Here is a 41589-nt window from a genome sequence, read left to right as displayed (position 1 = left end):
AAACTGGCTGTTCAAACAAAAACGCGACCCCCACGACAGGGATGTGAAAGGGTCGCAACCAAACAAAAAATTTGGCACTATCACAAACAAAACACACTGTTGAGTTCTCAAACAACACCCACACACCGTCTCCGCGGGGCTTACGCCTCGCCTCAACCGGGGTGATCTTCGTTGCCCTCCCGAGGAGGGCAACTCCACCAGCGTAACAGGTCCGCGTTCCGATTCACAATCCGGTCTGCTTTCCCGCCTTGCGGCGCCGCTGCCACTCGCTCGAGGGCAACTTCTCCATCCTAGCTATCCGGTCTCACCGTGTCAAACCGGCGGGATCTTCCTGCTGTTCGGAGCCTGTCTCCTCGGCGTCCCCGGCCTCTCGGCCCGGGCCGCTCTCGGCGACTTCCAATAAGTTACGCAGACGTGAACGGAAACGCAAACCCGCAGGTGAACCCGCCAAAATGCCGACAGCGCCGGGATCACCGGCGCTGTCAACGATCCTCGGGACTCAGGCGATCCTGACCCCGGCGAAGTTCTTCTTCCCCCGGCGGAGCACCAGCCATGAACCATGGAGGAGATCGGGGGCCGTCGGCGTCCATTCCGGATCCGAGACGCGCTCGTTGTTGACGTACGCGCCGCCCTCCCCGATCGCACGCCGCGCCGCCCCCCTGCTGTCGCAGAGACCGGAGGCCACCAGGAGATCGACGATCGTAGCGGGCTCACCGTGAGCGATCTCGACAGCGCCGGCATCCTCCAGCGACGCCGCGAGCGTCGCCTCGTCGAGGCCGGCCAACTCTCCCCTGCCGAAGAGTGCCTGCGCTGCGGCCTGGACGGACTCGGTCGCGGCGACCCCGTGCACCAGGGTGGTCATCTCCTCGGCGAGTCGCTTCTGCGCGGCCCGCATGTGCGGCTTCTCCCGGGTGAGTTCCTCGAGCTCGTCGATCTCCTCCCTACCGAGGAAAGAGAACCACCGCAGGTACCGCACCACATCGGCATCGGCGGTGTTGAGGAAGTACTGGTACCAGGTGTACGGGCTCGTCATCGCGGGATCGATCCACAGACTCCCGCCTCCGGTCGACTTCCCGAACTTCTTCCCGTCCGATGAGGTCACCAGGGGAACGGTCATCGCGTGCACGGACTCCCCGTCGACCCGGCGGTTCAGATCGACACCGCCGACGATGTTGCCCCACTGATCGGACCCCCCGAGCTGCAGCGTGCACCCCATGTTGCGGCGCAACTGCAGGAAGTCGTTGGCCTGCAGGAGCATGTATGAGAACTCGGTGAAGGAGATCCCCTCCCCCTCCAGCCGGCGCTTGACCGTGTCCCGACCCAGCATCGTGTTCAGCGAGAAGTGCTTGCCGACATCGCGGAGGAACTCGATCACCGTCATGTGGCCGGTCCACTGCATGTTGTTGACGACCCGCGCCCCCGCGGGCCCCTCGGTGAGGTCGACGAACCGCTCGAGCTGACCGGCGATCCGTTCGGTCCACTCCGCCACGGTGTCGGACGTGTTCATGACCCGCTCCCCCACGTCGCGGGGGTCACCGATCATGCCGGTGGCACCGCCTGCCAGAACGATCGGCCGGTGTCCGGCCAACTGGAACCGGCGCAGGGTCAGTAGCGGGATGAGGTGACCGGCGTGCAGGCTCGGCCCGGTCGGGTCGAACCCGCAGTAGAGCGACACGGCGCCCTCGTCGAGGTGCGCCCGGAGCGCATCGAGGTCTGTCGACTGGGCGATCAGCCCGCGCCACTGCAGTTCATCGAGGATGTTATTGGTCACGACCCACATTGTCCCTCACTCGGCGCGCCCGGCCACCACGGGGCGGGTCACCTGCGGGGCCCGTGGGCTGCGTCGGTACGCGGAGACCTCCCGTGCGCCGGCCACCCAGAACCGCCACGGGCGGTCGGCCTCACGGGAGACCCCGACCCTCGGACCGGACCTGATGTGGTGGCCGGGGAGCGGGTCCGGGCGGAAGTGGACCGACGACGACGAGTCGAGCACGTCGACACCCCTCATCGTGAGGTCGATGCCCAGGGTCCTGCCGAGATTGCCGGGTCCGCGGGCGGCCCGCTCGGCCGGGATGCCGGGCCGGCGGGAGTCCACGACCTCGTGACCGCCGGCGATGCGGGCCGCCCGGAGCAGGACACCCCCGCCCTCCCCGGCGGGCCGGCACGTGATGTTCACACACTGGTGGATCCCATGGCTCAGGTAGACGTACAGGTGACCGGCGTCCCCGAACATGACCTCGTTCCGGGGGGTGGGGCCCGGCCAGGTGTGAGCGGCCGCGTCGGGAAAGCGGGATTCCGGTGGCCCGCCGTAGGCCTCGACCTCCATGATCCTCACCGAGACCGCGCCGTGGGACAGGATCCCTCCGAGCAGAGCCCGGGCCGCGGTGTCAGGCGATGACTCCCGCAGCAGCAACCGGAACCGATCGGCATCGGTGCCGACGGCGGGGCCGGTCCGGTAGTCCGGGGAACTCACCCCTCGGTGCCTCCACCTGCCAGGGCGACCAGCTCCGCGTGCTCGGCGTCGTCCACCTGCCGGGATTCGTCGACCAGCAGCACGGGGATGCCGTCGTCGATCCGGTAGGCCCGGCGCAGACGCGGGTTGTACAGCGTCTCCGATCCCGCGAGCAGGAGCGGGCCCTTGTCCTCGGGGCAGGCGAGGATCTCGAGCAGACGTGCGTCGATGACGGACATGGCGCTCACCCTACCCAGCCCGCGAACTCGTCGCGGATCTCGCCCAGCCGCCTGCGCTGCGCGGCCACCGCCTCGCCCGCGGTGCCGCCCCGGGCGTTCCTCGACGCGATCGAACCGGTGACGGTGAGGACCCCGCGCACCTCGGGCGTCAGCGCGGCGTCCACGGCCGCCAACTCGTCGTCGTCCAACTCGTCGAGCCCCACACCGCGGTTCTCGGCCACGCGGACGCACTCCCCCGCCGCCTCGTGGGCGACCCGGAACGGGACGCCCTGCCGGACCATCCACTCCGCGATGTCGGTGGCCAGGGTGAACCCGGCGGGAGCGAGCTCGGCGAGCCGCTGCGGATGGAACTCCAGGGTGGCGACGAGACCGGCCATGGCCGGCAGCAACAGATCCAGCTGCGCCACCGAGTCGAAGACCGGTTCCTTGTCCTCCTGCAGGTCGCGGTTGTAGGCGAGCGGTTGCGCCTTGAGGGTCGCCAGCAGGCCTGTCAGGTTCCCGATCAGTCGACCGGTCTTCCCACGCATCAACTCCGCGACGTCCGGGTTCTTCTTCTGCGGCATGATCGAGCTGCCCGTCGACCACTCGTCCGCCAGCGTCACGTACCCGAACTCGGGCGTGGACCAGGCGATGATCTCCTCCGCCAGGCGGGACAGGTCGACGGCGATCTGCGCCAGCACGTACGACGCCTCGGCGGCGAAGTCGCGGGAGCTGGTGGCGTCGATCGAGTTGTCGGCCGCCCGGTCGAAACCCAGCTCGGCGGCGATCGCGTCCGGGTCCAGCCCGAGCGACGACCCCGCCAGCGCCCCCGACCCGTACGGCGACACCGCCAGACGGCGGTCGAGGTCACGGATCCTGTCCAGATCGCGCAGCAACGGCTGGGCGTGCGCGAGCAACTGGTGGGCGAGCAGGACCGGCTGCGCGGCCTGGAAGTGCGTCTTGCCCGGCATCACCGTCTCGGGGTGGGCGTCCGCCTGGCCGACGAGCGCGTCGACCACATCGAGGACCCCCGCCGCGACCGCCCGCACGGCGTCGCGGAGCCACATGCGGAACAGGGTGGCCACCTGGTCGTTGCGCGACCGGCCCGCTCGCAGCCGACCCCCCACCTCGGGCCCCACCCGCTCGATCAGGCCGCGCTCGAGGGCACCGTGCACGTCCTCGTCGGACTCCGCCGGGACGAACGCCCCCGAATCGACGTCCGCGGCGAGGCGGTCCAACCCGTCGAGCATGGCGTCCAGGTCGGGACCGGTGAGCAGACCCGCGCGGTGCAGAACCCGGGCGTGGGCCTTGGACGCGCGGATGTCGTACGGGGCCAGCTCCCAGTCGAAGTGGGTGGACTTGCTCAGCGCGGCCATGGCCTCCGACGGCCCGCCGGAGAACCGACCTCCCCACAGGGAGCCCGTGTTGGTGCCGTGGCGCCCGGAGTCGCCCTGCTCCGCACTCACAGGCCGAGGTCCCGCTTGGCGGCGATCTTTGAGCTCAGGCCGTGCAGGTTGACGAAGCCCTTCGCGTAGCTCTGGTCGAACGAGTCGCCCTCGTCGTAGGTGGCGAGGTTGAAGTCGTAGAGCGAGGAGTCGGAACGACGGCCGTTGACGGTGATCGAGCCGCCGTGCAGGACCATCCGGATGTCGCCCGACACGTGCTGCTGTGTGTTGTCGATGAAGGCGTCCAGGGCGTACTTGAGCGGCGAGAACCACAGACCGTCGTAGACCGCGTTGGACCAGGTGTCGGACACGCCGGACTTGTACCGGGCGAGCTCACGCTCGAGGGTGACGTCCTCGAGCGCCTTGTGGGCGGTGATGAGGATCATGGCGCCCGGCGCCTCGTAGACCTCGCGGCTCTTGATGCCCACCAGGCGGTCCTCGACCATGTCGAGGCGCCCGACGCCCTGCGCGCCACCACGACGGTTGAGCTCCTCGATCGCCTCGAGCACGCTCACCTTGCGGCCGTCGATCGCGACCGGCACGCCCTCGGAGAAGGTCACCGTGACCTCGTCGGGCGCGGCGAAGTTGATAGTGGGGTCCTCGGTGTAGTCGTAGACGTCCTTGGTCGGGGCGTTCCACAGATCCTCCAGGAAGCCCGTTTCCACCGCACGGCCCCAGACGTTCTGGTCGATGGAGAACGGCGACTTCTTGGTGACGTTGATCGGGATCTCGTTCCGCTCGGCGAACTCGATGGCCTTCTCACGGGTCCAGGCGTAGTCACGGACCGGCGCGATCACGTCGAGGTCCGGCGCGAGCGCACCGAAACCGACCTCGAAGCGGACCTGGTCGTTGCCCTTACCCGTGCAACCGTGCGCCACGGAGGTCCCGCCGTGCATCTTGGCCGCGGTGACCAGGTGCTTGACGATGAGCGGACGGGAGATCGCCGAGACCAGCGGGTACTCGCGCATGTACAGGCCGTTGGCCTTGATCGTGGGGGCGCAGTAGTCATCGGCGAACTCGTCGCGGGCGTCCACGACCACCGACTCGACGGCTCCGCAGTCCAGTGCGCGCTGCCGGATGACGTCCATGTCCTCACCACCCTGACCGAGGTCGATGGCGACGGCGACGACCTCGGCACCGGTCTCCTGACCGATCCAGCTGATGGCGACGGAGGTATCGAGTCCGCCGGAGTAGGCGAGGACGACGCGATCGGACATGGTGTTCTCCTTGATGTGTGGGGTCTGTTCAGGGGTGTGCGGGGCCGGTCAGATCTGGCGTCGTGCCAGTCCGGCCAGCCGGTCGGCGAGTTCGGCTCCGGTGACGGGTTCACGGGCCATCACGAATATGGTGTCATCCCCCGCGATGGTCCCGACGACGTCGTCCAGATTGGCCCGGTCGAGGGCGCTGGCGAGGAAGTTTGCCGCCCCGGGAGGAGTTCGCAGGACCGCGATGTTGGCACTGTGGTCGGCGGACACGAGCAGGTCCGCGATCAGCCTGCCCAGCCGGTCCGTCCCGCCGGGGATTCCCGGCACGTGGCTGCCGTCCTCGGGGATCACGTAGCGCCCGGCGCCTCCGTCGGCGGCGCGGAGCTTCACGGCGCCGAGTTCGTCCAGGTCCCGGCTGAGGGTGGCCACCGCCACGGCGATACCCTCCTGCGCCAACGCCTCGGCGAGCTCGGTCTGACTGCGCACCGGTCGGCGACGCAGGATCTCCGTGATCCGGGCGTGCCGGGCCGTCCGGCTGACGGTGCCGACGGCGGTCACGATCGCTCCAGTAGCCAGACCAGCAGCGCCTTCTGGGCGTGGAGTCGGTTCTCGGCCTCGTCGAAGACCCGACTGCGGGGGCCGTCGATCACCTCGGCGGAGATCTCCTTGTCCCGGTAGGCGGGCAGGCAGTGCAGCACGATGACGTCGTCCGAGGCCCTGGCCACCGACGCCCGGTCCAGCTGGTAGTCGGCGAGGTCCCGCAGTCGCTGCGTGGCCGAGTCCTCCATGCCCATCGAGACCCAGGTGTCGGTGATGAGGACGTCGGCGCCGTCGACAGCCCGGTCGACGTCCGTCGTGATGGTCACCGAACCGCCGGTCTCCGCCGCGATCCGCTCGGCGTCGGCGACCACCTGACCGGTGGGCTGATACCCCTCGGGGGCCGCGATGGTGATGTGCATACCCGCGGTCGCGAACCCGAGCAGATAGGAGTGGCCCATATTGTTGGCCCCGTCCCCCAGGTACACCGCCCGGAGTCCCTCGGTGCGGCCGAAGTTCTCCCGGATGGTGAGGAGGTCGGCCAGGATCTGGCACGGATGGAACTCGTCGCTCAGGGCGTTGACGACGGGGACGTCCGCGTGGGCGGCGAGTTCTACGAGGCCGTCCTGGGAGTAGGTGCGCCACACGATCGCCTCGACGTAGCGCGACATCACCCGGGCGGTGTCGGAGAGGGTCTCCCCCTTGCCCATCTGGGTGGAGCCGGACTCGACGACGATGGCGTTCCCGCCCAGTTCCGCGATCCCGGCGTCGAACGAGAACCGGGTGCGGGTGGATGTCTTGTCGAAGATGACCGCGACAGACCGCGGGCCCTCCAGGGGTCGGGCGGAGAACGGCTCGGCCTTGAGCTTCAACCCGAGGTCCAGGACTTCGGCCTGCTCGGCGGGGCTGAGGTCGTCGTCGCGGAGGAAGTGACGGACCGCAGGGGTCGAGGTCGCGGTCGACGCGGCCGCGGCGGTCGATGAGCTGACGGTCGGGCCGGTCATGACGAGGACTCCTTCTGGGCTGCGATGGTGGACGACGCGGTGTCGAGGATCCCGGGCAGCGCGGACACGAACTCGGCGACCTGCTGTTCGGTGAAGATGAGCGGTGGTGCGAGGCGGACCACGTCCGCCGTGGTGGCACCCACCAGGTACCCGGCTCCGCGCGCCGCCTCCTCCACCACCTTGGCGGCGGGCGCGGTGAGCACGATCCCGAGCAGGAGGCCCCGTCCACGCACGTGGTCGACCAGTGGGTGGTCGAGGCACTCGATCTCGGCGGCGATGATCTTGCCGAGGCGGTCGACGTGTGCCACGAGGTCATCGGACTCGATCGTGTCGAGTACGGCGAGAGCGGCGGCGCACGAGATCGGGTTACCGCCGAAGGTGGTGCCGTGCTGCCCGGCGGTGAGTAGTTCGCCCGCGGCGCCGACGCCGAGGCACGCGCCGATCGGCAGGCCACCACCGAGCCCCTTCGCGAGGGTGATCACGTCGGGCACGACCCCGGCCTTGCGGCAGGCGAACATCGCACCGGTACGGGCGATCCCCGTCTGGACCTCGTCCACGATCATGAGGACGCCGTGCTCGGTGCACAGGGCGCGCACGTCGGCGAGGAACCCCTCGGGGGGCTCGACGACGCCGCCCTCGCCCTGGAGCGGCTCGATGATGACGGCGGCCGTCTCGCCCGGAGCCAGCTCCACCAGCGTGGTCAGGGCGTCGATGTCGCCGTAGGGGAAGAACTCGACCCCGGGTGGCATGGGCTCGAACGGCGCGCGCTTGGCGGGCTGGCCCGTCATCGCCAACGCCCCCATCGTCCGTCCGTGGAAGCCGTTCTCCGCTGCCAGGATGCGGGACCGGCCCGTCCGGCGGGCGATCTTGAACGCGGCCTCGTTGGCCTCGGCTCCCGAGTTGCAGAAGAAGGCCCGTACCGGCTGGTCCACCGCCAAGAGGGACTCGAGGCGTTCGGCCAGCTCGACCACCCTGGGGTGGACGTACAGATTGGAGATGTGCCCGAGTTCGGCGACCTGGCGACTGACCGCGTCGACCACGGCCGGGTGGCCGTGTCCGAGGGAGTTCACGGCGATCCCGCCGAGCAGGTCGACGTACTCACGACCGTCGGCGCCCGTGAGCGTCGCGCCACTGCCCGAGACCAGCTCGAGCGGCGGGGTGCCGTAGTTGCGCATCAGCGCGTCGTCCCACCGCGCGGTGAGGGTCGGGGTGTCGGTGACGGTGTGCGTGTCGTTCATTTCTCGACTCCTGCCGGCGACCTGGTTTCGTGGTGGCCCTCGGTGACCATCGTCCCGATGCCCCCTTCGGTGAGGATCTCGAGCAACACCGAGTGTTCGACGCGGCCGTCGATGACGTGGGCTGCGCGCACCCCGCCCCGGACCGCCCGCAGACAGGCCTCCATCTTGGGAACCATCCCGCTCTCGAGGGACGGGAGGAGCCGCTCGAGTGGTTCGGTACCGAGATGCGTCACGAGGGACGAGCGGTCCGGCCAGTCGGTGTACAGCCCCTCGACGTCGGTCAGGACGATCAGCTTCTCCGCACCCAGGGCCGCTGCGAGCGCCCCGGCCGCGGAGTCGGCGTTGATGTTGTGCACGGTTCCGTCGGAGTCGGGCGCGATGGTCGACACGACGGGGATCCTGCCCGCCTCGATGAGGTCGAGGACGGCCCGCGGGTCGACGGACTGCACATCGCCGACCAGGCCGATGTCGGTGGGTTCCCCGTCGACCATCGCTGTCCGGCGAACCGCGGTGAACAGTCCCGCGTCCTCTCCGGAGATCCCGACCGCGTAGGGGCCGTGGGCGTTGATCAGACCGACGAGCTCGCGTCCGACCTGGCCGAACAGCACCATGCGGACGATGTCCATGACCTCGGGGGTGGTGACCCGGAACCCGCCGCGGAACTCGCCCTCCATGCCCAGACGACCGAGCATGGAGGTGATCTGCGGCCCGCCCCCGTGGACCACCACGGGCTTGAGCCCGCAGGTGCGCAGGAACACCATGTCCGCCGCGAAAGCCGCTTTGAGGTCGTCGTCCACCATGGCGTTGCCGCCGTACTTGACCACGACGATCTTGTCGTGGAACTTCTGCAGCCACGGCAGCGCCTCGGCGAGCACGTGCGCGCGGACGAACGGCGTCAGCTGGGTGGAGCCGTCGTTCATCTCGGTGGTCATGTCAGGCCTCTCCGGGCTGGTCGGGAATGGTCAGGGCGAGTCGGACGTCCGCGCCACCGCGGTGTCGGAAACGGAACTCGGCTCCGTCCGCCGTCGGTGCGGGTTCCGGCCACGGCGCGTGATCGGTGTCGGGCCGGAAGACGAGCACCTCGATCGGGCCGGCCTCGACACCCGATCTCGAGCTGACGAACCGGGCGACGTTCTCGGCGACCTCGTGCGCGGCCGTGAAGTCCGCGCCGGGGTCTCCGACGCCGGGGCCGTCGAGCAGGACGACCGCGCGGGTGGACGGGATCTCGGCGCTCAGGGTGCTCCACCGCAGTTCCACCGCGTCCGCCCCGTCTCCGTGGACGTGGAGGATGCCGGTCGAGCCGGCGGGGGCGACCCAGAACATCGCATGGGTTCCCTCCGGGGCCCACCACATCTCGAGACCGTGGACCCGGCCTCTGGAGGTGGCGCCCGCCAGGGCGTCCGCGGTCACGGGGCCAGGCCGACGGTGCTGAGTCCGGCGGTCTCGGGGAGTCCGAGCGCGAGGTTCATCGACTGGATCGCGCCCCCGGCGGTGCCCTTGGCGAGGTTGTCGATCGCCGCGGTGAACACCGCGCGGCCGGCGCGCTCGTCGACCTCGATGCCGAGCTGCACCGCATTGGATCCGAGCACGGAGGCCGTCATGGGCTGCACGCCCGCCGGCAGGACGTGGACGAACGGCTCGTCTCCGAACGCCTCGGCGTACACCGCCCGGAGCTCCCCGGCGGTCGCGGTCGTGGGCGCCACCGCGGTGGTGAGGATGCCGCGGGCCATGGGGGCGAGAACCGGGGTGAAGCTCACCGACACCTCCGCGTCGGTGACCGCACGAAGGTTCTGGGTGATCTCGGGCGTGTGCCGGTGGGTGGTCACGCCGTACGCCTTGGCCGAGCCCATGACCTCCGCGGCGAGCATCGGGACCTTGGCGGCCTTGCCTGCGCCCGACGCTCCGGTCACGGAGACGATCGTGATGGCGGAGGCGTCGACGAGGCCGGCCGCGACGGCCGGGAACAGCGCGAGCGTGGCGCCCGTGGGGAAGCACCCCGGGACCGCGACGCGGCGGGTGGACCGCAGCGCCTCACGCGCCCCGGGGAGCTCCGGGAGACCGTACGGCCAGGTACCGGAGTGCTCGGAGCCGTAGTACGCCGTCCAGTCCTCTGCGTCCACCAGTCGGAAGTCCGCCCCGAGGTCGACGACGAGGACGTCCGGCCCCAGTTGCTCGGCGATCGCCGCGGAATGCCCGTGGGGCAACCCCAGCACCACGACGTCGTGGCCTTCGAGCGTCTCCGCCTCGGTCTCCGCGAGGACGCGGTCGGCGAGGGGCAGCAGGTGCGGGTGGTGCTCCCCGAGCGTCTGTCCGGCGCTCGACCCGGCGGCGAGCGTGCCGATCTTTAACTCCCCCGCCGCATAGGACGGGTGTCCGAGTAGGAGTCGGAGGCATTCCCCGCCCGCGTAACCCGAAGCACCTGCGACCGCCACCGTGATTGCCATACGCACGAGTATGCACCACTTTGCAATGTTTTGCATCTCCCCCGGCGAGCCGCGCCCCTTGCCCCGCCCCCCGCCGTCCGACGCCCCGCCGCCCGGCGCCCCGCGTGCGGGGTCAGGCCCCGATCTGCCGGCGGCCGCCCGTGAAGCGGCGCTGGCCGAGATCCACCGAGCCACCGACCCGACGCCCCTCCTCGATCCCGGACGTACCGACCCGCCTGCGGGCACCGCGGACGGCGGTCGGGAAGCGCCGACGGAGTTCGGTCTCCGCCCGCTGCGAGTCGGACCGCAGGACGAGTCCGGCGCCCGCGGCGTCCCGGCTCTCGGCCACCGCGCCCCGCTCGGCGGCCTCCAGTCTCCGCCCCACCTCGAAGGCGAAACCGGTCATGAGCGACTTGCGGTGGGTGACCGCGGAGACACCCGGGGAGGGCCGCTGTCTGGCCGCTGCGGCGAGCATGACCCCGGTGAGGGCCCCGGCGAGCATGCCCACCCGCTCGACGTGGCGGCGAACCCCCACGATGTGCACGACCCGGGTGCCGTCGCCGCGGGCGGACGTGACGGCCCGGCAGTGCATCGCGGCGGCGAGGGCGGCCACCAGTCCCACCTGGTCGGGTTGATAGCTCCCGGAGATCACGTGGTCGATGACCGCCACCTCGGCGGCGGTATCCGGACCGGTCCGCGCGAGCGCCTCGTCGACGCCGTACTTGGCGAGCAGGGCGTAGGCACGCTCGAGCAGGACCTCGGCCTCGGGCGTGCCCGCCACGCTCTCGGCTTTGGCGAAGAGTTTGCGGACCCTGTCCAACGCCTTCTCTGACGAGGGGGGCCCGGCGCCCTCGTGCCCGTCCTGCGATCGGGTCTGCGAGGTGCCCTGCGAGGTGTTGTGGGAGGTGTTGTGGGAGGTGTTGTGGGAGGTGTTGTGGGAGGTGTTGTGGGAGGTGTTGTGGGAGGTGTTCACTGTCTGCTCCTGATCGTCTCGGCCGTTCGGCGAAACCGATACTCGCACAGGTGTACGACACAGTCGGTGCGGACGGCCGCGCCGTCCCAGGTCAGCGGTGCAGGAACCAAGTGTGGTCGAGCGGGCCGGAACCGCGGCCGACCTCCAGGGTGAGACCGCCGTGGAGAGCCCCGTCGATCCACGGGCGGACGCGGCGGTAGGCCGCCTCCCAGTCCCTCTCCCCCACCCGCGCGGTGGCCAGCGCCGAGGACAACGAACACCCGGTGCCGTGCGTGTGCGGGGTGTCGACGCGGACGAACGGCAGACGCAGCGTCGTGCGTCGGTCCCCCTCGGACTCCACCAGCACGTCCTCCGCACTGCCGTCGTCCAGATCGCCCGTGGTGGCGAGCACCGCGCAGCCGGTCTGCTCGTGCACGAGCTCGGCCTGCCCGACGATCGTCTCGATGTGCTCCGCGGGCTCGCCGCCACACAGCACCGCGAGTTCGGGGACATTGGGCGTCACCAGGTCCGCCAGCGGGACGAGGTCCCGCAGCATCCGCGCCGCGTCCTCACTGGCCAGCCGGCCTCCGGTGGTGGCCACCATCACCGGGTCGAGGACGACGTGGGGTGGACGACGACGACGAAGCCAGTCGCCGACCGCCTCCACCAGAGCGGCCTCACCGAGCATGCCGATCTTGACGGCGTCGATCGTCACGTCATTGGCGACGGCGTCGAGCTGGGCGATCACGTCGTCGACGGGCACGGCGTGCACCCCGGTCACCCCGACGGTGTTCTGGATCGTGACCGCGGTGACGGCACCCATTCCGTACCCGCCCATCGCGGCGACGGCCTTGGTGTCGGCGAGCAGCCCGGCGCCGCCGGACGGGTCCGTGCCCGCGATGCACAGGACCCGCGGCACCCGTGCACCGGCGGGGCGTCGGCCGTCAGCCACGCAGGCTCGCCCCCACGGCCTTCTCAGCCGCCTCGACGGCGGCCGTGCGCCATGCGCTCGCCTCGTCCTCCGTGAGGGTGCGGTCGTCGGCACGGAACGTCAACGCGTAGGCGAGGGACTTGCGCCCGTCCCCGAGCTGGGCGCCGGTGTAGACGTCGAACAGTCGCGCGCTCTCGAGCAGCTCCCCGCCTCCCGAGCGGAGTGCAGCCTCGACCTGCGCAGCGGGCACGGCCACGTCCACGACGAGCGCCACATCCTGGTTCACGGACGGGAACGACGAGATGGTCGGGGCCGGCAGCACCTCCCGGGCGCCGATCGCGGTGAGGTCCAGTTCGACCGCGCACGTGCGCGCCGGGAGCCCGAGCCGCTCGCACGCCGCGGGGTGTAGCTCACCGGCGTGACCGACCACCACGATCTCACCCGGCCCGGCGTCGCGGTCGCCACCATCGACCAGGACCTCCACGCAGCGACCCGGGTGCCACGGCGCGCGCTCGGCCGCCCGCACCTCGACCTCGGCCCCGAGGGCCCGCCCGACGATCCTCGCCGCCTCCACCGCGTCGAGGGCGTCGGCCTCCCTGCCGGGGCCGAAGTGCCCGCCCGGCTCGCGCCTACCGGTGTAGAGGGCTGCCACGTGGAGCGGCTGGTCGGGCAGCGACGCCGCCAGGCTGTCCCGCTCCTGCGGGGTCGGCTCCCGATCGACCGGCAGCATGTCGACCCCGGACGTCGTCGGCGTTCGGAAGGACACCTGCGCGACCGAGAAGAGCGCGAGGTCGCGGGCCCCGCGCGTGATGTTCCGGCGGGCGATCTCGGCCAGCGAGGGCAGCAGCGTGGTGGCCAGATGAGCCTTGTCGCTCTCGAGGGGATTGACCACGGCCATGGTGCTGCGGCGCTCGTCGTCGTCGTCAAGTCCCATGGCGTCGAACACCGACGGGTCACAGAACGGCGACGTGAGCACCTCGACGTGCCCGGCCGCCGCCAGGGCGTGCCCCACGGCACGGCGGCCGCGCTGGAACGCGGTGAGTCCGCGACCGGCGGGCGCGGTGGGCAGCACCGACGGGATGTTCTCCAGTCCCTCCAGGCGAAGCACCTCCTCGACCAGATCCGCGGGCAGGGTCAGGTCGGGGCGCCATGCCGGGGCGGTCACCTCCAGCAACACCGCGTCATCGCCGGCGACGGTGCACCCGATCTGCTCCAGACGGCGGCGCGTGGTCCCCGCCGGATACCCGACCCCCGCCACCCGCGAGGGGCGCTCGGGATCGAACGCGATCGTCGGCATCACGGGCGCCGAGCCGACGTCCGTGAGAGAGGCCTCCACGGAGCCACCCGTGATCTCGGCGAGCAGGGTGGCCGCGCGGTCCAACGCCGCGATCGACGCGGCGGCGTCGACCCCACGCTCGTAACGCTTGCCCGCCTCGCTGGGGAGCTTGTGGCGGCGGATGGTCCGGAACACCGCGAGGGTGTCCCACACGGCGGCCTCGAGCAGGACGTCGGTCGTGTCGGCGGAGACCTCGGTGCTGGCGCCACCCATGACGCCCGCCAACGAGATCGGGCCGCGGTCGTCGCAGATGACGACGTCCTCGGGGTCGAGCGTGCGCTCCACGTCGTCGAGGGTGGTGAGCGTCTCCCCCGCGCGTGCCCGGCGGACGGTCAGCCCGCCCTGCAGGCGAGCGGCGTCGAACGCGTGCATCGGGTGCCCCAGCTCGAGCATGACGTAGTTGGTGACGTCGACGGCCGGGGAGATCGGGCGCACGCCCGAGAGCAGCAGGCGGCGCGCCATCCACCACGGGGTCCGCGCGGACGGGTCGACTCCCGTGACCCGGCGCAGGGCGAACCGCTGGGCACCGGACTCGGCGGTCACCTCGAGCGGCCAGGTCTCCTTCTCCGACGGCAGCCCGAGCTCGGCCGCGGGGTCGGCGAAGTCCAGGTCGAACCCGCACGCCAGCTCGCGGGCCAGGCCGCGGGCAGACAGGCAGTAGCCCCGATCCGGCGTCACGTTGAGTTCGATCACGGTGTCCCGCTCGCCGGCACCCGCGGCCAACACCGGGCCGGCGGGGTCCCCGGGCTCGGCGGTGCCCTCGGCGAGGACGATGATCCCGCTGTGGTCGGAGCCGATCCCCAGCTCGGAGGCCGAACAGATCATGCCCTCACTCGGCTTGCCGTAGGTCTTGCGCTTGCCGATCTCGAACCCGCCCGGCAGGACGGTGCCCGGTAGGGCGACGACGACCAGGTCGCCTTCCGCGAAGTTGCGGGCGCCGCACACGATCTGCTGCGGCTCGTCACCGCCCACGTCGACCAGACAGAAGCGGATGGGCTTCTTGAAGCCCTCCAGCTCCTCGATGGTGCTGACACGGCCGATGGTGAGCGGGCCGTCGATCTCGGGCAACTGCTCCGGCTCGCCCTCCACCTCGAGGCCGACGCGCACGAAACCGGCGTCGAGCTCGGCCGGGCTGACGGACCAGCCGTCGTTGGCCCGCTGCAGGATCTCGGTCAGCCAGGACTGCGCAATTCGCACTGTGGGGTCCTTCGTCTTCTGGGGTGGGGGTGGATGCGGCGGGTCAGGAGCGGATGCCGAACGGCAGGGAGAAGCGGACGTCGCCCTCCACCATGTCGCGCATGTCGGACAGGCCGTTGCGGAACTGCAGGGTGCGCTCCAGGCCCATGCCGAACGCGAAGCCCGAGTACTCCTCGGGGTCGATGCCGCACGCCGTCAGCACGTTGGGGTGCACCATCCCGCAGCCGCCCCACTCGACCCAGCCGGCGCCGCCCTTCTTGCGCGGGAACCACACGTCGACCTCGGCGGAGGGCTCGGTGAACGGGAAGTAGTTGGGCCGCATCCGGGTGCGGGTCTCCGGACCGAACAGGGCGCGGGCGAACGCGTCGAGCGCACCGCGCAGGTGCGCCATGGTCAGCCCCTTGTCAATCGCCAGGCCCTCGACCTGGTGGAACACCGGGGTGTGGGTGGCGTCGAGTTCATCGGTGCGGAACGTGCGCCCGGGGCACGCCACGTAGATGGGCGGTTCCCGGTCGAGCATGGTGCGGATCTGCACCGGCGAGGTGTGGGTGCGCAACACCTGCCGGCTGCCCTCGGGCGCGATGTGGAAGGTGTCCTGGAGGGTGCGCGCCGGGTGGTCGGGAAGGAAGTTGAGCGCGTCGAAGTTGTAGTGCTCCGCCTCGACCTCGGGCCCCTCGGTGATCTCCCACCCCATGGCCACGAACACGTCCGCGACCTGCTCGGTGATGATGGTGATGGGGTGCTGCGCGCCCACCGGCGCGCGCCCCGACGGGACCGTCAGGTCGAGCGTCTCGGCCACGAGGACGGCGGCGTCCCGCTCGGCCTGCAGTTCGGCCAGGCGGGAGTCGTACGCCTGCTGGACCCGGGTCCGTGCCACGTTGACGGCCTTGCCCGCGGACGCCTTCTGCTCCTTGGGCAGCGAACCGAGGGTGCGGCGGCCCAGTGCGATGGGGCTGCGGTCACCGAGGTGCGCCGTCTTGGCGGCGGCCAACGCCTCGAGGTCCGCCGCGGCGGCGAACGCGGCCTCGGCGTCCGCGGAGTACCGCGCCAGCGACTCCTCGTCGATCCGGACCTCGCCTGTGTCTTCGCTCACCGGTGCCCTCGTCCTCCCCGTCACGGCGGACTTCCGTCGACCGCCCCGCATCGGGGCCAAGACTAGTCGATCCCCGGTCCCGCCCCCGCTCCCCCCGGCGATGGCCGGGGGGGAGCCGCGTCAGTGTCGTTCCCGCACCGACCCGGCGTCGACCAGCAGCTCGCGGGTCGCGCGGAAGGCGTCCCGCATCCGCCGGTCGTGGGTGATGAGCAGGACCGTGCCGCCGAACGCGTCCACGGCCTGCTCGAGCTGCTCGATCGCCGGCAGGTCCAGATGGTTGGTCGGCTCGTCCAGCACCAGCAGGTTCACCCCGCGCTGCTGCAGGAGGGCCAGCGCGGCACGGGTCCGCTCCCCCGGTGACAGTGACGCGCAGGCTCGGGCGACGTGCTCTCCACCGAGCCCGAACTTGGCGAGCAGGGTGCGGGCCTCGGTGGGGTCGAGGCCGGCCGGGTCGGCGGCGACGCAGAACGTGTCCAGCAGCGGGTCCGGCCCGCCGAACTCCGTCCGTGCCTGGTCCACCGTCCCGGGCTGGACCCCCGACCCGACGGTCGCGCGGCCCGAGTCGACCGACCGCTCCCCGGTGATCGCGGCGAGCAGCGTGGTCTTGCCCGAGCCGTTCGAGCCGCTGATGAGGATCCGGTCCCCGGCATCGATCTGCAGGGTCACCGGGCCGAGGACGAAGTCGCCGCGGCGCACGACGGCCTCGGCGAGCACGGCCACCACGGAACCGGAGCGGGGCGCCGTCGCGATCTCCATCTGCAGCTCCCACTCCTTGCGGGGTTCGGCGACCACCTCGAGGCGCTCCATCGCCCGCTCGGACTGGGAGATCTTGGCGGCCTGCTTCTCGGAGCGCTGGCCCGCCCGGTTCCGGATGTGCTTGTCGCGCTCCGCGTCCTTGCCGCCGGTCTTGCGCATCGTGTTGCGCACGCCCTTGTCCAGCCAGGATTTCTGTGTCTGCACGCGGTCCTTCAGCTGATCGACCCGGCCCGCGTACTCCTCGTAGGCGTCGCGCGCCCGTTGCCGTGCCAGCGCCCGTTCGGCGAGGTACGCCTCGTAGCCGCCGTCGAACACGGCGATCTGCTGCTGGGCCGAGTCCAGTTCGACGATGCCGGTGACGCACCTGGCCAGGAACTCGCGGTCGTGGCTGACCACCACCATCGGGCGCCGCTCGGCCTGCATGAACTCCTCGAGGACGGCCAACCCCGCCAGGTCGAGGTCGTTGGTGGGCTCGTCCAGCAGCAGGATGTCGTACTGGCTGAGCAGCACGGCGCCGAGGTTCACGCGCGCGGCCTGCCCTCCCGAGAGCGCCGACATCGGCAGGTCCGGGACCGTGTCGTCGAGCCCCAGCCGGGCTGCGATGACGGGGATCCGTTCGTCGAGGTCGCCACCGCCGAGCGCCAGCCAGCGCTCCAGTGCGTCACCATAGGCGCCCGCGGCGGAGTCGGAGTCCGCCATCTGCTCCGCCAGCGCGTTCATCCGCTCGAGCGCGTCCGCGACGCCGGTGACGCGGTGCAGGAAGTCGCGGACCACCTCGTCGTCGTCGCGCTCCACCTCCTGTCGGAGGAGGCCCACCGTGGCGTCCGGCGGGCTGAGGGTGAGCTGCCCGGTCATCTCGGCGACGGGGTCGCCAGCCAGCGCGTGGAGGAGGGTGGATTTTCCGGCACCGTTGGGTCCGGTGAGACCCCAGACGTCTCCGGGTGCGACGACGAGGTCGAGCCCGTCGAACAGGGTCCGCGCCCCGCGGGTGGCACCGAATCCGCGGGCGGTGAGGGTCGCGGTCACGATCCCGCCAGCAGCCGGGCGCTCGTGTGGAGGCAGATGGAGGCGGCGGTGACGATGTTCAGGCTCTCGGCCCTTCCACGGATGGGGATGCGGACGCGGAGATCCGCCCGCGCGGCGAGGTGCTCGGGCACCCCGTGGGCCTCGTTGCCGAAGATCCACGCGGTCGGCTCGGCGAGGACGTCATCCGCTCGCTCGACGTCCACCTCTCCGTGGGCGTCGGCGACCGCCACCTGCAGGCCCGCCCGGTGCGCCCGGTCGATCAGGTGGTCCTCGGCGATCCCCCGCACGACGGGGAAATGGAACAGGCTGCCGGCGGACGCCCGGACCGCCTTGGGATTCTCCGGGTCGGCCGCGCCCTCGGTGAGCCAGACCGCGTCGGCCCCGAGCGCGTCCGCGACGCGGACCAGGGTGCCGACGTTGCCGGGTTCGGACAGCGCCTGGCCGACGGCGACCAACCGGGGCTGCGGTTCGGTCCCGGCCGCGGGCCCGTCGGCGACGGGATCCCCGGTCGCCGTGCGCGCCACGGCGCGGCACAGCGCGACGATGCCCGTGGGGGTGACCGTGTCCGAGAGTCCCTTCAGGGCCCGGTCGGTCGCCACGGACACCGGGATCCCGGCGGAACGGGCTGCGTCGACCAGGCCGGCGAACCGGTCGAGTGCGTCGGCGGTGCAGAAGATCTCGACCGCGACGCCGGTGGCCACCGCCGCCTCGACCGAGTTGGTCCCCTCGGCGAGGAACCGGCCGGCCTTACGCCTGGCGGCGGCGCGGTGGAGCTTGGATGCGGAAACGACCCGCGGGGTCCGTTCGGTGAACGGATCCGCGGGTCGTCCCGTGCCCTGTTCGGGCGGAGTGTTCGTCAATTCGCGGGTGTCAGGCAGCCGGAGCGTTGACGTCGGCCGGCAGCGCCTTGCGCGCGACCTCGACCAGCGCCGTGAAGGCGGCCGGGTCGGTGACGGCGAGGTCCGCGAGGACCTTGCGGTCGACCTCGACGCCGGCGAGCTTGAGGCCCTGGACGAAGCGGTTGTACGTCATGTCGTTGGCGCGGGCCGCGGCGTTGATGCGGGAGATCCACAGCTTGCGGAAGTCGCCCTTGCGCGCACGACGATCGCGGTAGCTGTAGGTCATCGAGTGGAGCATCTGCTCCTTAGCCTTGCGGTACAGCCGCGAGCGCTGTCCGCGGTAGCCCTTGGTGGACTCGAGTACGGTCCGACGCTTCTTCTGGGCGTTGACTGCCCTCTTCACGCGTGCCACTGATCAATCCTCACTGGTTTGGGTCGGTCGCTCGTGGGCGACCGGAAGTTTCTTCGAAGGTGGGAGGGCTCAGAGCCCGAGAAGCCGCTTGATGCGGGGGACGTCGGCCGGGGCGACATCCGTACGGCCGTCGAGGCGACGGGTGCGCTTGGTGGGCTTCTTCTCCATGATGTGGCGACGGTTGGCCTGCTGGCGGACCAGCTTGCCGGTTCCGGTCTTCCGGAAGCGCTTGGCGGTGCCCTTGTGGGTCTTCATCTTCGGCATGATCGGTCTTCCTCACATGGTTCGTCCCGGAAGGCCCGGTGGGACCTCGGGTGTGCGGACGTCGGGCGTCCGTGGTCTGGGCGGCGGAGGGCCTATTCGGAAGCGGGGTCCGTGACCTTGGACTCCTGCGCCTTGGCGCGGGTCTTGGCGCCCTTGTGGGGGGCGACGACCATGGTCATGTTGCGGCCGTCCTGCTTGGCGCTGGTCTCCACGTATCCGTACTCGGTGATGTCGTCCGCCAGGCGCTGGAGCAGACGGAAGCCCAGCTCGGGACGGGACTGCTCACGTCCGCGGAACATGATCGTGACCTTGACCTTGGAGCCCTTCTCCAGGAAACGGACGACGTTCCCCTTCTTGGTCTCGTAGTCGTGGGTATCGATCTTCGGACGAAGCTTCTGCTCCTTGACCACGGTCTGCTGCTGGTTCTTCCGCGACTCGCGCTCTTTCTGCGCCGCCTCGTACTTGAACTTTCCGTAGTCCATGATCTTGCAGACCGGCGGGCGCGCGGTGGGCGCGACCTCGACGAGGTCCAGATCGGCCTCCAGGGCCAGACGAAGTGCATCCTCGACGCGAACGATCCCCACCTGCTCGCCCCCGGGGCCGACGAGTCGGACTTCGGGGACACGGATTCGTTCGTTGATACGTGCTTCGGCGCTGATGGGCCCTCCTCGGTAGATGGTGCTCTGTCACGACCACTGGCGCGGTCGCGCATCCGCCCTCGAGGGACCCCGGGCCGCACCGGGTACACCGGTGAAACCGAGAAGGCCCCACGGCAGGGATGCCGGGGGCCTCTCACTCCTCACCCGTCGACGACGAGACGTCCGCGATCGCTCGCGGCCCCTCGTCGGGGTGGTGACCATCAAACTGCCTTCCGGCGTCGGATGGTGGGAGATCGGGCTCCTCTTGGACGATGGAACCCACTACGTAGCGGGTTCCCACAGTCGAGAGTTGACTGTACCAGTAGCCGGCGTTGCCCCCAAACCGGTGGCTGGCGACACGATATCGACCGGTCCGTGGGACAGTGTTCGGCATGACCACCGACCAGCCCGCCTCCACCGACCAGGCCGCCGCCGAGAACCTGCTCGAGGGGCACCTCGACGCCCGCGAGGTCGAGGTCGTCGATCTGGCGGACGTCTCCGCACAGGAGATCATCTTCCGTTCGATCGTCGTCCTCATGAGTGCCGCTGCCGAGAAACTGGGGCTCTCCGACGACGACCCCTCTGCCAGCCCGCGGTTGGATCTCGACGAGTCCCGCAAACTCATCACGGCCCTCGCCGGCCTGGTGGCCGGGTCGGCCGAACACCTGGGGCCGCAGGCCCGGGTCGTCAAGGACGGCCTACAGGGGCTGCAGCGCGCGTTCCGCGAGGCCAGCGCGTACCCCGATGAGCCCGGCGAGGGCCCCGGCGAGAAGTTCACCGGCCCTGTCTACTGACCGCGCCGCCTCCTGACCGCGCCGCGCTGACCCGACGGGCCCCGGCCCGGGGATTGCCGCCCCGGGCCGGGAAGCCGTCAGCGTAGGGCGCGCGCCTTACGCGCTGCCTTCGCAGCGGTCTTCTTGGCCGTCGCGGACGCCGCGGACCCCGCTTCGGCTGTCTTCTCGGCTTGCTTCCTCGAGGCCCGGTTCTTCGTGGTGGCCGCCTTCTTCGCCGGCGTCTTCCTCGTCGGCGCCTTGCTCTCCGGCGCCTCCTCTGCGACCGCGGACGCCCTCGCGTCCTCGTCCGCCCCGTCGACCACCCCGGGGAGCACTTCGGCCAGGAAACGGCCGGTATGACTCTCGGGTACGGTCGCCACCTGCTCCGGGGTGCCTTCGGCCACGACCGAGCCACCCCCGGCACCGCCCTCGGGCCCCATGTCGATGACCCAGTCGGCGCTCTTGATCACGTCGAGGTTGTGCTCGATCACGATCACCGTATTGCCCTTGTCGACCAGCCCCTGGATCACCAACAGCAGTTTGGTGATGTCTTCGAAATGCAGGCCGGTGGTCGGCTCGTCGAGGATGTACACCGTCCGTCCGCTCGACCGCTTCTGCAGTTCGGCAGCCAGTTTGACGCGCTGGGCCTCACCACCCGAGAGCGTGGGGGCGGGTTGACCCAACCGCACGTATCCGAGCCCCACCTCGGTGAGGGTCTTGAGGTAGCGATGGATCGAGGTGATCGGCTCGAAGAACTCGCACGCCTCCTCGATGGGCATGTCCAGCACCTCGGCGATGGTCTTGCCCTTGTAGTGCACCTCCAGGGTCTCGCGGTTGTACCGCGCCCCGTGGCACACCTCGCACGGCACGTAGACGTCCGGCAGGAAGTTCATCTCGATCTTCAACGTCCCGTCACCTTGGCAGGCCTCGCAGCGCCCACCCTTGACGTTGAACGAGAACCGGCCCTGCTTGTACCCGCGGACCTTGGCCTCGGTGGTGGCGGCGAAGAGGGTGCGGATCTTGTCGAACACGCCGGTGTAGGTGGCGGGGTTGGAGCGCGGGGTACGACCGATCGGCGACTGGTCCACCTGGACGAGCTTGTCGAACCCGTCCACGCCGTCGATCCGGGAGTGCCGGCCGGGCACCTGCCGGGCCCGGTTGAGCTGATTGGCCAGCGAGGTCGCGAGGATGTCGTTGACCAGGGTGGACTTGCCCGAGCCGGAGACGCCGGTGACCGCGCACAGCACGCCGCCGGGGAAGACCACGTCGACGTTCTTGAGGTTGTTCTCCCGGGCGCCCTTCACGTGCAGACGCTTGTCGGGGCTCGGCGCGCGCCGCTTGTCCGGGATGGCGATCTGACGACGCCCGGCGAGGTAGTCGCCGGTCAGCGATTCGGAGTTGGCCAACAACCCCTTGTAGTCGCCCGAGTGCACGACCCGGCCCCCGTGCTCACCGGCGAGCGGCCCGATGTCGACGATCCAGTCCGCCGAACGGATGGTGTCCTCGTCGTGCTCCACCACCAGCAACGTGTTACCGAGGTCGCGCAGCCGGACGAGGGTGTCGATCAGTCGCCGGTTGTCCCGCTGGTGCAGACCGATGGACGGTTCGTCCAGGACGTAGAGGACGCCCGCGAGACCGGATCCGATCTGCGTGGCCAGGCGGATTCGCTGGGCCTCGCCACCGGACAGGCTGCCGGCGACGCGGTCGAGCGACAGGTAGTCCAGCCCCACGTCGAGCAGGAAGCCCATCCGTGCCTGGATCTCCTTGAGGACACGACCGGCGATCATCGCCTGGCGTGAGTCGAGTTCGAGCCCGTCCAGGAACGCAGCACAGTCCTCCACGGACATGCGGCTGATGTCGGCGATCGAACGCTCCGTGCCCCCGGGGCCGGCGAGAGTGACGGCGAGGATCTCGGGCTTGAGCCTCGTGCCGTCGCATCCCGGGCACGGCACCTCGCGCATGTAACCCTGGTAGCGCTCCTTCTGCGACTCCGATTCGGTCTGGTCCAGGCGACGCTTGAGGAACGACATCACGCCCTCGAACTTGGCGTCGTAGGTCCGGACGCGGCCGAACCGGTTGCGGTACTGCACCCGGACCTTGGTGGGGGCGCCGCCCATCACGGCCTTGCGCACCTTCGCGGGCAGGTCCTGCCACGGGGTCCGGAGGTCGAAGCCCATGTCCCCGGCCAGGCCGGTCAGCAACTGCTGGAAGTAGTCGGCGCTCTGGCCACCCGACCATGGTGCGATCGCGCCGTCGGCGAGCGACCGCTCGGGGTCGGGAACGACCAGGTCCGGATCCACCTCGAGGTGGGAGCCGAGACCGTCGCACACGGGGCAGGCCCCGTAGGGGTTGTTGAACGAGAACGCGCGGGGCTCCATGTCGTCCAGCGCGATCGGGTGTCCGTTCGGGCAGGCCATGTGCTCGGAGAACCTGCGGTGCCGGGCGGGGTCGGAGTCGTCGAGGTCGACGTACTCGATCACGATCACGCCGTCCGCCAGCCCCAGAGCGGTCTCCACGGAGTCGGTGAGCCGCTGCCGTGAGGACGGCTTTGCCGCCAGTCGGTCCACGACCACCTCGATATCGTGCTTCTCCTGCTTCTTCAGGACGGGCGGCTCGGCGAGCGTGTGCAGCTCGCCGTCCACCCGCACACGGCTGTAACCGTCGGCGGCGAGCTGGGCGAAGAGGTCGACGAACTCGCCCTTGCGTGTCCGGACGACGGGGGCGAGCACCTGGAACCGGGCACCCTCCTCGCCCTCCAGGATCTGGTCGACGATCTGCTGCGGGGTCTGACGGGATATCACCTCCCCGCAGGTGGGACAGTGCGGAACCCCGGCGCGGGCGTAGAGCAGGCGCAGATAGTCGTGCACCTCGGTGATCGTGCCGACGGTCGAGCGGGGATTACGGTTGGTCGACTTCTGGTCGATCGACACGGCCGGGGACAGCCCCTCGATGAAGTCGACGTCCGGCTTGTCCATCTGCCCGAGGAACATCCGGGCATAGGAGGACAGCGACTCGACGTAGCGGCGCTGGCCCTCGGCGAAGATGGTGTCGAACGCCAGCGAGGACTTGCCGGACCCTGACAGTCCGGTGAACACGATCAGCGAGTCGCGGGGGACGTCGATATCCACGCCCTTGAGGTTGTGCTCCCGTGCGCCGCGGACGACCAGACGGTCCACCATGGGTTCTCCTTCCGAGTCGGGAGGCCGCCACGTCTCCGTGGCGAAAGCCGCACCTGCCGCATGGCTGCCGTTCCCGCAGACGAAGGTACCAACGTAGTACGACACGCTTCCGGCCACCGACCGCGCCCGACGTCGGTAGCCTGCCGTTATGTCGAATCCCACCGAGTCACTACCCGACCGCATCACCCTCACCGAGGGCTACTCCGGCCGCACGGGCGGCCGACTGACCGGCGAGCGCTGGACCGTGGGCCCCGCACGGCTGACCAAGATCTCGGTCGGCGAGATGGACAACAACGTCTACGTGATCGAGTCGACCGAGACGGGCGAGGTACTGCTCGTCGACGCGGCCAACGACGCGCCGCAACTAATTTCCCATCTACGGGACCGCGCACCCGGGGTCACGGAGGTGCTCACCACGCACCTCCACGCCGACCACTGGATCGGTCTCGCCGAGACCGTCGCTGCCCTCGGCCTGACCACCATCGCCTCCCCCGGCGACGCCGGGGGCATCGACGTGCCCACCGACCGCCATGTCGCGCACGGCGACGAGCTCGTGGTCGGCGACCTCCGGCTGGAGGTGATCGGCCTGCGGGGTCACACTCCGGACGGCGTCGCACTCGTGCTGCGCACCGACGCGGGCACCCACCTGTTCTCCGGGGACTCCCTCTTCCCGGGCGGGCCCGGGAAGACGGGCTCGGCAGCCGAGTTCGCCTCGCTGATGGACGACCTCGAGGCGCGGGTCTTCGACGTCCTCGACGACGACGTCGTGGTCCATCCCGGCCACGGGGACGACACCACCATCGGCGCCGAGCGGCCACATCTGGGCGAGTGGCGGGAGCGCGGGTGGTGACGGCGACGGGGACCCTGTGCCCATCGCCCGGCGTGCCGACACCCAATCGTTATCAAACCGCCTCGGTGTGCGATCACCGCAGCACACTCCCCCGGTGACCGTCCGTCCACCGGCCGCCCCGTCTCGCGACCGGAGGCGCCCTCACCGGGTTCGGACTAGGTTCGACCACGCACTCCCACCTATCCAGGAGGAACGATGATCCGACGACTCGCACGACCCATGCTCGCCACGGTGTTCGTCATCGACGGCGTTGAGACGCTTCGCAATCCGCAGGCCCATATCGCCGACGCGGCGCCGCTCGTCGACAAGGCCACCCCGCTGGTGGAGAAGGGCGAGCAGGCGGTGAACGAGGCGGTCTCCGCATCGGTGCCGCCCGTCCCCAAGGACACCGAGACGCTCGTCAAGGCGCTCGCCGGGGTCAAGATCGGCGCGGGCGTCCTGTTCGCGCTGGGCAAGGCCCCCCGCCTGTCGGCGCTCGCGCTCACCGCCGCCCACGTGCCCTCGACCGTCAGCCGCCACGCGTTCTGGATGGAGTCCGACAAGGACGCCCGCAGTCGCAAGACCACCGGTCTGGCGACCGACGTGGCGCTCCTCGGCGGGCTCATCCTCGCCTCGGTCGACACCGCCGGACAGCCCGGGGTGGCCTGGCGCGCCCGGAAGGCCGGCGACAAGGTGGCCGCGAAGCTGCCCGGGGCGAAGGCCGAGTCCGCGGCCGCCGGTGCGGCGCTCGCCGGTGTCGCACACACCGTGGCCGATCAGGCGCGTGGCGCGGCGGACGTCGTGCGCGACAAGGCTCCCGAGGTGGCCGACACCGTGCGGGCGAAGGCCCCGGAGGTCGCCGATCAGGTGCGTGACCAGGCGTCCGGCTTCGCCGGGGTCGTGCGTGACACCGCGCCGGTGGTCGCCGCTCGCGTGCGGGATCGCGCGGCCACCGCCCGGGAGCAGGCCGCCCCGATCGCCGCCCAGGTCCGCGAGCAGGCGGGCGCCGTGGCCCACGCAGCGGCCGACGAGGCCCGGCCCTACACCGCGCAGGTCCGCGACCAGGCCGGTGTCGCCACCCGACTCGCCGCGGTCCGGGCCGAGGAGGCCCGCAAGGCCGCACAGGCCAAGAAGAAGGACGCGCAGAAGGACGCCCGCAAGAAGGCGGCCCGCGCCGGCAAGGACGCCAGGAAGAAGTCCGCCCGGTTCGAGAAGGAGGCCGGCAAGAAGGCCTCCGAGGCCAAGAAGATGACGGACGAGGTCCGCGCGAAGGCCGCCGACGTCATCCGTCCCTGACGACCGGGGCGGGCCACCGCCCCCGGACTACCGCCGGCGGCCACACCGCCTCCCGACGACCCCGCCCCCACCCGGGCGGGGTCGTCGTCGTCAGAGCACCCGTCGCGGTTCCCGGTAGCCTGGTCATCCTGCCCGAACCGACCACGCAGACCCCGGAAGGAGCGCCCGTGACGGGACACGACGCCGTCGACGAGGAACAACGTCACCTCGGCCGCCTCCTCGATCGCCTCGAGGAGTTGCGGGCGGACACGCGTGCGCGCCTGGACGCCGTCCTGCGCGGGTCGGGCGGCACCCCGCAGGCGCGGTCGGAACGGGAGTCGTTCGCCCGGCTCTACACCTCCGAGCTCGCGGCGTTCAGCGCCGCCAATCTGGGCCTGTACTTCGGCCGGTTGGACATGGGGGACGGCGAGGTGCGCCGGATCGGGCGCGTGGGTCTCCGCGACGACGACGACGACCTCACGACGCTGCTCCTCGACTGGCGCGCCGACCACAGCCGACCCTTCTACCTGGCGACGACCGCCCGGCCGGAGGGCGCTCACCGGCGCCGTCACCTGCGGACGATCGGTCGCCGGGTGATCGGGATCCACGACGAGTACCTCACGGCTCCGGAAGACGGTGAGCTCCCCGAGGACCACGACGACGTGGTGGGCGAATCCGCTCTTCTCGAGGCGCTGGACACCGCCCGTTCCGCCCACATGACGGACATCGTGGCCACCATCCAGCGGGAGCAGGACGAGATCATCCGGAACCCGCACTCCGGCGTCCTGGTGGTCCAGGGCGGCCCGGGAACCGGAAAGACCGCCGTGGCGCTGCATCGCGCCGCCTACCTCCTCTACACGCACCGGCAACGGTTGGACCGCAGCGGAGTGCTCATCGTCGGACCCAATGCGCGGTTCCTCGACTACATCGCGCGCGTGCTGCCGTCCCTCGGCGAGTCGGGGGTGGTCCTGCGCACGCTCGCCGATCTCTATCCGGGCGTCCGGGCCACGGGACCGGAGACCCTGCGCGGCGAGGAGGTCAAGGGCTCCGGCGAGATGGTGGGAATCCTCAAGGCCGCGGTGCGGGCCCGCCAGCTCGCCCCGGAGGCCGACGTCGTGGTGCGGGTCGAGGGACACGATCTGACACTGACCCCGGCGACGGTGCGGGCGGCGCGGGGGCGGGGACGGATGACCCGGCGACCCCACAACCAATCCCGCGACGCGTTCGCGACGCGGATCATCGACGCCCTCACCGAGCAGTACGTCTCCGCGCTCACCGACCCGGTCGGGCGGGCGGAGGACGAGGCGTGGTCGCCGGACGGCGACGGTGTCGGCGATCTCGGCGACCCCGCCCGCCCCCTGTTGGACGCGGATGACCGGGCGGAACTCCGCCGTGAGGTCGAGGCCTCCCGCGAGGTCGCCGAGGCGATCGACGGGTGGTGGCCGGTGCTACGGCCCGAGCAACTCCTCGCCGACCTGCTGTCGAGCCGCGACCGGATCGCCGAGGCGGCGGGTGACTACGTCGCGGAGGACCAGGATGCGCTCTTCCGGGAGAACGGCGCCGCGTTCTCGGTGGCGGATGTACCGCTGCTGGACGAGCTCGCGGAACTCCTCGGCGAGGACCCGACCGCCGATGGCAGCGAGGCGGACCGCGCGTGGGCGGAGCAGGTCCGACAGGCGGAGGAGGCTCTCGAGATCCTCACGGGTTCGGCCGTGCAGGACATCGAGGACGACCTCGATCCGGAGGTGCTCATGGCCTACGACGTCGTCGACGCCGAGTCCCTGGCACGCCGCCACAGCGAGGACTCCGATCTCACCGTGGCGGACCGGGCCGGCGCGGACCGGACGTGGGCGTTCGGGCACGTGATCGTCGACGAGGCCCAGGAGCTGTCCACCATGGCGTGGCGGGTGCTCATGCGCCGCTCCCCCAACCGGTGGATGACCCTCGTCGGTGACGTCGCCCAGACCTCGAGCCCGGCGGGCATCGACTCGTGGGCCGATGCCCTGTCGCCGTACGTGGACGACCGGTGGGTGCTGTCCGAGCTGACCGTGAACTACCGCACCCCGGAGACCATCTCCGCCGTGGCCGAGCTGCTGCTCGCCGAGATCGACCCGGCCGCGTCGTCGCCGCGGACGGTGCGCGCGGGGCGACGGCCGGTCGCGTGGCTCGAGCCGGACGGTCGTTCGGTGGCGCAGGCGGTCGCCGAGGAGGTCGCGGCGGTGCCGTCGGAGCGGGCGGTGGCGGTACTGGTGCCCGACCCCGGCGGCGACGAGGACTCCCGTCGAGACGACGACGACGAACTCGCCGGCGCCGGTTATCCCGCGGTCCACGAGGCCGCCGAACTTGCCCGGCCGGGCACATCGGTGTTGCCGCTGGCGTTGGCCAAGGGGCTGGAGTTCGACGTGGTCGTGGTGGTGGACCCCGAACGCGTCCTGGCGCGCTCGCCCCAGGGGATGCAGGACCTGTACGTCGGCGCCACCCGGGCGACCCAGGAACTCATCCTGGTCCAGCCCGGCGGCTTCGGCCCGCTACTCTCGGGTATACGGGACCGTCTCGACGACAGCGCACAGGAGCTCACCGCATGACCCACACCCGATCGCGCGTGCTGGCGGCCTCGGCCCTCGTCGCGGTCGCGGCGGCCGGCGGGTGCGGCACCCGGGCGGAGGCCCCGGTCGACAGTGTGTCCGCCGTCGCCGAGCCCCGACCCGTGACCTCCGCACAGACCGGGGCCCGGGACAGGCCCGACCCGCGGACCGACGACGAGCAGGAGTTCCTCGCAGAACTGTCCGGATTCGGTCTCCCCACCGAGATGACCGCCGTCACCACCATCGAGGTGGGCGCCGGCATCTGTGGGGGGATCGCCGACGGCGCGGACGACGAGACGATCCTCGAACGAATCCGCCCGCTCACCAGCGCGATCGCGGCCCAGAATCCGGACCTCGACACCGCCGAGGTGGGTCGGGCGATCGTCGATGCGAGCCGGACCCACCTCTGCCACTGACCCCGGCGGCCGCGTGGGGCGCCGGGGTCGGCGCGCAGTCTAGGTGGTGTGGACGATGAGCACGTCGCAGGTCGCGCGTCGTGCGGCGTCGGCGGGCACGGACCCGAGCAGCCGGCCTGTCAGGGAGTTGAGTCCCTTGTTGCCCACCACGAGGAGGTCGGCCCCCACGTCGTCGGCCAGCTTGATGAGCGATTCGACGGGCGCCCCCTTCACGGTGCGCGCCTCGATCTTGGTCGCTCCGGCCTTCTGGGCCCGGTCCCTGGCGCCGCGGACGATGTCCTCGGCAGGATTGTCCCCGCGGATCTGGTAGGCGTCGTCACCGAGCTGATCCGCGGCCTGGCTGACCGAACGCGGATCGGCGGGCACGTAGGCGCAGGCGATCACGAGGTCCGCCGAGGCGTCGGCGGCCAGCTGCGCGGCGCGATCGACGGCACGGTAGGACGACTCGGAACCGTCGGTTCCCACCACCACTTTGGTGTAGGCGCTCATTTGCTTCCTCTCCTCGGGAACACGTTTCACCCAGAGTAGTCCGAGGACGCGGCCGACGGGCGGGGTAAACGCGGGAGAAAGCGGCCCGGGTCAGTCGATCCCGGCCTCACGCATGCCCTTGAGTTCCTTGCGCAGTTCGGCGATCTCGTCCCGGAGCCTCCCCGCGAGCTCGAACCTCAGGTCGGTGGCCGCGGACATCATCTGCTCGGTCATCTCCTCGATGAGCTTCTCCAGCTCCTTGCGGGGTCGTGCCGACCCGTCGGCCGCCCGGGCGCCCACGAGCTCCGGTCGGTCCTTGGGATCCGCGTCGTCCCCGCGTTCCTCTCCGACCCGGTCGAGGATGTCGGCGATCTTCCTGCGGAGCGGCTGCGGGTCGATGCCGTGCTCGGTGTTGTACGCGACCTGCTTCTCACGCCTGCGATCGGTCTCGTCGATGGCCTGCCGCATAGCCTCGGTGACCGAGTCCGCATACATGTGGACCTCACCGGAGACGTTGCGGGCCGCACGGCCGATTGTCTGGATGAGCGAGGTGGCCGAGCGGAGGAAACCCTGCTTGTCGGCGTCCAGGATTGCCACGAGCGAGACCTCCGGCAGGTCCAGTCCCTCCCGGAGCAGGTTGATGCCGACCAGGACGTCGTACTCCCCGCGCCGGAGATCCCGGAGCAGCTCCACCCGCTGGAGGGTGTCGATCTCCGAGTGGAGGTACCGCACCCGGATCCCCAATTCGAGCAGGTAGTCCGTGAGGTCCTCCGACATCTTCTTGGTCAGCGTGGTCACCAACACCCGCTCGTCGCGTTCGGCGCGCTGACGGATCTCCCCGATCAGGTCGTCGATCTGCCCCTTGGTGGGCTTGACCACGATCTTCGGGTCGACGAGCCCGGTCGGCCGGATGACCTGTTCGACGAACTCCCCACCGGCGCGCCCCATCTCGTAGGGGCCGGGCGTGGCGGACAAGTAGACGGTCTGACCCACCCGGCCGGAGAACTCCTCCCAGGTCAGGGGGCGGTTGTCCAGGGCGGACGGCAGGCGGAACCCGAAGTCGACGAGATTGCGTTTGCGGGAGGCGTCGCCCTCGTACATGGCGCCGATCTGCGGCACGGTCACGTGGGACTCGTCGATCACCGTGAGGAAGTCCTCGGGGAAGTAGTCGATGAGAGTGGCCGGCGAACTGCCCGCCGGCCGTCCGTCGATGTGCCGCGAGTAGTTCTCGATACCGGAGCAGAAGCCCACCTGCTGCATCATCTCGATGTCGTAGGACGTCCTCATGCGCAGCCGCTGCGCCTCGAGCAGTTTGCCCTGGTTCTCCAGCTCCGCCAGCCGCTCCTCCAGCTCGGCCTCGATGGAGGCGATCGCCTTGGCCATCCTCTCGGGACCGGCGACGTAGTGGGTGGCCGGGAAGATCCGCACCTCGTCGACCCTGCGCACGACGTCACCGGTCAGCGGGTGGATGTAGTACAGCGCGTCGATCTCGTCCCCGAAGAACTCGATGCGGACGGCGAGTTCCTCGTAGGTGGGGATGATGTCGACGGTGTCGCCCTTCGCCCGGAACGTCCCCCGGGTCATGGACACGTCGTTGCGTTCGTACTGGACGTCCACGAGCAGCCGGAGCAACTGGTCGCGGTCGACCTCCTGTCCGACGGCCAGGGCCACCGACCTGTCGAGGTAGGACTGGGGCGTGCCGAGACCGTAGATGCACGAGACCGAACTGACGACGACGACGTCGCGCCTGGACAGCAGTGACGACGTCGCGGAGTGCCGGAGCCTCTCCACGTCGTCGTTGATGGACGAGTCCTTCTCGATGAAGGTGTCCGTCTGGGCGATGTACGCCTCCGGTTGGTAGTAGTCGTAGTACGAGACGAAGTACTCGACCGCGTTGTTGGGCAGCATCTCGCGCAACTCGTTGGCCAGCTGCGCGGCGAGCGTCTTGTTGGGGGCCATCACCAGGGTCGGCCGCTGCACCTTCTCGATGAGCCAGGCGGTGGTCGCCGACTTACCGGTGCCGGTCGCGCCGAGCAGCACGACGTCGCGCTCCCCGCGGGCGAGGCGTTCGGTCAGTTCCGCGATCGCCGTGGGCTGGTCGCCCGACGGGGTGAACTCACTGACGACCTCGAAGCGCGTCGCACTCCGTTCGACATCGCCGATCGGTCGGAACTCCGAGTACGAGAGCACTGTCGGGTCGGCGGGGACCCCGTCGTCGGGGATCTCGGTCGCGAAAGCCATACCACCAGCGTACGAGCAGCCGTTCACCCCCGCCCACCGGTGTCGCCGCAGCGGATGTCAGGGGTGCCAACTACTGTAGCTGTGAGCAACCCCTCACCGTCCCTGTCATGTCGTCTGGAGAACCCCGTGGCCCGCAGCCCACTTCGTCGTCGTACCGCCCGCCCCGACGGCGCGCGTCGGCCGATCACGGCGGTCACCGCCGCCTCTCTCGCGGCGGGAGCCCTCACCCTCCTCGCACCGGTCGCCACGGCCGCACCGTGTGACCCGTGGCCCCCGACCGGCGGCACCGCGGGCGGGTCGGGCTCCCTCTCCGGCTCGCTGGGGACTCCCACGTCCGCCCCTGCCACCCCGTGGGCCGACGGCGGGAGCGGATACATCCCGGTCCTCCGGGGCCGGACCACCACGGTCGAGCTCCTCACGGGGCCCACCAGCCCCAACAACACTGTCGAACGGTTCGGAATCACCGGCACCGACCTGGGGATCCTGTGGGACAACGGCGCGTCCGGGGCCGAGCGCCGCATGATGATGGCCCTCGGCGACACGATGGGCGACTGCGACGAACCGAACGACCAGTGGCGCAGCAACATCCTCTTCCGCTCGACCGACCGGACATTGTCCGACGGCATGCGGATCTTCGACGCCCCCATGGAGGACCCGGCGACGGGTCTGGCCAAGTCGATCCTCCCCCGCTCCGGGCTCCCCGGAGAGACCACGGTCATCCCGACCGCCGGCGTCGAGGTGAGCGGCGACCAGTACCTGCGCTACATGTCGGTGGAGCGCTGGGGCGACCCCGGCGAGTGGACCACCAACTACTCCGCCCTCGCCAAGTCGACGAACGACGGTGAAGACTGGGAGCCCGTGCGCGGAACCGCACGTCGGGGCACCGCGCCGATGCCCACGCCTGCCGACCTCGGCGAGGAGTTCGCCCGCCACACCGACGGCCAGATGAGCGCCTTCCTCAAGCACGACGGGTTCGTCTACGAGTACCTCACGCCGTCGGGCCGCAGCGGGTCCGCGCGGCTGGCGCGGGTTCCCGAGGCACAGATCGAGGAGATGGCGGCCTACCGGTTCTGGGACGGCAGCGACTGGGTCGTCGACCACCGCGACGCCGTCCCGGTGCTCGGCTCCCCGAACGGCACGTCCGTGAGCGAGTTATCGGTGTCCTGGAGCAAGCACCTGGGGCGCTTCATCGCGGTGTACAACAACCGGGCCAACAACATCGTCATGGCCCAGGCCGGCACCCCCTGGGGCCCGTGGTCGGGTGAGGACATCCTGCTCTCGTACCAGCACGTCCCAACCCTCTACGGCGCCTTCGTCCACCCATGGAGCCCCGCCGTGGAGAACGACGGCGAAGAGCTGTACTTCACCATGTCCACCTGGGACGCCTACAACGTCTTCCTCATGAGGACCGACCTCACCCAGATCCCGCCGAGGATCCTGCCCGACGCCCGGTCGCGGATGCAGGTGACGGACGACAGCTGGACCCGCAACACCCCGGACCCGGCGGACACCGGCGAGACCGTCCTGGTCGAGCGTCGGCCCATCCCGGAGGCATGACATGACCCGACCTCTCCCCCGCCTCCTGAGCTCGGTCGTCGTTGCGTCGATCACGGCCGCCGCGTCGGTCGTCACCCTCGGCACGGTCGGCGCCGGAACCGCCGCGGCCGGCCCGTGCAGCGAGATGTTCGGCAACTTCGGTTCCCTGCTGGAGAACCGGACCGGGGCCGGTATGGGCACCGGTTCCCTCGGCTCGCTCGGGTCCTCCGGTGACGCCGGGTCGCTCGGCTCGACTTCCCGGGCGTTGGGTTCCGCCGACCGCTCGGGATCGCTGGTCCAGCAGTTGGAGACCGGCTCCCTGGGGAACGGACTTTCCGGCTCGCTCGATCCGATGATCGGGTCGGTCTACGGGATGCCCCCGTGGATCACCGGGGAGGAGGGCACGGTACCCGTCCTGCGCGGACCCACCCGGTTCGAGCAGCTCGTCACCGGTCCCACGAGCCCCGGCGATTCCATCAACCGGTTCGGGGTGGCCGGAACGGACCTGGGCATCATGTGGGACAACGGTGATCCCGCCGACCCGCAGGTGCTGATGGCGTTCGGCGACACCATGGGCGACTGCACGGTGCCCGGCAACCAGTGGCGTTCCAACGTCCTGTTCCGCTCCACCGACACCGATCTGACCGACGGCATCACCATCGACTCCGCCGCCATGGGCACCGACGGGCTCGCCAAGTCGCTGGTTCCGCGATCCGGGCTACCCGGCGAGGTCACGATCATCCCGACCTCGGGTATCTCCGTCAACGGTGTGCAGTACCTGCGGTACATGTCCGTGGCCCACTGGGGCCAACCCGGATCGTGGACCACCAACTACTCGGGGATGGCGTACTCGACGGACAACGGCGAGAACTGGACCGTCGTCCCGTCTCTGGCCCGCCCCATCACCGACGCGATCCCCCTCGGGGCCGGAGCCCCGGCCGTGGATCCCGCGTGGCGTGGCTCCCAGATGAGCTCGTTCCTCACGACGGACACGCACCTGTACGAGTACCTCACCCCCTCCGGGCGACAGGGCGCGGCAATCGTCGCACGCGTTCCGCTCGCCGGTTCTCCGACCGCGGACGAGCTCGACGGATCCACCACGCCCCCCACCGCAGGCGTCCTCGACCCCGGGGCGTACGAGTACTGGAACGGCTCGGCCTGGGTGTCCGATATCGGCGCTGCCGAGCGGGTCCTGCCCGCCCCGGCGAGCGAGATCTCGACCATGTACAACGAGTACCTCGGGAAATACACGGCGATGTACTCGCAGGGGTACAACTCGGTGGTCCTCCGCACCGCCGACCGCCCCGAGGGGCCGTGGAGTTCCGCCACCACCCTGGTGGACTACTCGGTGCTTCCCGGCGTCTACGGGGCGTTCATGCACCCGTGGGCGCAGGGCGAGGACCTTTACTACCTCGTCACCACCTGGAACGCGTACAACGTCTTCCTCGTGCGCACCCGGCTGTCGGAGGTGTTCCCCAACCCGAACCTGCGCCGGGCGAGCTCGCAGCCGGCGCCGACCGAGGTCGTCCGACAGGTGCCGGTCTCCGAGCTGGTCGACGGGGTGGTCCCGACCGAGTGAACCTGGGCCGAGACCGGGTGAGACCTGGCCGAGTGAGCCCCGGCCGTGGACGGGTCTGCGGACCCGTCCGCGGTCGGGGCTACCGCCCCCGCAGCATGGCCTCGCTCAGGGTGCGCTCCCACTGACGCGTCTCCTCGCGGTCCGCGCGACGCAGGATCTCCGCGTACTCGGCCCGTGCGCCGGGGTCCGCGCCGATCACCACGGCCATGAGTAGCGAGAACTCGTGCTCGGGGTCGTCCTCTGCGAGGATCGACACCTCCAGCGGCCTGGCGGGGTCACACCAGTGCAGCAACGGGCGTTCGCTCGACCGATCACGCACGTATCCCGCTTCGGTGAGTGTGCGCAGGGCGACCTCAACCGCTGCCGCGTCCCGCACCGTCACCTGCAGATCGATGACGTCAGGCGCGTCCAGGCCCTCGACCGCGGTCGGACCGACGTGGTCGATCCGGGTGGCGATCTTCCCCACCACGTGACGTAGGCGCGCGCACGCCCGCTCCGCCTCCCCGGCCCACTCGGGCCGGAACGGTACGACGGTGCGGTCGCCCACCACAGGGGTCGCGGTGCGCAGGTTGTGCTCGAACGGGCGGAGACGGATCTCGACCAGTGCGTTGGTCAGGTTCACGGCGGTCTGCCGGTCCCCGGAGTTGTCGATCACCACGTCCGCGGCGGCCCGGCGGGCCTCGTCGGTCGCCTGCCTCGACATGCGGGCGCGGGCGTCGTCCTCCGGCATCCCCCGGAACTCCACCAACCGCTCCAACCGGATCTCCGCCGGGGTGTCGACGACGATCACCAGGTGGTAGCCGGGTGTCATCCCGCCCTCCACGAGGAGCGGCATATCGTGCACGACGATCGCGTCCTCCGGCGCCGAGCCGAACAGCTCGGCGGTCCGCTCCCCGATCAGCGGATGGGTGATGGCGTTGAGGGCCGCGGTCCGCTCGGCGTCGACGAAGGCGCGGGCAGCGAGGGCAGCGCGGTCGAGTGCACCGTCCGGCCCCAGGATGTCCTCCCCGAACTCGGCGACGAGCATCGCCAACCCGGGGGATCCCGGTTCGACTACCTCGCGGGCGATGAGGTCCGCGTCCACGATCACCGCCCCCGCTTCCGCGAGCACCGCCGTCACCGTCGACTTGCCGGCACCGATCCCACCGGTCAGACCCACCATCAGCATGACGTGGAGTCTAGGTGACCGAAAGGCGTGCCGGTCCGAGCGACGTAGGTAAGGTCTCACGTGTGAACCGGACTAACTCTGTGCCACGTCTCCTCTCTGCGTTGCCCCTCGTTGTAGCACTGGCGATCACGGTGGCTCCCGCCCACGCAGCCGCCCAGTCCGCAGACTCCACGGGTTCCACCGGTTCGACCGGGTCCTCGGGCTCGACCGGGTCCTCGGGCTCGACCGGCTCACTGCTCGGTGAGAGCGGTCCGTGCAACAGCTTCTTCGGGAACATCCCCCCGGGTTCCCTCGGCCCCTTCCCCGTCACCGGATCGCTCGCGAACGCGACCAACTCGGTGCTCGACGCCACCGCATCCTCGGTTCGCAGATTCCCCCGATGGGTCACCGGGGCCGACGGCACGATCCCGGTCCTCAAGGGCGCCACATCCGTACGCCAGCTGGTTACCGGGCCGACCAGCCCCGCGAAGACCGACGAGCTGTACGACATCCACGGCACCGACCTCGGGATAACCTTCACCCACGAAGGTGAGACCATGGCCCTGTTCGGCGACACCTTCGGAGACTGCACTCCCACAGGCAACCAGTGGCGCTCCAACGTCATGCTCGCCACCGCCGGCGGGAGCCCCGAGAACGGGATGGACGTCCTCAGGGCGGTCCCCTCCGATCCACAAGGGAAGGCCACGGCACTCGTCCAGGGAGCGCACCAGTCCAACGGGACCGGCGAGGTCACCGTCATCCCGACCGCCGCGATCAGCACCGGTGATGACATGTACATGCGGGTCATGTCCGTGCGGGACTGGAACGCGCCTGGCGGCTGGAACACCAACTACTCCGCACTGGTGAAGTCCACGGACGACGGCGAATCGTGGACGGTGCTCACCGAGACGATGCGGCGCGTCACGGATTTCACCGGATGGAACCCGACAGTCCAGTTCGAACCCGCTCCGGACAGCGAGACCCTGCCGCCGGTGGACGGAGACCGCTGGTACGGGGCGCAGATGAGTGCGTTCCTCCTCGACGCTGGTCATCTCTATGAGTACGTGACCCCGTCCGGTCGTCAGGGTCCTGCGATGCTCACTCGGGTTCCGATCGGGCAGATCGAGGACCCCGCCGCGTACGAGTGGTACGCGGGTCCGGGCGCGGGCTGGACCGACGAGCCGACCGGGTACGACGTCATCCCGGCACGCGTCGAGGAACTCTCGGTGCAGTACAACGAGCACCTGGACAAGTACATCGCCATGACGCCCTCGCCGACGGGCGTCGTCTCCATGCGGGTGTCGGAGAGCCCCTGGGGACCGTGGTCCGAGCCACAGACCATCGTCGATCGAAGCATGTTCCCGAACGGCTACGCACCGATGATCCATCCCTTCACCACGGACAACGACAGCCGGTACCTGTACTACACGCTCTCCACCTGGGACGCGTACAACGTCTTCCTACTTCGAACCGACCTCGACGAGTTCGACTTCGCCGCTCCGGACGCGGACCCCCGGACCACCGTGGAGTCCCGTGTCACGGTCAGTACCGCGGCGGAGTCCGGAGCCATCGACGACCGCGGTGTGATCGACGAGGAACGCCTCGAGGAGATCGCGGAGGCCGAGCCCGCCGTCGCCGAGCCGATCGTCGAACCGCCCGGTCGTTGATCGATCGCTGCGCGCCACTCCCGCGCGTCGGGCACACCCCCGCCGACGCCCGTGAGTCCGTCGGGGATGCGAAGCAGGGTGGTCACCGCCCCGATCTCACCCGATCCGACATCCACCGCGATGACCTGGGAGCGGGACGGTCGGTGCGGGCGGCCTCCTCGCCCCCGGCATGACGCGCCACCAGCCAAACCCGGGAGCTCGCATCGCCAAGGGTGCTCACCCGTCCGGCGCGCAAGGCGGCACTTCCGCACTGCGCACGTCACAGACGGGCCACCGCCACCGGAGCGCACCGGGGATAGACGGAGCGGCCCCGCACCGGATACCGGTGCGGGGCCGCTCTCAGATGCCTACTGTGCGATCACTCGCCTCCGGCGAGCTTCGCGCGCAGGGCGGCCAGCTGCTCGTCCGAGGCCAGCGAACCGCCGGTGGACTCGGCCGGAGCGGCCTCGGCCGCAGCCGGACGCGACGACGGGGCGGACTCCGACGAGTAGTTGGTCGGGGCGGCCTCGGCGGCCTCCGCCGCAGCGGCCCGACCCTTCTCGATCTGGGCCGTGTGCATCTTGTGGCGACGCTCGGCCTCCGCGTAGCGGTTCTCCCACTCCTCGCGCTGCTTCTCGAAGCCCTCGAGCCACTCGTTGGTCTCGGGATCGAAGCCCTCGGGGAAGATGTAGTTGCCGGCCTCGTCGTAGCTGTCGGCCATGCCGTACTTCGACGGGTCGAACTCCTCGGTGTAGTCCTCGTCCGCCTGCTTCAGCGAGAGCGAGATACGACGACGGTCGAGGTCGATGTCGATGACCTTGACCATGGCGTCGTCGTTGACCGTGACGACCTGGTCCGGGACCTCGACGTGGCGCTCGGCCAGCTCCGAGATGTGGACGAGGCCCTCGATGCCCTCGTCGACACGCACGAAGGCGCCGAACGGCACGAGCTTGGTGACCTTGCCCGGGACGATCTGACCGATCGCGTGGGTCCGGGCGAAGTGCCGCCACGGATCCTCCTGCGTGGCCTTGAGCGACAGCGAGACGCGCTCGCGGTCCAGATCGACGTCGAGGACCTCGACGGTGACCTCCTGGCCCACCTCGACGACCTCGGACGGGTGATCGATGTGCTTCCAGGACAGCTCGGAGACGTGGACGAGGCCGTCGACCCCGCCGAGGTCCACGAAGGCGCCGAAGTTGACGATCGAGGACACGACGCCCTTGCGGACCTGGCCCTTCTGCAGCTGGTGCAGGAACTCGGAGCGCACGGCCGACTGGGTCTGCTCGAGCCATGCACGGCGCGAGAGCACCACGTTGTTGCGGTTCTTGTCCAGCTCGATGATCTTGGCCTCGAGCTCCTGACCCACGTAGGGCAGGAGGTCGCGGACGCGGCGCATCTCCACCAGCGAGGCGGGGAGGAAGCCACGGAGACCGATGTCGAGGATGAGGCCACCCTTGACGACCTCGATGACGGTGCCCTTGACGGCCTCGTCCTTCTCCTTGAGCTCCTCGATCGTGCCCCAGGCGCGCTCGTACTGTGCGCGCTTCTTGGACAGGATCAGACGGCCGTCCTTGTCCTCCTTGGTCAGGACCAGGGCCTCGACCTCATCGCCCACCTCGACGACCTCACCCGGGTCGACATCGTGCTTGATGGAGAGCTCGCGCGAGGGGATGACGCCCTCGGTCTTGTAGCCGATGTCGAGCAGGACCTCGTCACGATCGACCTTGACGATCGTGCCCTCGACGATGTCACCATCGTTGAAGTACTTGATCGTGGCGTCGATGGCGGCGAGGAAGTCCTCAGCGGAGCCGATGTCGTTGACGGCTACCTGCGGGGACGTGGTGTTGGTGGTCATATGGTGGGGTGCTCCGGAGTGGATAGGAATCGTAGCGGACGGGAAGAAAGCGAGCGCGTACGCACGCGACCGTCAACTGTACGCTTCACACGTGACGTCCACAAACCCCCCAGGACATGGAGAGTCGGTCCGAGCCTCACGGATGTGGTGGGACTCGGAGGCGACGGATTACCACCATCACCACGGCGACTTCCTCGGCGCCCACTCCGCCGACGGGGAGTTCGTCTGGTGCCCCGAGGGCCTGCACGAAGGTGACTGGCACCTGCTCGGTGACGTGGAGGGCCGCGACGTGCTCGAGATCGGGTCGGGGTCGGCTCCGTGCTCCCGGTGGATCGCCGGCCGGGGCGCCCGTGCCGTGGCCGTGGACCTCTCGGCCGGGATGCTCCGTGTGGGGGCTGAGGCTGCGAGCCGGGCGACGGGCCCGGCGGCGACCGTACCCCTCATCCAGGCCGACGCCGGCCGGCTGCCGTTCGCGGACGGCAGTTTCGATGTCGCGTTCTCGGCGTTCGGAGCCATCCCGTTCGTGGCGGACTCCGCGGGCGTGATGGCGGAGGCGGCGCGCGTCCTGCGACCGGGCGGCCGGTTCGTCTTCTCGGTCAACCACCCCATGCGGTGGATCTTCCGCGACGATCCGGGCCCGGAGGGTCTGTTGGCCGTGTTCCCCTACTTCGACCGCTCGCCGTACACCGAGTACGACGACGACGGCCAGCTGACCTATGTCGAGCACCACAGGACGGTGGGCGACCGGATCCGCGAACTGGTCGCCGCCGGGTTCGTGGTGCAGGACCTCATCGAGCCGGAGTGGCCGGAGTGGCTGGACCGGGAGTGGGGGCAGTGGAGCCCGCTGCGTGGCGGGATCTTCCCCGGCACGGCGATCTTCGTGGCCACGCTCTCCTGACCCACCCTCGCCGGACCCGCCCCGGCGTCACAGGATCTTGGACAGGAAGTCCTTGGTCCGTTGATGTGACGGCGAGGTGAGAACGTCCGCGGGTGTGCCGGACTCCACCACGACCCCGTCGTCCATGAACGCCACCGTGTCGGCGACCTCCCGGGCGAACCCCATCTCGTGGGTGACCACGACCATAGTCATCCCCGCGTCCGCGAGATCGCGCATCACGCCGAGGACCTCCCCGACCAGCTCGGGGTCGAGGGCCGAGGTCGGCTCGTCGAACAGCATCAGCTTGGGGTCCATGGCCAGGGCCCGGGCGATCGCCACGCGCTGCTGCTGCCCGCCGGACAGCTGGGCCGGGTAGGCATCGGCCTTGGCGGCGAGACCCACCTTCGCGAGCAGGTCGCGGGCCCGCTCGGTGGCCTCCCCACGCGACTGGCCCTTGACCAACATCGGCGCCTCGATGACGTTCTCGAGGGCGGTGCGGTGGAGGAACAGGTTGAAGTGCTGGAACACCATGCCGATGTCCCGTCGCTGGCGGGCTGCCTGCTTCGGGGAGATCTCGAAGAGCTTGTCACCCTTCTCCCGGTAGCCCACCAGCTCGCCGTCGACGTAGAGCCTGCCGGCGTCGACCCGCTCCAGGTGGTTGATACACCGGAGGAAGGTGGACTTGCCCGATCCGGAGGGCCCCACCAGGCACAGCACCTCACCGGCGGCGACCTCGAGGTCGATGCCCTTGAGGACGCGCAGCGACCCGAAGTTCTTGCAGACCTGCTCGGCCCTGACCATCGTCGTCATGCCATCCCTCCCGACTGATCGGTGCCCTTGACCGCGGCGAGGGCGGACGGGGTGAGCCCGTCCGCATCGGCGAGTGCGCGCAGTTGCCGGCCGGTGAGCTTCCGGGTGGCGCCGCGGGAGAAGCGCTTCTCGAGGTAGTGCTGACCCACCATGAGCACGCTGGTGATGACCAGGTACCAGGTGGCGGCGACCAGAAGGAGCGGGATGGGCTGGAAGTTGACGCCCGAGATGTCGCGCGCCTGCCCGTAGAGCTCACCGGAGAACGGGATCGCCACGACGAGTGAGGTGGTCTTGAGCATCGAGATGAACTCGTTGCCCGTCGGCGGGATGATGACCCGCATCGCCTGCGGCAGGATGGTCCGCCGCATCGTCTGGCCCCACGTCATCCCCAGTGCGGTCGAGGCCTC

At 70.2% G+C, this 41589-nt stretch carries 36 protein-coding genes (1 of these 36 cut by a window edge); 9 read left to right on the top strand and 27 right to left on the bottom strand.

Annotated features, from left to right (window positions below; genetic code table 11):
* Window positions 1-499 precede the first annotated feature (499 nt).
* The 20 genes from tyrS to infC all read right to left on the bottom strand — a co-directional run bounded on the left by tyrS (window position 500) and on the right by infC (window position 20005).
* Window positions 500-1780, bottom strand: a complete 1281-nt coding sequence (tyrS, locus tag AC3DEV_RS14870) for a tyrosine--tRNA ligase (RefSeq protein ID WP_488372578.1) — start codon at window positions 1778-1780, stop codon at window positions 500-502.
* 6 nt (window positions 1781-1786) lie between these two features.
* Complete coding sequence (locus AC3DEV_RS14865; RefSeq protein ID WP_488372580.1) at window positions 1787-2413, bottom strand: DNA-3-methyladenine glycosylase; 627 nt, start codon at window positions 2411-2413, stop codon at window positions 1787-1789.
* Window positions 2414-2469: 56 nt separating this feature from the next.
* Window positions 2470-2691, bottom strand: a complete 222-nt coding sequence (locus tag AC3DEV_RS14860) for a Trm112 family protein (RefSeq protein WP_067714095.1) — start codon at window positions 2689-2691, stop codon at window positions 2470-2472.
* A gap of 5 nt (window positions 2692-2696) precedes the next feature.
* Window positions 2697-4136, bottom strand: coding sequence for an argininosuccinate lyase (gene argH / locus AC3DEV_RS14855; RefSeq protein ID WP_488372577.1), 1440 nt, complete (start codon window positions 4134-4136; stop codon window positions 2697-2699).
* The gene (locus AC3DEV_RS14850; protein ID WP_067714089.1) at window positions 4133-5332 is read right to left on the bottom strand and encodes an argininosuccinate synthase; all 1200 of its coding nucleotides are present in this window, start codon (window positions 5330-5332) and stop codon (window positions 4133-4135) included. Before AC3DEV_RS14850 ends, argH begins: the two co-directional genes overlap by 4 nt.
* Before the next feature lie 48 nt (window positions 5333-5380).
* Window positions 5381-5878, bottom strand: coding sequence for an arginine repressor (locus AC3DEV_RS14845; protein ID WP_096905560.1), 498 nt, complete (start codon window positions 5876-5878; stop codon window positions 5381-5383).
* Window positions 5875-6861, bottom strand: a complete 987-nt coding sequence (argF, locus tag AC3DEV_RS14840; protein ID WP_253003543.1) for an ornithine carbamoyltransferase — start codon at window positions 6859-6861, stop codon at window positions 5875-5877. The genes AC3DEV_RS14845 and argF overlap by 4 nt, the downstream gene beginning before the upstream one ends.
* Complete coding sequence (locus AC3DEV_RS14835; protein ID WP_488372576.1) at window positions 6858-8099, bottom strand: acetylornithine transaminase; 1242 nt, start codon at window positions 8097-8099, stop codon at window positions 6858-6860. The genes argF and AC3DEV_RS14835 overlap by 4 nt, the downstream gene beginning before the upstream one ends.
* A complete protein-coding gene (argB, locus tag AC3DEV_RS14830) occupies window positions 8096-9031 on the bottom strand; it encodes an acetylglutamate kinase (protein ID WP_488372575.1) in 936 nt (311 codons plus the stop codon). Before argB ends, AC3DEV_RS14835 begins: the two co-directional genes overlap by 4 nt.
* Before the next feature lies 1 nt (window position 9032).
* On the bottom strand, window positions 9033-9509 hold the full coding sequence (locus tag AC3DEV_RS14825; protein WP_488372574.1) for a hypothetical protein: 477 nt from the start codon (window positions 9507-9509) through the stop codon (window positions 9033-9035).
* Window positions 9506-10543 (bottom strand): N-acetyl-gamma-glutamyl-phosphate reductase, encoded by a 1038-nt coding sequence (gene argC / locus AC3DEV_RS14820; RefSeq protein ID WP_488372573.1) that lies wholly within the window; start codon window positions 10541-10543, stop codon window positions 9506-9508. The genes AC3DEV_RS14825 and argC overlap by 4 nt, the downstream gene beginning before the upstream one ends.
* 112 nt (window positions 10544-10655) lie before the next feature.
* Window positions 10656-11495 carry a DUF2786 domain-containing protein gene (locus tag AC3DEV_RS14815; protein ID WP_488372572.1) on the bottom strand — a complete coding sequence of 280 codons (840 nt, stop codon included), beginning with the start codon at window positions 11493-11495 and terminating at the stop codon, window positions 10656-10658.
* A gap of 91 nt (window positions 11496-11586) precedes the next feature.
* Window positions 11587-12426 carry a bifunctional hydroxymethylpyrimidine kinase/phosphomethylpyrimidine kinase gene (gene thiD / locus AC3DEV_RS14810; RefSeq protein WP_067714077.1) on the bottom strand — a complete coding sequence of 280 codons (840 nt, stop codon included), beginning with the start codon at window positions 12424-12426 and terminating at the stop codon, window positions 11587-11589.
* Window positions 12419-14938 carry a phenylalanine--tRNA ligase subunit beta gene (pheT, locus tag AC3DEV_RS14805; protein WP_488372571.1) on the bottom strand — a complete coding sequence of 840 codons (2520 nt, stop codon included), beginning with the start codon at window positions 14936-14938 and terminating at the stop codon, window positions 12419-12421. Before pheT ends, thiD begins: the two co-directional genes overlap by 8 nt.
* A gap of 43 nt (window positions 14939-14981) precedes the next feature.
* Window positions 14982-16031, bottom strand: coding sequence for a phenylalanine--tRNA ligase subunit alpha (gene pheS, locus AC3DEV_RS14800; protein WP_120285900.1), 1050 nt, complete (start codon window positions 16029-16031; stop codon window positions 14982-14984).
* Window positions 16032-16151: 120 nt separating this feature from the next.
* On the bottom strand, window positions 16152-17813 hold the full coding sequence (locus AC3DEV_RS14795; RefSeq protein WP_488372570.1) for an ABC-F family ATP-binding cassette domain-containing protein: 1662 nt from the start codon (window positions 17811-17813) through the stop codon (window positions 16152-16154).
* On the bottom strand, window positions 17810-18673 hold the full coding sequence (locus tag AC3DEV_RS14790) for a TrmH family RNA methyltransferase (RefSeq protein ID WP_301162692.1): 864 nt from the start codon (window positions 18671-18673) through the stop codon (window positions 17810-17812). Before AC3DEV_RS14790 ends, AC3DEV_RS14795 begins: the two co-directional genes overlap by 4 nt.
* A 10-nt stretch (window positions 18674-18683) precedes the next feature.
* Window positions 18684-19064 (bottom strand): 50S ribosomal protein L20, encoded by a 381-nt coding sequence (gene rplT / locus AC3DEV_RS14785; RefSeq protein WP_007630820.1) that lies wholly within the window; start codon window positions 19062-19064, stop codon window positions 18684-18686.
* Window positions 19065-19133: 69 nt separating this feature from the next.
* Complete coding sequence (gene rpmI, locus AC3DEV_RS14780; protein WP_007630819.1) at window positions 19134-19328, bottom strand: 50S ribosomal protein L35; 195 nt, start codon at window positions 19326-19328, stop codon at window positions 19134-19136.
* Window positions 19329-19420: 92 nt separating this feature from the next.
* Window positions 19421-20005 carry a translation initiation factor IF-3 gene (infC, locus tag AC3DEV_RS14775; protein ID WP_082923789.1) on the bottom strand — a complete coding sequence of 195 codons (585 nt, stop codon included), beginning with the start codon at window positions 20003-20005 and terminating at the stop codon, window positions 19421-19423.
* Window positions 20006-20358: 353 nt separating this feature from the next.
* Here infC and AC3DEV_RS14770 point away from each other — a divergent pair, with 353 nt between their 5' ends.
* Complete coding sequence (locus AC3DEV_RS14770) at window positions 20359-20760, top strand: DUF1844 domain-containing protein (protein ID WP_069390177.1); 402 nt, start codon at window positions 20359-20361, stop codon at window positions 20758-20760.
* Window positions 20761-20837: 77 nt separating this feature from the next.
* Here the strand turns inward: AC3DEV_RS14770 and uvrA are convergent, their stop codons facing one another.
* The gene (gene uvrA, locus AC3DEV_RS14765; protein ID WP_488372569.1) at window positions 20838-23918 is read right to left on the bottom strand and encodes an excinuclease ABC subunit UvrA; all 3081 of its coding nucleotides are present in this window, start codon (window positions 23916-23918) and stop codon (window positions 20838-20840) included.
* Between the two features lie 148 nt (window positions 23919-24066).
* Between uvrA and AC3DEV_RS14760 the strand changes: the two genes are divergently transcribed.
* The 4 genes from AC3DEV_RS14760 (at window position 24067) to AC3DEV_RS14745 (ending at window position 29023) form a co-directional block, all read left to right on the top strand.
* Window positions 24067-24768, top strand: coding sequence for an MBL fold metallo-hydrolase (locus AC3DEV_RS14760; RefSeq protein WP_472982670.1), 702 nt, complete (start codon window positions 24067-24069; stop codon window positions 24766-24768).
* 195 nt (window positions 24769-24963) lie between these two features.
* Window positions 24964-26043: a DoxX family protein gene (locus tag AC3DEV_RS14755; RefSeq protein WP_488372568.1), complete on the top strand. Its 1080-nt coding sequence runs from the start codon at window positions 24964-24966 to the stop codon at window positions 26041-26043.
* Window positions 26044-26210: 167 nt separating this feature from the next.
* On the top strand, window positions 26211-28607 hold the full coding sequence (locus AC3DEV_RS14750; RefSeq protein WP_488372567.1) for a HelD family protein: 2397 nt from the start codon (window positions 26211-26213) through the stop codon (window positions 28605-28607).
* Window positions 28604-29023 (top strand): DUF732 domain-containing protein, encoded by a 420-nt coding sequence (locus AC3DEV_RS14745; RefSeq protein WP_363426479.1) that lies wholly within the window; start codon window positions 28604-28606, stop codon window positions 29021-29023. The genes AC3DEV_RS14750 and AC3DEV_RS14745 overlap by 4 nt, the downstream gene beginning before the upstream one ends.
* Window positions 29024-29062: 39 nt before the next feature.
* On the opposite strand, the gene AC3DEV_RS14740 is transcribed toward AC3DEV_RS14745, so the two are convergent.
* Both AC3DEV_RS14740 and uvrB read right to left on the bottom strand, forming a co-directional pair.
* Complete coding sequence (locus AC3DEV_RS14740) at window positions 29063-29512, bottom strand: universal stress protein (RefSeq protein WP_132063225.1); 450 nt, start codon at window positions 29510-29512, stop codon at window positions 29063-29065.
* A 90-nt stretch (window positions 29513-29602) separates the two neighbouring features.
* Window positions 29603-31732, bottom strand: coding sequence for an excinuclease ABC subunit UvrB (gene uvrB / locus AC3DEV_RS14735; protein WP_132063224.1), 2130 nt, complete (start codon window positions 31730-31732; stop codon window positions 29603-29605).
* Window positions 31733-31858: 126 nt separating this feature from the next.
* On the opposite strand from uvrB, the gene AC3DEV_RS14730 reads away from it, so the two are divergent.
* Together AC3DEV_RS14730 and AC3DEV_RS14725 are read left to right on the top strand one after the other, a co-directional pair.
* Window positions 31859-33289 carry a glycoside hydrolase family 183 protein gene (locus AC3DEV_RS14730; RefSeq protein WP_488372566.1) on the top strand — a complete coding sequence of 477 codons (1431 nt, stop codon included), beginning with the start codon at window positions 31859-31861 and terminating at the stop codon, window positions 33287-33289.
* Window position 33290: 1 nt separating this feature from the next.
* Window positions 33291-34847 (top strand): glycoside hydrolase family 183 protein, encoded by a 1557-nt coding sequence (locus AC3DEV_RS14725; protein WP_488372565.1) that lies wholly within the window; start codon window positions 33291-33293, stop codon window positions 34845-34847.
* A 79-nt stretch (window positions 34848-34926) separates the two neighbouring features.
* On the opposite strand, the gene coaE is transcribed toward AC3DEV_RS14725, so the two are convergent.
* Entirely contained in the window at window positions 34927-36015 is a 1089-nt protein-coding gene (gene coaE / locus AC3DEV_RS14720) for a dephospho-CoA kinase (RefSeq protein ID WP_488372564.1), read from the bottom strand.
* A gap of 101 nt (window positions 36016-36116) precedes the next feature.
* Between coaE and AC3DEV_RS14715 the strand changes: the two genes are divergently transcribed.
* Window positions 36117-37661: a glycoside hydrolase family 183 protein gene (locus AC3DEV_RS14715; RefSeq protein WP_488372563.1), complete on the top strand. Its 1545-nt coding sequence runs from the start codon at window positions 36117-36119 to the stop codon at window positions 37659-37661.
* Between the two features lie 358 nt (window positions 37662-38019).
* Here the strand turns inward: AC3DEV_RS14715 and rpsA are convergent, their stop codons facing one another.
* The gene (gene rpsA, locus AC3DEV_RS14710) at window positions 38020-39495 is read right to left on the bottom strand and encodes a 30S ribosomal protein S1 (RefSeq protein ID WP_396444081.1); all 1476 of its coding nucleotides are present in this window, start codon (window positions 39493-39495) and stop codon (window positions 38020-38022) included.
* Between the two features lie 142 nt (window positions 39496-39637).
* Between rpsA and AC3DEV_RS14705 the strand changes: the two genes are divergently transcribed.
* A complete protein-coding gene (locus AC3DEV_RS14705; RefSeq protein ID WP_256820512.1) occupies window positions 39638-40393 on the top strand; it encodes a class I SAM-dependent methyltransferase in 756 nt (251 codons plus the stop codon).
* A 27-nt stretch (window positions 40394-40420) separates the two neighbouring features.
* On the opposite strand, the gene AC3DEV_RS14700 is transcribed toward AC3DEV_RS14705, so the two are convergent.
* Complete coding sequence (locus AC3DEV_RS14700) at window positions 40421-41182, bottom strand: amino acid ABC transporter ATP-binding protein (protein ID WP_067714019.1); 762 nt, start codon at window positions 41180-41182, stop codon at window positions 40421-40423.
* On the bottom strand, window positions 41179-41589 hold the end of the coding sequence (locus AC3DEV_RS14695; RefSeq protein WP_067714016.1) for an amino acid ABC transporter permease. 573 nt of this gene lie beyond the right edge of the window; the window shows 411 of its 984 coding nt (coding positions 574-984); its start codon lies beyond the right edge, outside the window — the gene reads right to left on this strand; the stop codon is at window positions 41179-41181. The genes AC3DEV_RS14700 and AC3DEV_RS14695 overlap by 4 nt, the downstream gene beginning before the upstream one ends.

Source organism: Dietzia sp. IBK-p2-15D (assembly GCF_057773105.1).
This window is presented reverse-complemented; position numbering and strand designations above follow the sequence as displayed.

Bases quoted from the DNA above. Each gene is read 5' to 3' on its own strand.
- tyrS (WP_488372578.1), bottom strand. From the start codon at position 1,780: ATGTGGGTCGTGACCAATAACATCCTCGATGAACTGCAGTGGCGCGGG.
- AC3DEV_RS14860 (WP_067714095.1), bottom strand. From the start codon at position 2,691: ATGTCCGTCATCGACGCACGTCTGCTCGAGATCCTCGCCTGCCCCGAG.
- AC3DEV_RS14850 (WP_067714089.1), bottom strand. From the start codon at position 5,332: ATGTCCGATCGCGTCGTCCTCGCCTACTCCGGCGGACTCGATACCTCC.
- argF (WP_253003543.1), bottom strand. From the start codon at position 6,861: ATGACCGGCCCGACCGTCAGCTCATCGACCGCCGCGGCCGCGTCGACC.
- AC3DEV_RS14835 (WP_488372576.1), bottom strand. From the start codon at position 8,099: ATGAACGACACGCACACCGTCACCGACACCCCGACCCTCACCGCGCGG.
- argB (WP_488372575.1), bottom strand. From the start codon at position 9,031: ATGACCACCGAGATGAACGACGGCTCCACCCAGCTGACGCCGTTCGTC.
- argC (WP_488372573.1), bottom strand. From the start codon at position 10,543: ATGGCAATCACGGTGGCGGTCGCAGGTGCTTCGGGTTACGCGGGCGGG.
- rpmI (WP_007630819.1), bottom strand. From the start codon at position 19,328: ATGCCGAAGATGAAGACCCACAAGGGCACCGCCAAGCGCTTCCGGAAG.
- AC3DEV_RS14770 (WP_069390177.1), top strand. From the start codon at position 20,359: ATGACCACCGACCAGCCCGCCTCCACCGACCAGGCCGCCGCCGAGAAC.
- uvrA (WP_488372569.1), bottom strand. From the start codon at position 23,918: ATGGTGGACCGTCTGGTCGTCCGCGGCGCACGGGAGCACAACCTCAAG.
- AC3DEV_RS14760 (WP_472982670.1), top strand. From the start codon at position 24,067: ATGTCGAATCCCACCGAGTCACTACCCGACCGCATCACCCTCACCGAG.
- AC3DEV_RS14755 (WP_488372568.1), top strand. From the start codon at position 24,964: ATGATCCGACGACTCGCACGACCCATGCTCGCCACGGTGTTCGTCATC.
- AC3DEV_RS14745 (WP_363426479.1), top strand. From the start codon at position 28,604: ATGACCCACACCCGATCGCGCGTGCTGGCGGCCTCGGCCCTCGTCGCG.
- AC3DEV_RS14740 (WP_132063225.1), bottom strand. From the start codon at position 29,512: ATGAGCGCCTACACCAAAGTGGTGGTGGGAACCGACGGTTCCGAGTCG.
- uvrB (WP_132063224.1), bottom strand. From the start codon at position 31,732: ATGGCTTTCGCGACCGAGATCCCCGACGACGGGGTCCCCGCCGACCCG.
- AC3DEV_RS14725 (WP_488372565.1), top strand. From the start codon at position 33,291: ATGACCCGACCTCTCCCCCGCCTCCTGAGCTCGGTCGTCGTTGCGTCG.
- coaE (WP_488372564.1), bottom strand. From the start codon at position 36,015: ATGCTGATGGTGGGTCTGACCGGTGGGATCGGTGCCGGCAAGTCGACG.
- rpsA (WP_396444081.1), bottom strand. From the start codon at position 39,495: ATGACCACCAACACCACGTCCCCGCAGGTAGCCGTCAACGACATCGGC.
- AC3DEV_RS14705 (WP_256820512.1), top strand. From the start codon at position 39,638: ATGTGGTGGGACTCGGAGGCGACGGATTACCACCATCACCACGGCGAC.
- AC3DEV_RS14700 (WP_067714019.1), bottom strand. From the start codon at position 41,182: ATGACGACGATGGTCAGGGCCGAGCAGGTCTGCAAGAACTTCGGGTCG.